Genomic DNA, 44,366 nt, shown 5'->3' with positions numbered 1-44,366 from the left:
GTTGGGGACGGTCGCCCCACGATCACGTCTGGTCCCTCGTCCCCTCCCCCGACCGAACCAGCATGACCGCCTCGATCTGGCTGTGGACGTCGAGCTTGTCGAGAATGCTGCGAGTGTGGGTCCGTACGGTCTGCACCGAGACGAACAGCTCCTCGGCGATCTGTCGGGATCGTTTGCCCTCCACCATCCCCGCCAGCACGTCCCGCTCCCTGGAGCTGAGGGACTCCAGCGGCCCGCTCCGTCCTCCGGAACCGGTGTCCTGCCGTCGCAGGGAACGCAGCACCGTCCCCAACAGCTCGGGGGGATACCACCCCTCTCCCCGGCTCACCCCCCGGATCACCGTCACCAGGTCGGCGACACCGCGCTCCTTGGGCACCCAGGCGAGCGCTCCGGCACGTGCCGCCTCCACGGCCAGCTCCCGTCCCGGTCCCGAGGCCAGCACCACGATCCCCGCAGCGGGGCAGGCCTCGTTCAGTCGGCGGAGCACCTCCGATGCCTCGGTCCCGCAGGAGACGAGGTCCACCGTCACGACGTCCGGACGAGCCGCCGCGATCTTGTCCGCCAGTTCCTGTTCGAACGGGTCGGCGCTGCCCGCCACCCACAGGTCCGGCGCGGTGGACAGACACTGGCCCAGCGCCTCGACGAACATGCGTTGTTCGTCCACCAACAGCAGACGCAGCATCCCGCCCCCCGGCACACCCACGGACCTTCGGTGTTCACATCGGATTCTGCCCCAGGTCACACACGATCGCAGGTCACGAATCCCGTAGAGCCCCTCGTGGGACACGGTCCGCCGACCAACCGCGGCTTCCGGCACGCACGAACACGGTCCGGGAAAAGTCCCCTCAGGGACCTCCGGTGGAGGCACGCTCGTTCGACGTGCCGCCGGCTCCGGGAAGGATCTCTCCACGCAGGGTGTGGGCCACGGCGGGGCCTGCGAGCGTCGCACCGCCCGGGGGCACTCTCCGACCCGGGCTGCTCCACCGGCCCGTCGACCTCGTCAACCAAGCCAACGGCAGGGTGTACAGCGACAACGCACAGTCCAGGACACGCAGCCCCAGGAAGAAGGCCCCGAACACGAGGAAGCGGGGACGGCGCAACAGCAGTGTCGCCAGCAGGCTCAGCAGGAGGTCGACGAGCACCACCCCGAACAGCAGAGTGACCAGTGATACGTGCCCGGACACCGCCTCGTGGAGAGGACCGAGGACGGAGTCGGCGGCGAACTCCGGAAACAGCACCGGCACGAGCAGCAACAGCAGGACCGCCGGAAGCAGCACCATCATCAGGCTGCTGGTCAGCAGCTCCATGATCAGCAGGAACACCATGCAGCTGAACAGGTTGCGCCGCGGGCGGTGCCGTCTCACCGTCTGCCACAGCCCCAGGGCCCAGCGTTTGGTCTGTCGCACGTAGTCCCGCAGATTGTCGGGATCCTGGGTGTAGGCCACCGCCCGCGGGGTGAAACCCACCTTGCCCAGGCCCTTCTGATAGACCTCGAAGGTCATGTTGAAGTCCTCGATCACCAGCCCGGGCGGATTCATCTCGATGAAGGGAAGCACCGCCGTGCGGTACATGCTGGCGAATCCGGGAACGATGTGGGTGGCGTTGCAGCGCAGCCAGGTCTGGCCGAACTTGAGCAGGTACTGGCTCAGCGCGTAGATCCGCTGCCGGTGGCACACGAGCAACCGTCCCAACAACGACATGCCGGACCGGTCCCAGTCGCTGCGGACGAAACCGGCCACCGCCGCCACCTCCGGGTTCTCGAACAGGGGCAGTGCCGCACGGAAGTAGTTGTCGTCGAGTCTGGTGTCGGCGTCGAGCAGTAGCACGAACGCGTAGCGTTCGACCAGCTCGAAACGCTCCACTGCCTCCCGCAACGCCCCGGCCTTCCCCACGTTGGCCCGGGTGCTGATCACGTTCACCCCCGTGCTCTCGGCGATCTCGACCGTGCGGTCGGTGGAGCCGTCGGAGACGACGTGGACGTTCTCGGCGGGCACCAGCGCCAGCACCGACTCCAGGCTGCGGCGTATCACCAGTTCCTCGTTGTGCGCGGCCATGAGCACGGCCACTCGTTCGACTCCGATCCGTCCCGCCCGTCGAGGAACCGTCTCCGAGATCGCCCGCGGTGGCGAACACAGCCTCCCGAGGTCGGACAGCGCGCGCAGCAACCACGACCGGGCCAGCACACGGGTGCGCACCCAGCCGAGGAGGGCGCTCGTGGCACGCAGCAGCCCCACCCCACCCCAGAGCACGAAGTTGGTCCCGAAAACCAGGACGGCCAACAGCCACCACGGAATCACCACGGCCACCTCCCCCGCCGTTCGCTCGGGACACGGGACGGGGCACGGGTCCCGGAGGTCATCGCCCCTCCTCTCCCCGGGAGAACACGCGACGCAACTGCGTCCAGGTACCCGGGTCCGCGGCTCCGTACATCCACAGGTAGACGCCACCGATGTCGGTCCGGTCCGCCACCTCGAACTTCGCCTGGGAACTGGTCGCGTTCTCGAACCAGACCTCGTGACCGTTCCCCTCGGCATCGGTGTAGCGGAACCAGGGTGTCGCGCTCTGCTCGTCGAACCGCACCTCGACGTCGTGCTCCCGCGCCAGCCGCATGGCATCCGCCCAGGTCACGGGCTCACCGTGCCCCTCGGACCAGTCGTATCCGTAGAGCGGCACACCCAGCACGATCTTGTGCGCGGGAATGGTGTCCCGGGCGTAGGCCACCACCTCGCGGATCCAGTCCACCGGCGCCACCGGACCGGGGGCGGAGGTGGACCAGTGCCGGTCGTAGCCCATGAGACGGACCTGGTCGGCGAACCGACCTATCGCGGCGTAGTCCTGGGCCACGTTGCGCTCGTCGTAGCCGTTCCGGGATGCCTTCGCGAACACCGCCACGGACAACGACCTGTCGTGGGCGTGCAGGGCCGCGGCGAGCCGACGGACCAGTGCGCTGAAGGCCGCGCGGTCGGAGGCCCGGAGTTCCTCGTAGTCGATGTCCACCCCGGCGTAGTCGTTGCGCAGCACCAGGTCGACGACCTCGCGGACGTGCTCCCTCCTGCGTCGGGGATCGTGCAGTACCGGTGCCACGGCCTCGTAGGACCAGCGCCCGTCGGTCATGTTCGCCACGGTGGGGGTGAGCCGCAGCCGCGTGTCCCGCATCCCGTTCACGAGGGAGTCCGCCGCCGCGGCGCGTTCGGCGGGCAGCTGGCTGACGACCCCGCCCCGGGAGTCCAGACCGTACATCCACGGTGACACCTCGCTGAACACGCGGCTGTGCCGCAGCACCGCGCTTCTCCCCCGTTCGAGGTTCCAGAAGGGAAGCGCCGCCACCACCTCGGTCCCGGAGTGGGAGGAGGGGCCGGACCGGGGTCCGGACTCGACCGACCACACCAGCATCAACAACACCAACCCCAATGCGGGCACACACGTGAGCAGACCGGTCCGCCAGCCACCGAGACGCATCCGGCGGCGAAACCCCGAGGAGTCGGAACCGGCACACATCACCCTCACCAATCGCGGGTCACTCGCGACCGGACAGCGAGGAAGCCACCGCGGTCCGGTCTGCGGTGCGGGTGTGTTCGTCGATCACGGAACGGATGATCGAGTCGGTGTCGTGCGCCGGGTGGAAACCGACCAGCTCCCGCGCGAGCGTGCAGTCCGGAACCCGACGTTGCATGTCCTCGTAGCCGCTGCCGTAGACCTCCTCGTAGGAGTGGTACTCGATCCCGCTGCGGGATCCCGTCAGGGCGATCACCCGGTGTGCCAGCCCGACGATGGACACCTGTTCCGCGCTGCCCAGGTTCACCGCGTGACCACGGGCGCGTTCGGTACGGACCAGGTCGAGCAGTGCGGGAACGACGTCGGCGACGTGGCAGAAGCACCGGATCTGTTCCCCCGTTCCGAAGACCGTCAACGGCATTCCGTGCAGCGCCTTGGACACGAAACGCGGAAGGACCATCCCGTAGCGGCCGCTCTGCCGGGGTCCCACGGTGTTGAACAGGCGCACCGTGACGGACCACACGCCCCGCTCCTCGTCCCAGGCCCGCACCAGACTCTCGTCGACCGCTTTCGCCTCCGAGTAGGACCAACGGGACTTCAGGGGGGAACCCACGATCCGGTCGTCCTGCTCGGTCAGTCCCACCTTGTCGTTCTTGCCGTAGATCTCGCTGGTGGAGGCCAGCAGCACCCGTGCGCCGTGCCGCGAGGCGGCCTCCATGACGTGCTGGGTTCCGTGAATGTTGGTGAGCAGACTGTCCAACGTGCGGTCCCGGATGACGAAGGCCCCCACGGCGGCGGCCAGGTGGAAGATCACGTCGCAGCCCGCGGCCGCCTCGTCCACGGTGCGCGCGTCGAGCACGCTCCCGGAGACCCGGTGCAGCCGCCGGGTCGGAGCGGAGTCCAGATTTCGCCAGTCCCCCGTGCTCCCGTCGTCCAGGGCGACCACGGTGTGCCCGTTCTCCAGCAGGTGCTCGACCAGGTGGGAGCCGAGGAAACCGGCGGCTCCGGTGACCAGCGCCCTCATCGGTGCACCCCCGTGGTGGTCGGACCGGTCGTGAGGTCTCCCGCCCTGCCCGTCTGGGAGGAGCTGCCGCCCCTGCGGGCCAACAGGTGCTCGTACAACGAGTCGAGGCGCTCGGTCACCGCCTCCATGCCGTAGAGCGTGCGCAGCTGCTCCACCTGCGCACGGGGGCGTTGTGCCTCCAGCTCGTCCCGCAGGGCGGCACGGAGCCGTTCCGGAGTCCCCTCCACCTCGACGGCCCGGTCGGTGTCCACTCCCTCCAGGGCCGGACAGGTGGTGTAGAGCGCGACGAGCCCGTTGGCCAACGCCTCCAGCACCGAGAGCCCGAAGGTTTCCTGCTTCGAGCAGGCGACGAAGAGGTCGAAGGACGACAGCACCGCGGCGACGTCGCTGCGCTGCCCGGCGAACAGCACCCGGTCGGAGACCCCGTGTTCGTGCGCGATCCGTTCCAGTCGCTGCCGGTCGGGGCCGTCGCCGACCAGCACCACCCGTGTGTGCTCGTCGAGCAGGGGAGCGGCCGCCTCGATGAGCAGGTCGAAACGTTTGTTCGGGTCGAGTCTGCCCAGCACCCCGATGACTCGTTCCCGCTCGGACAGACCGAGCTCGGCGCGGGTACGGCGGCGGGCTACCGGGTCGAAGGTCACCCGGTCGAAGTCGACCCCGTTGGGAACCACCCGTATCCTGCGTGCGGGCACCCCCCAGCGCCGCAGCCGCTCGGCCACGGTGTCCGAGACGGCGACCGTGGTGTCACCGAACCGCTCACTGGCCAGGTAGAGCAGCCGCACCCCGGTGGTCATACGTCTGCGTTCGAGATGGGTCTGTCCGATGGAGTGTTCGGTGGCGACGACCACCGGCACCCCCGCCAGGCGCGCGGCCGGCCGGCCGTAGACGCAGGAGCGGTAGAGATGAGTGTGCACCGCGTCGAACCCTCCGGAGCGCATCAACGAACGCAGTCGGTACAGCACGCTCGGCTCCGTGTTGCTGCGCATTCCCAGGTCGTGCACCGGGACCCCGGCCTCGGAGATCATCCCGGCCACCTCGCCCGCGTTGTACAGCGCGGCCACCTCACAGTCGTGTCTGCTGCGCCGCACCAGTTCGTACAACTGCAGTTCGGCACCACCGACACCCAAACCCGTGATCACGTGTAGTACTCGCACTCCCGGCCTCCTCGTGTTCGTTGTGTCCCTGCCCGAATCCCGCCAGCACCCCCGCCGTGCGCACGAGCACCACCAGGTCCGTCCACGGCGTCCAGTACTCGATGTAGTGGTTGTCGAAACGGGCCCGTTCGGCGATCGAGGTGTCGCCGTGCAGACCGTTCACCTGTGCCCAACCGGTGACTCCCCCTGTGACGCGATGCCGGTCGGCATAGTGGGGGATCTCGGCGGAGAAGCGCACCGCGTAGTACGGCCGTTCCGGTCGTGGGCCCACCAGTGACAGACGACCGCGCACCACATCCCACAGCTGGGGGAGCTCGTCGAGGTGAGTACGGCGCAACCACGTGCCCAGGCGCCCGCACTGCTCCGGCAACGGCCTCCAGCCGGTGTGCTCGTCCACCGCCAGCACCGTGCGCAGTTTCGTCACCAACACCAGCCCCCCGTCCCTGCCGACTCTCTCCTGGCGGAACAGGGGGCTGCCTCCACCGCTGTGCCGCACCAGTGCGGCGAGTACCGCCAACAGCGGTGTCACCGCGACCAGCAGGGGAACCGCGAGAACGAGATCGCACACCCGCTTGGTCGAGCGCGCCCCCACCGTCCGGGCCCCCACACGCAGTGGAAGCAACGGGATCCCCCACACCTCGTCCAGCGTCGCCTTCGGCACGGCGAGACCGAGGTCCGGAAGCCTCGGCAGCACGCAGAAGTCCACCGAAAGGCGGCGGCAGCGTCGTACCGCGTCGACGAGCTCGTCCGCTTCCGAGCTCTCCGGGCAGAGAATCACCCTGGTCGCTCCGTACCGTCGGACGAGTCCCTCCAGCTCGGCCGGTTCCGCGATCCCCGGCCCGTTCTCGGGGGTACTGCCGCGGTGACGCACCCCGACCGGGCGCAGTCCGAACTCCGGGTGCCGCCCGAGAGCCCCCAGGATCTCCCCCGCCGCGTCGGAGCCGCCTACCACCAGGACCGTCTCGACGAGCCTGCCGCGAGCACGCAGAGTACTCAACACTCCGCTCACCAGCAGCCGCGCACCGCACAGCGCCCCCGTCACACCCCCGCCGAGCACGGCCGTACGCACCGGCCCGAGGCCGGGTGCCAACGGAACCAGTGACAGGGCGCTGGCGAGCACCACGTGTCCGAACTCGTCCGAGACCCGTGCACACAGACGCAGCCGGTGCGCCCCCCGCACCGAGAGCACCACCAGCACCCCGCAGGAGTGGACCAGCGCCGCCACCGCCCCCACTCCCAGCCACGGCAGTACCGCACACAACGCCAGAACGTCCGTGCCCAGCAGCAGTCTCCGGGGAAGCAGACGCACCCACCGACCCGGCAGCGGGACCTCGGGCCGGTGCGACCACGTGGTCTCCGTCCCGGGCCTGGCGGTGTCGTCGCCCCCCACGTCCCGACGGGGCAGCTGGCGGGTCATCAGCGGGTCCCCGGAACGGCGAAGGCCCTGCGTTCCCGGGCCGGTGATATCCGCGCCGTCACCGCCCGGGAGGCGTGGTGGGCCCCGTAGACGAACCGCATCACCGGGCCGAAGCTCGGGGCAACGGCGGGGCCGACGAAGAACAGTCCGGGTACGGAGGACTGGTAGTCGGACCCCACGCGGGGCGTGCGGTCCAGCGTGCTCACCCCGGCGCGGAGCTCGGGACTGAGGAAGGACAACCGTCCCAGGTCGGGGCGGTACCCCGTCGCGCTGATCACGTGGTCCACCGACAGTGTGCTGGTCTCGCTGCCCCGACGCAGCCCGAGTCGCACCCGGTCCCCCGTCGGATCCGCCCATTCCACTTCACGCTGGAGCAGCATGGGAATCTTTCCGTCCACCCTGTCCCGCAGCCACCACGCACCGGCGGGGCCGAGCGCGGTACGGGCCAGTCTCACCCTGGTGGCGGGCGGCAGGAACCGGAACAACTCGGGGTGTTCGGAGTAGAACCAGGTGGCCCATCCGGTTCCCAGGCCGGCCTCGGGTTCGCGGAGCCTGCTGCGCAGGCTGCGTTCCTCGGCCGGAGGAAGTCCGTTCCAGGCGATCCGCCCGCGCCGGGCGACGATCCGCACCGAGGCTCCCGACTCGCGCAGCAGGGCCGCGGTCTCCAACGCGGACTGTCCCGCTCCCAGAACCGCCACCTCGCGGTCCCGGAACACCCCCAGATCCACGTGGGCACTGGCGTGCGAGGACAGGTGGGCGGGCAGTTCGGCCAGCACGTCCGGCATCCGCACGAAGTGCTCCACCCCGGTGGCGACCACCACGTTCCGCGCGCTCGCCGTACGACCGTCCGTCAGTTCGAGTTCGTAGCGGTCCCCGGTCCGACGGAGCCGGTCGACGAGCACCTGCTCCACGTCGGGGGCGTGGTTGCGCTCGAACCACGTGCCGTACTCCAGGAAGGTGTCCAGCGAGACCGGAACACCGATGTGGGCGTAGACCCGACCGGTCTCCCGGCAGAAGGTCTCCAGCGTGTGACTGGCATGGGGGTCCGAGAGGCTGCAGGCGAAGCCCTGGGACTTCAGGTACATGCCCCGTGGCATGGCGGTGCGCCACAGGTTCAGCGGCACCCCGAACTGGCGATGGCTGACGCCGGCGGCACGCAGGTGTGCGGCCAGCGACAGGCCGTACGGCCCGGCGCCGACGACGGCGACGTCCACTGTCTCGTTCATCCTCGGACCCCCTCGACTCGGTGTTCTTCCTGTCCGACCCGTTGCCCCGAGGACACCGGTCCCCGGGGTGTCGCCCGTGCCCGACGGAATCGCGGTGGACGTCCCCGCCTCTGCCGACTCGGGAACGGAACACGCCGGGTCAACGCGCGCCATCCCATACGCAGGCACATCAACCCGAACGGCAGGAGGTCGTCGCGCGCGAACCAGGCCCTCTCCTCGGCCCGCCACAGTGGGGAGAGCCGTTCACGGAGCGGGGGGCCGTCGGCACCGCGGTCGGCGAGCGCGACCAGCGGGTCGTAGTTCTCCACGACGAAGCGCCGGTCGGTTCCCTCCAGCCTCGGGAGAGGCTGCCCGGTCAGATCCAGATAGGTGACGGTGGCCAGGTCCAGGCCGGACTCGTCACTGAACAACCTGAACTGGGCCCCCAGCCGGGGGTTGCAGTCCAGCAGCTTGTAACACCCGTCACGCGGGTCCCGGCGCCAGTCCATGTCCACCGGACCGCGGTAGCCCGTGTCGTGGAGCAACGCCGCGGCCGAACGTGCGAGCTCCGGGTTGTTCGCCCAACGTCCACAACTCGTCAGCCCGGCTCCGGCAGGGTACGAGCGCTCCTTCACACCGGTGCAACCCACGATCTCGTCGGTGTGGACCCCCCGATAGCCGTGGAAGAACCAGTCCCGCGCGGAACGCTCGTGCCCGCTGTCGGGGAGGAACTCCTGCAGCAGGAGTGGCTGTCCGGCTCGTTCGAACAGCTCCCGCAGGCGGTCGAGGTCGTTCACCACGCTCGTACTCGGAGGACGGGGACGTCCGCGGGCCCGCCACGGCGTGGTCAGCTTGACCACCAGGGGCCAACCGACCTCGGCCGCGAAGGAGCGGGCCGCCGACCAGGTGGACACCGTCTCCGTCACGGGGGTCGGGATCCCGTACTGGGCGCACAACTCGGACAACGAGTCCTTGCCCGCCATCCTGCGGGGCAGACCGCCGGGCGAACCGGGGAACAGCAGTTCCGGCGGGACCCGCTCGGAGTGCTCGGCCAGCAGAATGGCTCCGGCGTCGTCGGTGGGGATGACCACGGTGGGACGTCCGAGGTGGCGCGCGATCCGACTCAGGCCGTCGAGCACCTCCTCGGCGGAGGCAGTGGCGGCCCGCCAGCGCCAGTAGCCACGCAGGTAACGCGAACCGGCGGCGGGAACGAACCGGCTCTCGCACACCGCGTGGACGGGCACACCGAGGCGCCCCAGACTCCGGATCACCCCCAGACCACCGTGGTGGAGCGGATTGTCGTCCAGTTTGAACACCAGAGCCGGCGAGCTCGTGTCCATACCGGCGGGCGTGGTCGGGCGGTCTTCCTCACGGACGAACACGGCGCCTCCTCACAACAGCCGACGGTGCGGGACCCGGTCGAACAGGTAGGTGGCGTCCAGCACCAGCGGGTAATCGATTACCCAGTCGTAGTCGACTCCGGGGTGCAGCGTGTGCACCACCACCAGATCCCACCGCTGCTCTTCCGGACGCTCGGTGTCGACCAGCTCGGTGCCGTCCTCCAGCTCGACCCGGGGAACCAGGGGGTCGTGGTAGGCGACCTCGGCTCCCGAGGCCCGCAGCCCGCCCAGGATCGGCAGGGCGGGGGACTCCCGCAGGTCCCCCACTCCGGCCTTGTAGCTGACCCCGATCACCAGCACCCGCGAGTTCGGCGTCGCCACACCGTGCTCCCGCAGCAGCTCCGTGGCACGCCGCACCACCTGGTGTGGTCGCTGCCGGATCGCCCGCATCACCTGTTCCAGCAGCGGCGCCTCCGCCCGCCGCTCCCGCAGCTGCCACAGCAGGTAGTACGGATCGCAGGGGATACAGTGTCCCCCCACCCCCGGGCCGGGGAACCCCCCGAGGAACCCGTAGGGCTTGGTCCCCGCGGCCAGGGTCACCTCGATGGGGTCCAGTTCCAACCCCCGACAGACCTCGGCGAACTCGTTGGCCACCGCCAGCGTCACGGCACGGAACACGTTCTCGTACAGCTTGGTCAGCTCCGCCGCCTCCGGCGAGCTCACCAGGAACACGGAGCGGGTGACACAGCTGATCACGCTCGCGGCCCGCTTGGCACAGCTCTCGGTGATCCCGCCCAGCACCCGAGGGGTGTCCTGCTGCCGGTGGTCCGGGTTGCCCGGGTCGATGCGTTCGGCGCTGAAGGCCACGTACACGTCGTCGCCGGGCGTGAAACCACGCCGTCGCAGCGGTTCGGCGACCAGCTCCCGGGTGGTTCCCACATAGCTCGTCGAGGTGAGGACGACGGTCTGCCCGGCACGCATGTGCTCGACGACCCCCAGGCACGCCTCGCGCAGGGCTCCCAGGTCCGGCGTGTTGTCCGCTCCGACCGGTGTGGGAACGCAGATGACCACGGCCTCGACCGAGCCGATGAGCGAACTGTCCGAACTCACCCGGATGTCACCGCTCTCCAGGCCCGCGCGCAGCCGCCGCCGGTCGGACTCGGCCAGGTCGACCTCTCCCCGCCGGATGTTCTCCAGACGGTCGGGGCTGACGTCGACACCGACCACCCGGACGTGCTGTGTGTGGAACTCCACGGCGGTCGGCAGCCCCACGTAGCCGAGTCCGACCACCGCCACCGACTCCGGTGTCACCGCGGACGCCGAGGGACCGGACTCCACGGCGGAATAGCTCACCAACCTGTCGGCGAACTCGTACTCTCGACCGTTGACCGCCAACGACAGCGGAAAACCCTCCACGATCCCTCCCCGGAGCAGACGGTGTTTCCGGACATCCGGGTCGACGGTGACACTCTTGTCGGCGGGAACGCCTCATACACCGTGGGGAGAATGTCTACCCACTCGGAGGGACCCGGACTCCCGCAGTGCGGCCCGCCACCGCTTCATCTCCAGCCGGGGCCCGTTGTCACGGTCGCCCACGTAGATCCGGGGCAGGGTGAACAGCCCTCCCCGGTGCGGGGGGCGGACCGCGCAGGCGTAGGAGTAACCGGCGGCCCGCACCTCCTGCTCGGTCGCCGTGTCGAGGTCACCGTAGGGGTAGCAGAAACCGCTCACTTCGTCCTGCACCAGTTCCTCGAGCTCGGCACGGCTGCGGTGGATCTCCTCGACCGCCTCGTGGCGGGGCAGGGTGGACAGCCGCCGGTGCAGCAACCCGTGCGAGCCCACCTCCATGCCCCGGGCCGCCACGCACCGGACCTGCTCCGCCGTCATCAGCGGTTTGGTCGGCCCGTCCCCGTCCCACCCGTTGTGCCCACCGAGCCGTCCGGCCAGTACGAACACGGTGGCGGTGAAACCGTGCCTGCGCAACAGCTCGACCACGGTGGTTTCGAAGTCGACATAGCCGTCGTCGAAGGTCAGGCCGACCAGGCCACGCGCGTCACCCGCGCGGTGGGCCCGCAGCAGATGCCCGACTCCGACCCCGGTCCACCCCCGCAGCCGGAGCCAGCGCAGCTGACGTGCGAAACGTGCGGGACGCACGGTCACGTTGTAGGGATCGCTGTCGTACTCGGCCACCGAGTGGTACATCAGCACCGGAGGCAGGGACCGGCTGATGTGCTGTTCCTCGACGGTTTCCGGATCGGTCATGCTCACCCCCCGGGACGTCTGCCCGGGGAGCATAGAGCGGACACACCCGCGACGGATCCGACACCGTCGGTAGTTCCGCTACCTCAGATTGTCCAGGTGTTGTTGCCGGTGAGCAGTTTCTGCAGGTCGGCTGGTTTGCGCTCCGCCGCCTCGGTCAACTGGGCCCGTACCTGGTCGTCGTAGGTCGGCCGGGAGACGGCCCGGAATATTCCGGTGACCGTGGGGTCGAGGTGCTGCCCCCCGAGCCGGGAGAGCGCGAAGGCGTGGCTGGTGTCCTCGCGATGGGCGTCGTGGACCACGACCTCGCTCTCGTCGACCTCGGCCAGCTTCGCGACCCGGAGTTCACCATTGTCGTCGCGGACGACACCGTAGCGCTCGTCCTCCGGGCCGAAGGTGACGGGCTGGCCGTGGTGCACCTGGATGAGCCTGCGCTGCTTCTCCTCCGCGTCCTTGAGGACGTCGAAGGCCCCGTCATTGAAGATCGGGCAGTTCTGGTAGATCTCGACCAGCGAGGAACCCCGGTGCGCCGCGGCGGCCCGCAGGGTATCGGTCAGGTGCGCACGGTCGGAGTCCAGGGTGCGGGCCACGAAACTGGCCTCGGCTCCGAGGGCGAGCGAGACCGGGTTGAACGGGGTGTCCAGCGAACCGACCGGCGTGGACTTGGTGACCATGCCCTGGTCGGAGGTCGGCGAGTACTGTCCCTTGGTCAACCCGTAGATGCGGTTGTTGAACAACAGCACGGTGATGTTGACGTTGCGGCGCAACGCGTGGATGAGGTGGTTGCCACCGATGGACAGCCCGTCGCCGTCCCCGGTGACCACCCACACGTTGAGGTCCGGACGCGTGGTGGCCAGCCCGGTGGCGATGGTGGGGGCACGGCCGTGGATGGAGTGCATCCCGTAGGTGTTCATGTAGTAGGGGAACCTGGCCGAGCAGCCGATTCCGGAGACGAACACCGTGTTCTCGCGGGGAATGCCCAGTTCGGGCAGGAAACCGCGCACCGCGGCCAACACCGCGTAGTCCCCGCAGCCGGGGCACCAGCGAACCTCCTGGTCGCTGGTGAAGTCCTTGGTCGACAGTTCCTGCCCGCCCGCCGGAACACCGGCCAGACCATCCACCGCGGGAAACCCTAGATCCGTCGTCACAGCTCGCTCCCCTGCACCACGTCGGACAGCACCTTCTCCAACTCCTCGGCCTGGAACGGCAGCCCGGCCACCTTCGTGTAGGACCGGGCGTCCACCAGGTAACGCGACCGCAGCAGCATGGCCAGCTGTCCGGTGTTCATCTCCGGCACGATCACCCGGTCGTAACCGCGCAGTACCTCACCCAGGTTGGACGGCATCGGGTTCAGATACCTCAGGTGTGCCTGGGCGATCTCCATGCCCTGCTGGCGCACCCTGCGGCAGGCCGCACCGATGGGCCCGTAGGAGGACCCCCAACCCAGCACCAGCACGCGCGCCTGCCCGCTCGGGTCGTCCACCTCCACGTCGGGCACCTCGACGCCGTCGATCTTGCGCTGGCGCAGCCGCACCATGGCGTCGTGGTTGTCCGGGTCGTAGGAGATGCTGCCCTTGCCGTCGACCTTCTCCAGCCCGCCGACCCGGTGCTCCAGACCGGGAGTGCCGGGGATCGCCCACTGTCGGGCCAGTGTCTCCGGATCCCGCACGTACGGCCAGAACTCCCCCGAACCGTCGGAGGCGTTCGGCTCGGTGGCGAACGTGACCCGCAGGTCGGGCAGCTGCTCCACGTCCGGGATCAACCACGGTTCGGAGCCGTTGGCGGTGGCCCCGTCGGACAGCAGCAGCACCGGTGTGCGGTAGGTCAGCGCGATCCGCGCCGCCTCCAGGGCGATGTCGAAGCAGTCCGCCGGGGAACGCGGTGCCACCACGGCCACCGGGGACTCGCCGTTACGGCCGTACAGGGCCTGCAACAGGTCGGCCTGTTCGGTCTTGGTCGGAAGTCCGGTGGACGGGCCACCGCGTTGGATGTCGCACACCAGCAGTGGAAGCTCCAGTGCCACGGCCAGCCCGATCGTCTCCGACTTCAGCGCCAGCCCCGGGCCGGAGGTCGTGGTCACTCCCAGGGAACCACCGAAGGAGGCCCCCAGGGCCGCTCCCACTCCCGCGATCTCGTCCTCGGCCTGGAAGGTGGTCACCCCGAAGTTCTTGTGTCTGGCCATCTCGTGCAGCACGTCCGAGGCCGGGGTGATCGGGTAGCTGCCCAGGAACACCGGGAGTTCGCTGCGCCAGCCCGCACTCACCAGGCCGTAGGCCAGCGCCTGGTTGCCCGTGACCTGGCGGTAGGTCCCCCGGGGCAGACTGGCCGGAGCCACCTCGTAGGAGACCGCGAACGACTCGGTGGTCTCCCCGTAGTTCCACCCGGCCCGGAAGGCCAGCACGTTGGCCTCGGCCACCTGGGGCTTGCTCGCGAACTTCTCCCGCAGGAACCGCTCGGTGTCCTCGGTGGGCCGGGAGTACATCCACGACAGCAGCCCGAGCGCGAACATGTTCTTGCAGCGCTCGGCCTCCTTGCGGGTCAGCCCCGTCTCGGCCACCGCCCCCTTGGTCAGCTCACTCATCGCCACCGGGTGCACCGTGAAGCGCTCCAGCTCCCCGGATTCCAGTGGCGAGGTCTCGTAGCCCACCTTCTTCAGGTTGCGCTTGGTGAACTCGTCGGTGTTGACCACCACCGTGGCCCCGTCGGGGAGGTCCCCGAGGTTGGCCTTCAACGCCGCCGGGTTCATCGCCACCAGCACGTCGGGACGGTCCCCGGGGGTGAGGATGTCGTAGTCGGCGAAGTGCAGTTGGAAGCTGGACACGCCGGGCAACGTGCCCGCGGGGGCCCGGATCTCGGCGGGGTAGTTCGGCAGCGTCGCCAGGTCGTTGCCGAACGCCGCGGCCTCCGAGGTGAAACGGTCACCGGTCAACTGCATACCGTCACCGGAATCCCCGGCGAACCGGATCACGACGCGATTGGCCTTACGACGCGTCTCCGTCCGTTCCTCGGGTCGATGTCCGTTCGTCGCCACCACTTGACCAGTTCCCCTTCACCGTGCGGGACGGCGCACCCCTGGCGTGGCCCGCTCGTCCGCTGCCGCTGTTCGTACCGTGGACCGCGTCCGGCGATCAAGCCGCAACCGCACGCGACATACTCACGGTACGCCGATTCGGGTGGTCGACGCATTCCTCCCCTCAGTCGTGATTCGGGGAAACCACGCTTCCGCCCTTCTCCCGCGACGGAACACGGAAAGCGACGAACAACACCGCACCACGGAGACGACAACACGGAGGAATCGACACGAAAAACGGATCGGTCACGGATTCTTCCTTTTCGTGAACCGGCCCCGTCCCACACGGTTCCGCACCGCCCGTCGCACGTTCCCCGGCAGGAACCGTCCGGCACGCCCCGGCGGCGGTCCTCGCCCCGCAGGCGCCTGCGCCGGGGGATCTCCGGCTCACCCTCCCCCGGCGCCTCCGGAACGAACCTCCTCCCCTTCGAGAGGAGACGCCCCCGCGGCCGCACCCCTCCTTTCTCGGAAGAACCGGCCGGACTCGTTCCTCCCGGTTTCACCCGAAAACACGACGAACGACACACGCGGTGGAGAATCCTCTTCCGAACGGCGGAAAGAAAAATCTCCCGCACCGGGAAAACACCGGATGTGACATCGGCCATATCTTCCCGGATCCCTTCCCCGCGAGCCCGAAGAGGCGGAATCACCCCCCGCACGAACCCCACACTTCCCAGCATGCGGGAAAAACGGGGTGTCCTTCGGAGTCACTCCCGTTCGCCGAGCACCACCCCGTCGCAGAAGATCCGGGTGTAGTGCTCGGCGATGGCCCGCGCGCTCGTCCGCCCGGTGGGGTTGTACCACCGCACGGCGGAGGAGACCGAGTCCCTGATGAGGCGATGCGCCAGCCCGGGGTTGAGCTCCGGACGGAAGACCCCACGACGCTGGCCGTCACGCAGCACCCGCACCCAGATGCGCTCGAACTCCCTGTCGGCCCTGCCCAGGTACTCGAACGTGGCGAAGCCCGCCAGGTAGTCCCCCTCGTGGTGCAGGATCGCCATGGCCCGGCGGTGCCTGGGCAACGCGGCGAAGGAGACCCTGATCAGTCCGGTCAGCTCCTGGCGCGGGTCACCCCCTTCCTCGGTCACCCGCCGGAAGGCGGCCAACTGGGCACCGAGGTAGGAACGCAGGATCTCGTCGACCATCTCCTCCTTGGAGGCGAAGTGATGGTAGAGGCTGCCGGAGAGGATGCCCGCCTGCTCGGCTATCTCCCGGACCGTCGTGGCCGTGAAACCCTGTTCGGCGAACAACCGGGCGGCGATGGACAGCAACTGTGCTCTGCGCCCGGAACCGCTCCTCGGTTCCTCCGGAAGTGGTTCGACCCGTTCACGCCCGTTCATCCGTCCCATTGTCGGCCACCACACTCGCCCCGGCAGGCTTGCGAACACGCCCCGGGCACCTCCGCACCGGGATCACCACGGGTCCTTTCCCCCATCCGGACTCTGGCACGATCAGATCCGCCACTCGACCGAGGGAGGAACCGTGTCCGTGTCCGTGACGACCAGCTCGGAGGAGGGGGCCTTCCCACGGAGGGACGGCCGGACGACCACGTTCGCCCGCACCCCGGTGCTGGCTCTGGCCGGCGCCACGGGGACACTGTTGCTGCTGCTCAGCGGACGTTACGGCTATCTCTCCGACGAGCTGTACTTCCTCGCGGCGGGCAAGTACCACCTGGACTGGGGCTACATGGACCAGCAACCGCTGGTGCCGCTGCTGGCCCGCTGGTCCGACGAGGTCTTCCCCGACTCCCTGGTGGCGCTTCGCGTGCTGCCCGCCCTGGTCACGATGGCCGGGATCGTGGTCACCGCCCTGATCGCCCGGGAGCTCGGCGGCGACCACCGCGCGCAGACCCTGGCCGCCGCGGCCTACGCGCTGTCCCCCTGGTTGCTGCTCAGCGGGCACTGGCTCGCCGCGGCCACCCTCGCACCGTTGGAATGGGGGGTGGTGCTGTGGCTGCTCACCCGCTGGGTCCGGCTGTGTTCACTCGGATCTCCCCGGGACCGGCTGCTGTGGGCGGCCGCGCTCGTGGTCGCCGTGGGTGTGCAGACGAAGTTCCAGGTGGTCGTGCTCTGCGTGATGTTCCTGCTGGGAGTGGCCGTGGCGGGTCCCCACCGGTTGCTGACCAGGCCCGCACTGTGGTTCGGCGGGCTGGGGGTGCTGGTGACCGCGCTGCCGACGCTGGTGTGGCAGCACCGCAACGGCTGGCCCGCCGTGGACATGGGCACCGTGGTGGCTTCCGAGACCGACAGGTGGCTGTTCCTGCCCAACGCGCTGTTGTTCTCCGGTGTGCTCGTCGGTGCGGTGCTGTGCTGCTACGGGCTCTGGGTCCTGCTGCGCCGCCCGGAGTTCACCGAGTACCGCTGCCTGGGATGGACCGTGGTGGGCACTGTCGGGTTCTTCCTGGTGGTCAGCGGCAGGCCGAACTACCCGGCCGGGCTGTTCGGGCTGGTGTTCGCCGCCGCGGCGGTCGGTCTGCAACAGCGCGGACGAACACGGGGCACCGCCTTCGGATGGCTCGCCGGAGTGGCCTACCCGGTTTCGGCGCTGCTTCCGCTGGCGATGTTGCCGATCTATCCCCTGTCCTTCCTGGCCGAGCATCCGGAGATCGTCAACTACAGCCGCATGTACGAAACCGGCTGGAACGAACTCGCCCACACCACTGCCGAGGCCTACGCCGAGCTGCCCGAGTCGCTGCGCGAGGACACCGTGATCGTCGGTTCGACCTATCCGATAGCCGCGGCGCTGGACGTGCACGGACGGGAACTGGGACTGCCCGGGGTCTACAGCCCGCACCGGGGGTACTGGTTCTTCGGCCAACCCCCGGACTCGGCGCGGGCCATGCTCTACGTGGGCGGGAGGGACGCGATCACGCACCACTTCGGACAGCGACGGCAGCTGGACACCGTGCCCAGCAGACACGGGGTGGTCAACATCGCGCGCGGGGTGCCGGTGACGCTCTACACGCAACCGAGGGTGAGCTGGTCCGAGCTGTGGCCCCGGGTCAGAACCCTCTGAGAACCCGATCCCGCGGAGCTCGTCCCGCCCGCCACACACAGCGACGTTCCCGCCGGGCACCGCCGCTTCGGCTGCCGGTGCCGGGCTGGGCACCTAGCCCCGGAGGACGGGTCTGCGGCAGACGTAGACCCGGGCGGGTGGAACGTTGCGCCACACCGTGCGCGAGGTGATCACCTCGTCGAAGAGTTCCCCGAGACGGTGGCGGAACAACCGGGCCCCCCGCAGCCCGAGCGCATGGGCGTAGGCGATCGTGGTGAATCCTCCGCCGGGGGCCAGCACCCCGCCCACCTCACGCAGCACACGTCGTTGGGACTCCGCGTCGAAAAGCGACCAGGGCAGACCGCTGACCACGGCGTCGACCGAGTGGATGCCCACCCCGGCCAGCAGCTCCCCCAGACGCTCGGCGTCCCCCTCCAGCACTTCCAGGCCGGGGTGGGTGGCACGCAGGTGCTCGCACATACCGGGGTCGATCTCGACGGCGACGTGTCTTCCCCCCTCGGGAACCCGTTGTGCGATCGCCCCGCTGAGCGCTCCGGTTCCCGGGCCGAGTTCGACGACGACCGGCCGCTCGGTGCTCGGCACCACCGCGGCCATCTCCCTGGCCAGGACCGGGGAGCTGGGCAACACCGCGCCGACGGTGGAGGGTTCCCGAACCGCTCTGGTCACGAAGGTGCGGTACTCGGTGAACAGGGAGTTCACCCGCGAAGCCGCGCCGTCGGAGCTGCCGGTTCGGGGGTGTCGCGGGGACTGTGATCGTGTCAACACTGGCCTTCCGGTCGGGTGCTGCCCGGGCGCACGACCGCTCCTCGCCCCGGTCACGGGACTCGGGGCGGGCGGTCCCGGGCTCGGTCCGCTTCCGGGAACCGTGACGGGTTCCGTCACGGTCTTCCCGGTTTCAGCCTATCCGTGCCCGCCCCGGAGGCCACGGACACCCGGTGGGCGGGCTCACCCGTTCAGCAGGAGACACGCAGGGCTTCGAGCAGAACGCGCGCTCCCTGTCTGGCCTCCTGCTCGGTCAGGCTCAGCGGCGGAGCGATCCGCAGCACGTTGCCCTCGAGTCCGCCCTTGCCGATCAACAGTCCCCGGGCACGAGCCTGTTCGGTCGTCTCGGCGGCGAGTTCCGGAGCCGGGGAACCGTCGGAACGCAGCAGCTCCACACCGAGCATCAGGCCCCTTCCCCGTATCTCGCCCACGGCGGGAAGTGCCTCGGCCTCGGACAGCTCGGCGCGCAGCACCGCTCCCACCTCGCGGGCGTTGCCCCGCAGATCGTTGCGCAGGTGGTGTTCCAGGTTGGCGAGGGCACCCGCGGCGGTCAGCGGGCTGCCACCGAAGGTGGAGATCGAGTTTCCCTCCAGGGACTCCATCACCTCGGCCCGGGCGACCACCCCCGCTATGGGCAGTCCGTTGCCGACCCCCTTGGCGAAGGTGATCATGTCGGGCGGGCCGTTGTCGGCGTGGGCCTGCCACCCCCAGAAGTGCTCACCGGTACGTCCCCACCCGGTCTGTACCTCGTCGCTGATCCACAGGATGCCGTGCCGGTCGAGTACTTCCCGGAAACGGGCGAACATCCCGTCCGGAGGGGCGGTGAAACCGCCGACTCCCTGGATCGGCTCGGCGATCAGGCAGGCGACGTTCCCGTGCAGCTGGGCCAGCACGTCCTCGAGGTCGTTCACACAGGCAGCGGTGAACTCCGCGTCGTCGAGCCCGGCGAAGGGGGTTCCCCTCCGGCGGCTGCCGTGCACGTAACTCGTCTGCACCGGAGAAAGGCTGCTCGGCGACCAGGCACGGTTGCCCGTGACGGACAACGAGGAGAACGAGCGACCGTGGTAGCTGTTGCGCAGCGCCAGGATCTGGTTGGAGCAGCGGTGGGCGGTGGCCAGCAGCAGGGCGGTGTCGTTGGCCTCCGTGCCGCTGGTGGTGAAGAAGACGCGGGGATCCTCGATGCCGGAGAGTTCTGCGATCCGTTCGGCCAGTTCGACCATCGGCCGGTTCAGGTAGAGCGTCGAGGAGTGCAGGATACGACCCGCCTGGGCGGCCACCGCCTCGGTCACCTCGGGGACGGCGTGGCCGGTCATGGTGGTCAGGATCCCGCCGAAGAAGTCGAGGTAGTTGTTGCCCTCGGCGTCCCGGACGTGTCTGCCGGAGCCGCTCACGATGTCGATCGGTTCGGAGTACAGCGTGTCGAGCCAGGACGGCAGTACCGCCGCGCGCCGCCGCGCCAGACTCGCGTGCTCGCCCTTCCCGTGGTCGGAATCCTCGCTCATCGTCCGCCTTCCCGCCGTGTTCCCGTCCGCCGTCGGCGTGGCCGCCGCTCACGCGGATCCCGAACCTAGGAGGTGATCGCGGCCGGTGCAATACGCCCTCCCGTCCGGGTTCGGGCGGGCCGCTCACGGGGAGTGGAGGCCGTGTGCCCCGTCCGAGGGGCCCACGACCCCACCCGCACCGGACCCGGCGGGTGAGGGGATCACTCCCACCCCCGCCGTCTGCGCGCCTCGTCACGGGCTGTTCTACGCAGGTCCCGGTAGATGGCCCTGGTCTCCCGACCGATGCCCGGCGGGTAGCCGTGTTTGATCAACCGGTGTTCGTTGGTTTCCACCATCGCGCTCGCCGAGTAGAACAGGCCCACGAGCAGTCCCAGGACGATCGAGCTCAGCCGGATGTGGAGCGGGCCGGGCAACAGCAGCACCACGACACAGAACGGGGCGAGCTGGGTCAGGGCGCGCAGGAAGTGGCGCAGCACCCAGGTCCGGCAGGTGACGTCGTGCAGCACCCACTCGGACAGGTGCGCGGGTAGTTTGCCGCCGAACGTGTACCAGACCCACTGGAGAGCGTTGGGTCTGCGTGTGCCCATCACTGCGACCATAGCTCCCATCACGGCGCAGCGTAGTCCTCGTCGCGCCCATCCGGGGGTGGTACCCACCCCCGCTGCGAGGGGCGTTCCGCCGTGGTGTAGGCTGATCACAGTTCACAAGGAAAGAGCGCGAACGGGACGTGGCGCAGCTTGGTAGCGCACCTGACTGGGGGTCAGGGGGTCGTGGGTTCGAATCCCGCCGTCCCGACCGATGGCGAAGCCCGTCGTGCCGTGTGCGGACGAGAACACGGTTCGGCGGGTTTTTTCCTGTGCTCCCCGTGAGGGACCGGCCGGCTCACACCGACGGCCACGGTCCGTCACGGATGTCGGGTCGTGCGCACGCCCTCCGGCCGGCCTCCGTACGGGCTCCTCGGCGCCTTCCGGCGGGTTCGCACCGGGTCCTCCTGAGACCGAATCCGGGTGAATGCGCTCGCCTTCCCTTTCGAACACACCCAATAAAACGAGCTTTTTTCATATACATCGAACGGACAAAGTACTCACCCAAACAGGTGATTAAGTTCGTGGCACGCCCCCCACTAGAGTGATTACTCATCAGTAGCACGAAAGCGGTGCGGATCGGAAAGAGTTTTCGCGAGCCCCTTCCGAAAGGGAGTGTCATGACGAAGGCGATGAACAGCACCGAGAGCACACGGCTGTGGGCGGCGCTCCCCGACGACCTGGCACCACTGCTGCGCCCGGAAATTCCCAGTCTCGCCAACCAGATCCTGAGCGAGATCCAACGTCGCATTCCGGAATACGCCCGACCACTGGACCGACATTACGTCCACGCGATCAGACGGGGAATCGAGGAGGCCCTCAGCCGGTTCGTCGAACGCATCGCGGACCCGAGCACACCGTTGAACCGCTGCGCCGACGTGCACCGCGCGCTCGGCAAGGCGGAGATGCGCGAAGGGCGCAGCCTGGACAGCCTCCAGGCCGCCTACCGACTCGGTGCCAGACTGGCCTGGCGCCGAGTCGCCCACCTGAGCGAGAGAGTCCGCATCCCACCCCGGACCACGCTGCTGCTGGGCGAAGCCATCTTCGCCCACATCGACGAGCTCACCGCCCTGTCCGTGGAAGGCTACGCCGCCGCCCAGGCCCGCGCGGCGGGCACGATGGCCCGCCGCCGCAGACGTCTGCTCGAACTGCTCGTGTCCGAACCGCGTCCCCCGGCCGGAAGCATCCAGGAGGCGGCCACGAGCGCGCAGTGGAAACTTCCCGACAAGGTGACCGTGGCGGCACTGGAACAGTACGAACGGACCCAGCCGAGCACCAGTAATCCGCTGTCCGGCTGGAACGCGCTGGTGGACCTGGAATGCGGCGAGCCGCACCTGCTCGTTCCCAGCGACCACGACGAACCGGAACGGATCGACTGGTCGAAGGAACTCGCCGGATGGCGGGTGGTGCTGGGCTCTCCCGTCCCCCTCGACCAGGCGAACAGGTCGCTGCGCTGGTGCCGCCGGCTCATGGAACTGATCCGTTCGGGAATGTGGCCGGACAGACACGTCAACCACTGCCACGACGATCTCTCCAGCATCCTGCTGTTGCAGGACGAACAGCTGATCAAGGAACTCGCCAGACGCAGGCTGGCCCCACTGGCGACGCTGCGTCCCAAGCAACGCGCCCGCCTGGCCGCCACCCTGCTGAGCTGGTTGCAGACCCGGGGCGGGGCTCCTGAGGTCGCCCAACGGCTGCGGGTGCACCCACAGACCGTCCGCTACCGGTTACGTCAGCTCGACGAACTGTTCGGGGCGGCGCTGCACGACCCCGAATCACGTTTCGACATGGAAATCGTGCTGCGTGCCTCCCACATGCTCACCGGCGACCACGACGAACCCCTGGAGTGGCTGGCCGAGTGATCCGCCCTCCTGCCGGGCCGCGAAGGACGGGGCGGACACAGCCGGGGAGACACCACGGTCACAGCGGCATCGTACTGTGTTTCCTCGGCGGGCCCTCCTCACGTTTGGTCTCCAGCATCTCCAGGGAGGTGGCCAGTCTCTGCCTGGTCCACGAGGGTCTGATCACCGCGTCCACGTACCCGCGGCGCGCCGCCGCGTAGGGGTTGGCGAACTCCTCGCGGTACTCCGCCAGGAGCTTGGCCCGGACCTTGTCCACCGAACCGTTGGCCGCCGCCTCGGCCAGTTCCTCTCGGTAGAGCAGCTCGACCGCCCCCTCGGCACCCATGACGGCGATCTCCGAGGTGGGCCAGGCGAGGTTCACGTCGGCCCCCAGGTGTTTGGAGCCCATCACCGCGTAGCCACCTCCGTACGCCTTCCTGGTGACCACGGTCAGTTTGGGCACGGTGGCCTCCGAATAGGCGTAGATCAGTTTGGCCCCACGCCTGATGACGCCCCGACGTTCCTGGGAGCTTCCCGGCAGGTACCCGGGAACGTCCACGAAGGTCAGCACCGGGATGTTGAACGCGTCGCAGAAACGCACGAACCGGGCCGCCTTCTCGCTGGCGTCGATGTCCAGGATCCCGGACTGGTGCATCGGCTGGTTGGCCACCACCCCCACGCTGCGCCCCCGCAGACGTCCGAAACCGCACAGCACGTTCGGTGCCAGGGCGGACTGGACCTCCAACAGCTCGCCCTCGTCCAACACCGCCCCGAGTACCCGGAGCATGTCGTAGGAACGGTGTGCCGAGTCCGGAACGAGGGTGTCCAGCTCGCTCGCGGGTAGCGCGGCCTCCGTCTCGGCGAACTCCGGGGGAGCCTGGAGGTTGTTGTCCGGCAGGAACGTCAACAACGTCCGCACCCAGTCGAGGGCGTCCTCCTCGTCCGCGGCGACGTAGTGCACGTTGCCCGCCAACGAGGCGTTGACGCCGGCACCGCCGAGTTCCTCGGCGCTGATCTCCTCGCCGGTGACGGAGCGAACCACCTCGGGACCGGTGACGAACATGCGCGAGGTGCGATCCACCATGACGGTGAAGTCGGTCAACGCCGGAGTGTAGACCGCTCCCCCGGCACACGGGCCCATGACCACGGAGATCTGGGGGACCACCCCCGAGGCCCGGGAATTGCGCCGTGCCACCTCGGCGTAGTAGGCCAGCGAGGTGACCCCCTCCTGGATCCGCGCCCCACCGGAGTCGTTGAGACCGATCAGCGGACAGCCGATCTTCAACGCCAGATCCAGGACCTTGACCACCTTCTCGCCGAAGGCCTCGCCCATGCTCCCACCGAACGTGCTGAAGTCGTGGGCGAACAGGCACACCTTCCGTCCGTCCACGGTGGCGTGACCGGTCACCACCCCGTCGCCGTAACGACGCTGCTCCTCGTCGAGACAGTCGCCGCCGTGCTGGACGAACTCGCCCGTCTCCACGAAGGACCCCCTGTCGACGAGCAGCTCCACCCGTTCCCGAGCGGTGTGCTTGCCACGCGGGTGCTGTTTCTGCCGCGCCCGCTGCTCGGTCCCGACCACGGCGGCTCGGTACCGCTGCTCGAACTCCGCCATGCGTCCCGCCGTGGTGTCCCGGAACTCCTCATCCACCACGGATCACTCCCCTTCCGGACGGTCCCCGTCACGGAGCAGCCCACGCAGGTGCTCGGCGATGTGCTCCACATGCGGCGGGTCGATCATCGAGAGGTGGTCGCCGGGAACCCGCACGACCTCCAGATCACCCGCGAACTCGTCCCACCCCAGCGTCGTGTCCGTACGCAGGTAGCGTGGATCCAGCTTGGTGGTGGTGTGCTCGGCCCGCTCCGCCCGGTAGAGCACCACCGGCCCGTCGTAACGACCCGGGCGGTAGCGTTCGGCGATGCGGGCGTCCACATAGGAGGTGTACTGGTGCCGCAGCACTCCCCTCCCGATCCCGGCCTCGGACTCCGCGAGCGCGTGCATCACGCGTTCCAGCTGTTCGGTCTCGTCCAGCTCGGCCAGCTCCTCCCGCGAGACCGGCAGCGACACCCCGTAGGTGTGTTCCACGTGGTCGACGAAGCGCTCGAAACGCCGGGTGACCAGCTCGTCCCGTGACTGCTCGGAGTCCGACGGCAGGATCGTGTCCACGAGCACCACGAGTTCCACCCGGTCACCGGCCGCCGTCAGCCTGCGCGCGGTCTCGAAGGCCAGACAGCCGCCGAAGGACCACCCACCCAGCCGGTAGGGCCCCTGCGGTTGGATCTCCCGGATCAGGCCGACGTACTCCTCGGCCTTGTCCTCCACGGTGTCGAAACGGTCCAGTCGTTCCAGGCCGTAGCAGGGCTGGTCCGGCCCGAGCCGTTCCGTGAGCGGCAGGTAGACGCTGGTGGGACCACCCGCCGGGTGGAACAGGAACAACGGCGTGGCACCACCCTCGGCGCGCAACCACCGAACGGGTCCCCGGACGCCCTCGAAACGTTGTCGGACCAGGTCGGCCATCCGTTCCACGGTCGGGTGTTCGAACAGTCCGGCGACCTCCTCGCCGAGCCGCTCGGCGACCGCGGCGGAGACCGTCTCCGCGGCGGAGGTGTCCCCGCCGGAGGCGAAGAAGTCCCGGTCCACGCCGATCTCGTCGACGTCGAGCGCCTCACGCCACAACCGGGCGATCCAGCGTTCCGTGGCATCCCGGGGGCCGATCACACGATCGGCACCGCCGGTGTTCTCCTCCACGGTCCGCGCACCGAGCCGCTCCGCGATGTGCCGGGCGAGATCGGCGGTACTGGCTCCCCGCAGCAGCAGGGTGGCGGGGACGGTGACCCCGAACTCGTTCTCCACGGCGTTGCGTGCCCGCATCGCCATCAACGAGTCGAAACCCAGTCCGGTCAGGGCGGTGTCGACGTCGAGACTTCCCGGTTCGGTACCGGAGACCCTCCCCAACAGCTCGCCCAGGCGCGTGGTGATCCCGCGCAGCGCCTGGTCGGGGTCCAGCCCGCGCAGGCGGTCGAGGTCGACCCCCGTGTGCTCCTCCGTCGAGGTGTCGAGCACCTCGCGGAAGAAGGGGCGTCGTGTCGCCTCGGGGAAACGCTCGGCCACCCGTGTCGCGTTCAGCCACGCCACACCGACCACCTCGTCCTCGGCGCCGAGCGCGGCCTCGAAGGCACGGACACCGGTCTCGGGGGCCAGGGGTGGAAGTACGTCGGAGAACGTCGCGCTGGCCCCGCCGACCCGTCCCCACGGACCCCACTGCACGCTGATCGCGGGCAGCCCCTGGGCACGCCGCCACCGCACCAGATCGTCCAACGCCCCGTTGGCCGCCGCGTAGGCGGCCTGCCCCGGGGACCCCAGCAGGGCCGCCGCCGAGGAGAAAACCGCCCACCAGTCCGGCCGGAGTGTCCTCGTGGCCTCGTGCAGCCGCAGCGCACCGTCCACTTTGACGCGCCACACCCGTTCCAGGGTCCGCTCGTCCAGGTCGGTGTAGGCCACGTCCTCGACCACTCCTGCCGCGTGCAACACCCCGCACAGCTCCGTCCGCCCCTCCGTGGCGGCTGCGACCAGCCGCTCGGCCACTGCCGGGGCGGCTATGTCGCCGTTGACCACGACGACCTCGGCGCCACGTTCCCGCAGACGGTCCATGTCCTCCCGCAGCTCCGGTGTGGGGGCGCCACGTCCGTTGAGCACCACGCGCCGCGCCCCCCGACGGACCAGTTCGCGGGCGAAGGTGTAACCGAGTCCTCCCAGCCCCCCAGTGATCACGTACGCCCCGTCCCGCACCGGCAACCCCTCGGGGGTGGGCGTGCGGGTCTCGCGACACAGCCTGCCCACCCGACGCCGCTGTCCTTCCCAGCGGACGTCGTCCTCCGGAGTGTCCGCACACAGTTCCCGGGCCAGGGAAAGCGCCGGGGTCTCCCGCGCTTCGAGGAGCGAGACGTGTTCTCCCGGGTGTTCGAAGGCCAGCACACGCACCAACGAGCGCAGCGCCGAGTGGTACTCCCCCGAGCCGAGGATCCAGAGCCGGACAGTGACACCGAAGCGTTCCCGCAACGCGGCGACCACCCCCGCCAGGCGCGGCAACCACCGTCCGGACGCCCCGATGGGGGAGTCCGACTCGTCGCCGTCCACGGCGACGAGGACCCCGCGCGGGGGATGCCCGGTCGTCGCGGCGAGTTCGTCCAGCGCCTCGGAGGGCACCTCCTCCCGGAGAGGGCCGCGCACCGAGACCCGCTGCCCGAGTTCACGCAGCCGTTCGGCCAGCTCGTCCGGCGCTCCGAACAGCAGCCAGCTTCCCGCACGTTCCTGCGGTTCCGGCTGTGGTTGCTCTCTCCAGCGGTGCAGCAGGAAGGCCTCGGAGCATTCGCGCGACACCGGAGTCGCCGCCACCCCCCGCGCCCGAACCTGTCCGATCTCGGCCACGGGGTGGTCCCGGTCGTCGGTCACCAGCAGTGAACCCCGCACCTCCCCGCTTCCGTCCGGTTCCTCCAGCCTGGAGTGGCACCTGATCCGGCCCGGTAGGGCATCGCGAACCCGGACCTCGGAGAAACGAACCGGAACGCACAGCTCCGTCTCCGCCAGCGGGCTCTCCGGCCCGAGACCGGCGGCCACCAGCGTCTGCAGGCATCCGTCCAACAGCGCCGGATGTGCCCGGAATCCCGCCGCCGACCCCGCCTCCGAGGGCAACGCCAGCTCGGCCACGGCCCGTCCCCCGCCGGCACGAACCGACTCCACCGGGCGGAAGGCCGGACCGTACTCCTGCCCCAGGGACCGCAGTCCGGAGTACAACTGCACGGCCTGCTCAGGCGGTCTTTCACACGTCGTCAGCCGGAGTCGTCCGTCCCCCGCGGAGACCCTGGCGGTGGCGTGGCGGATCCATCCCTCCTCGTGGGAACCGGAGTGGATGTCCACGGTCACCTCCTCCGCGCCGGGGACGGCACGGGTGGTCACGGGAACCTCGGTGTCGAGCACGAGCAGCTCGTCCAGTTCCAGTTCCCGCAGCGTCAGCTCCTGCGGAGCACGACGCGCGGCCGCGGCTGCCGCGACCAGCACCATCTCCACACAGGCCGTGCCGGGCAGCACTCCGGTGTCGTGCACACGGTGGTCCCCCAGCCACGGCAGGAACCGCGTTCCCACGTCACCACGCCAGACGATCCCACCGTCCGGCAGCTCGGCCCGCCGCCCGAGCAGGGGGTGCTCCCCGGACTCCCGCCGTGCTCCCCGCGCCGGGAACCAGAAACTCTCGTGGTGCCACGCGGTGGGGGGAAGTGCCACGTCCCGGACACGTCGCCGTGTGGGACGCGTGTCGACGTGACCACCGACCAGCAGCCGTGCGAGGTTCTCCCGGAAAGCCGTCACCTCGTCGTCGCGGTGGCAGCTGAAGGCGACCACGGGGGAACTCACCCCCGTCTCGGTGAGCGTTTCCTCCACTCCGCCCGAGACGATCGGATGGGGAGCCACCTCCAGGAAGGTGTCGAAACCGTCGGCGGCCGCCGCCCGCACGGCACGGTCCAGCCGCACCGGGTTGCGCAGGTTGCGCGCCCAGTAGGAGGCGTCGAAGGAGACCGGGTGGCGGGGGTCCTCCTCCGCCGTGCTGTACACGGGCACGCGGGCGGGAGACGGGGCCAGGTCTGCCAGCTCGGTGCGCAGCGGTTCCAGCAACGGATCGACCGCGCGGGTGTGCCCTGCCCCGGAGACGTCCAGTACCGTGGCCATCCGGTTCCGTCGCTGGAAGTGTTTCACGATCAGTTCGATCTCGTCCTCGGGTCCGGCGACGGTGCACCGGCGCGGGGAGGTGTGCACGGCCGCGGCCACGCCGGGAAACCATTCGGACAGGCTCTCGACCTCGGAGGGGGAGGCCTCCAGCACCGCCATCGCCCCGCCACCGACCGACTCCGTCTCCGCCAGGAGCCTGGTGCGGGTTTCCATGACCCGCAGTCCCGTCCGGTACCCCAACGCACCCGCCACCACAGCGGCGGAGACCTCGCCCATCGAGTGCCCGATGACGGCGGCCGGTTCCACACCGCGCCGACGCCACAGTTCCGCCAGGGCGACCTGGGTTCCGAACAGGGCCAACTGGACGTGGCGGAGCCCTTCCGGAACGCTTCCCTCGGAGAGCATCTCGTACAGCGAGAACCCCGCCGTTCTCCGGAAGTCCGCGTCGCGGTCGCCGAGAGACTCGGCGAGCTCCGGTTCCCGCCGCAACAGCTGTCGGCACATTCCCGGCCACTGCGAACCGTAACCGGAGAACACCCACACCGGCCCCCGCTCGGCCGCATCGGCCCGTCCGCGGATCACGGTCGCCGTGTCACGTCCCTCGGCCAGCGAACGCAGCCGCCGGACCAGTTCCCGCCGGTCGTCGGTGACCGCGGCGGCACGTTCCGCGTGGTGCTGGCGGTCGTGCAGCAGGGCCCCGGCCAGTTCCCCCGGCGGTGTCGCCTCGCCCGGGCCGTCGAGCCAGGTGGCCGTCCGTTCCGCCGTGGCCCGCAGTCTCCGTTCGTCGCTGCCGGTGAGCACGAAAACGTGGGGGGAGTCGTCCGAGTCCCCGCCCGTGGCGGGGAAGGGCCAGGACTCCAGTACCACGTGGGCGTTGGTGCCGCCGAAACCGAACCCGGAGACCCCGGCTCGTTTCGTCCCCGAGTAGTGCGGCCAGTCCCGGCGGTTCCGCACCACGTCGAGACGGTCCCGCTCGAACGGGATGTGCGGGTTGGGATCCCGGTGGTTCGGTGTGGCAGGCAGCGTCCCGTGCCGCATGGCGAGCACCACTTTGAGGACTCCGGCCACACCGGCCGCGGCCTCCAGATGACCGAGGTTGGCCTTGACGGATCCGAGCAGCACCGGCCGTGTCTCGTCCCGCCCCCGTCCGAGCACCTCGCCCAGTGCCCGGGCCTCGATGGGGTCCCCCAACAGCGTCCCCGTCCCGTGGGCCTCCACGTAGTCCACCACGGCGGGGTCGAGCTCGGCGGCCCTGTAGGCCCCGCGCAGCAGTTCGGCCTGCGCGGCCGGGTTGGGAGCCATCAGGCCGTTCGAACGTCCGTCCGAGTTCACCGCCGAGCCCCGGACGACCGCGTGGATCACGTCGCCGTCCCTGCGGGCGTGGGAAAGCAGTTTGAGCACCAGCACACCGCAGCCCTCGCCGCGTACGATCCCGTCGGCGGCGGCGTCGAACGGTTTGCAACGCCCGTCCGGGGCCAACGCTTCGGCCCGGTGGAAACTGGCCGTCACCGAGGGGGAGAGCAGCAGGTTCACCCCGCCGGCCAGAGCGGTGACGCTCTCGCCCGCGCGCAGGCTGGCACACGCCTGGTGCAGCGCCACCAGCGAGGAGGAGCAGGCGGTGTCCACGGTCATGCTCGGTCCCCGCAGGTCGAGCAGGTAGGACAGCCGGTTCGCGATCACGCTCATGGCGGCCCCGGTTCCGGTCCAGGCGTCGACGGCGTCGACGTTGCCGGCGGTGAGCTGCGCGTACTCCGTGGCCGCCGCTCCGACGAACACCCCGGTGGCCGAGCCGCGCAGCCTCTCGGGGGCACTGCCCGCGTGTTCGAGTGCCTCCCAGGCCACCTCCAGCAGCAGGCGCTGCTGCGGATCGGTCACCTCGGCCTCGCGCGGTGACACGCCGAAGAACCCCGCGTCGAAACCGGACACGTCCGCGAAGTAGCCACCCGCCCGGGGAAGTCCCTCCAGGGGCTCCTCCCGTCCCGCGGTGAAGGACTCCCACCTCCCCTCGGGCACGGTGCCGATCGTGTCGGCACCTCGCGTGAGCAACCGCCAGAACTCCTCGGGGCCGTTCACCCCGGGAAAGCGACAGCCCATTCCGACCACCGCCACCGGTTCCCCCGGTTCCGGTGCGGTGGTCTCCCCGTCCGGCGCGGAGGCTCCGGCCAGGGCCTCGCTCAGCCGTTCCACCGTCGGGTGCTCCCAGAGCAGGGTGGACGGCAGCGCTCTGCTCACCAGGCTCTCCAGTTCCCCGGACAGGGCCACCACGTCCCGGGAGGAGAGCCCGAACTCGTCGAAGGGGCGTCGTGTGTCCACATCGGCGGGGCTCTGACCGGTGTGCTCGGCGATCCGGTGTGTCAGCCACTCCCGGATCTCGGAGTGATCAGCCATGTACGTCCTCGGATCCCAACTCGTCGTCCAGGTAGCGCCTCTTGCACAGCTGCCGGGCGACCTTGCCGCTGGAGGTCCGCGGCACGGTGTCCGGTTCGAGCAGCAGCACCTCGTGCACCGTGATCCCGTGCTCGGCGGCCACCTCCTTGCGCACCGCCGCCGCGGTCTCCTCCGGATTCCGCAGGTGCGGCGGAGAGGAACGCGCGTACTCGGCGGCCACCACCAGCCGTTCGGTTCCGTCCACGGTCACCGGGAACGCGGCGGTGTGGTGTTTGCGCAGCTGCTCGTGCCGCTCGACGGTTTCCTCGACGTCCTGGGGGTAGTGGTTGCGACCGTCCAGCACGATCAGGTCCTTGATCCGACCGGTCACGTAGAGTTCGCCCTCGTGGAGGACTCCGAGGTCACCGGTGCGCAGCCACCCGTTGCCCGGTAGTTCCCCCGGTTCGACCAGGTGGGCGTCGAACACGCTCGCGGACTCGGCCGGGTCGTGTTTCCAGTAGCCGCGCCCGGTGTTGGGGCCGTTGACCCAGATCTCTCCGACGGTCCCTTCCGGCAACGGACGGTGCGTGTCCGGGTCGACGACGGCCACCCGTTGCCCGATGGGGCTGCCGCAGGAGACCAGTTCGCTGTACTCCTCTCCCGTCTCGGCCACCCGCGCGAGACCCTCCCCCAAGGCGACGCGATCGAAACGAACGGTCCTCGGTTGTCGGTGCGCCCGGCTGGTCGAGACGAACACGGTCGCCTCGGCCAGGCCGAAGGAACAGCGGTGGCTCTCGGGGGGCAGTCCGCAGGGGGCGAACACGCGGTTGAACCGTTCCATCGTGGCTGGTCGCACCGGTTCACTGCCGTTGATCACCGAGCGGACCCCGTCCAGACTGAGCCACGCCCTGTCCTTCTCGGACACCTTCGCGGCGCAGTAGTCGAAAGCGAAGTTGGGGGCCGCGGTCACGGACGGGGAGTTCACCGACAGGTGCCACAGCCAACGCACCGGTCGCCGCAGGAAGGCGGCCGGATCCATCAGCACCGTGTGGATCCCCCCCACCAGCGGGGCGGCCACCGACAGCACCAACCCCATGTCGTGGTACAGGGGCAACCAGCTCACCGTGCTCGCGCCCGGGTCCTCGCCCACATAGGCCTCCAGGGCCTGCGCGGCGTTGGAGAGCACGTTGGCGTGGGTGATCTCCACGCCGGTGGGGGTTCGTGTCGATCCGGAGGTGTACTGCAGGTAGGCCACCTCACCGGGATCGGTCTCCGGGCGCCGGTACTGGCCGTCCGCCCGCTCGGCGACCACGTCGACGGCCACGCGTTCGAGGTCGGGGAATCCGCACTCCCGCAGCGTCCGTCCGAGTTGCTCGTCCTCGTCCTCCACGGTGAGCACGCAGGAGGGTTCGCAGTCCGCGAGCACGGAGGCGATCCTGCCGGGCCTTCCCTCCGGGCCCGGAGGGAACAGGGGGACGGCTATCAGGCCCGCGTGGATCGCCCCCAGGAAACCGACCACGTACTCGATCCCCTGAGGGGCCATGACCGCCGCTCGCTGTCCTCGACGGAAACCACCCCGGAGTCGTGCGGCCACGGCGCACACCCGGTCGTGCAGTTCCGAGTACGTCAACGAGCGCGTGATCCCGTCGGGACTCGCCGCGTAGTCCACGAACGTGATCGCGGTGGCGTTTCCGCGTGTCGTCGCGAAACGGGTCAGGCAGTCGGTCAGGGCGACCTCGTTTCGCCGATACACGGGGACCGCGACAGTTGATTCCATACAACCTTCCCGCCTCAGCGGCAAAAACACTCGTCCGAAAGGGAAAAAATTGTCGAACAAGTCCGTCCGAACAGCGGCACGAAGATTTCACGGTGCCCGAAACCCTGTCAACACCGATCGATTCGAAAAAACGAAGAAAGCGCCACGAACGCATTGTGGTGCGCCACGGAAAAACAATTCTTGTCACCACGATGACAATCACCTCCCACGGGGAGGTCGTCGTGTCGCCCCCTCCTTCCGGGAGCGAACCCGACGGTGCGTGGCTCCGGAGGCACCACCCGGGGACCTCCGACGGAACCCGGAACACCCGGCCCGGAGCCTTCCCCTCGGGTACCGTGTCCGACATGGCGCCCCTGTCGCTGCGTACCGAACGACTGCTGATACGCGACTGGACCGCCGAGGACGCCGAGGCGGCCTTCCGGATCTACGGGAACCCCGAGGTCGCCGTGTGGCTCGCCCCGGTCATGCAGCGGGTCGGCGACCCGAACGCGATGCGTTCCGTGCTGGACGCCTGGATCGAGGCCGCCCCCAACCTCGCCCCTCCCACGGGGAGGTGGGCGATGGTCCGTCGCGCGGACGACGAACTCGTCGGTGGCCTGGGACTGCGACTGCTGCCTCCCTACGAGGAGGACATAGAGATCAGGTGGCAGGTGCGCCAGGACCAGTGGGGCAGGGGCTACGCCACCGAGGGAGCCCGCGCCCTGATCGGCTGGGCCTTCTCCCAGGACGTCGACGAGATCTTCGCCGTGGCCCGCTCCTCGAACTCCCGGGCCGTGGCCACCGCCCGCAGGCTCGGCATGGAGTGGGTGGGGGAGACCACCAAGTACTACGGCCTGCTGTTGCAGGTCTTCCGCATCCGCAGGGCCGACTTCGACGGCCCCGTCCCGCCGTCCTCGTGACCCGACCGGCGAGCACACCGCCGGCCCCGCGCCCGGATCGACTAGGATTCCCGCTGTCGCCGTCTCCCACGAAAGGATCCGGGTGAACCGAGTCCCTCCGTCCTCCGAAACGACCCCCACCGGCGAACGGATCCCTCCGGAACTGCTCGCGGTGGCCCGCTCCGCCACCGGCTTCATGCCCGAGGAGGAGGGCGAAGCCCTGTTCGAGGCGGCCGTGCGCCACCTCGGCGACGGCGTGGCGGTGGAGATCGGCACCTACTGCGGCAAGTCCGCCGTCTACCTCGGCGCGGCCGCCCGCGTCACCGGGGGGCTGGTGGTCACCGTGGACCATCACCGCGGTTCCGAGGAACACCAGCGGGGCTGGGAGTACCACGACCCCGATCTGGTGGATCCGCACAGCGGACGCCTGGACACCCTGGGGCGTTTCCGACGCACCCTCACCGAGGCCGGTCTGGAGGACCGTGTGATGGCCGTGGTGGGGGACTCGGTCACGGCCGCCTCGGTCTGGAACACCCCGGTCTCGGTGTTGTTCGTCGACGGCGGGCACACCGAGACCGCGGCACAGAACGACTACACGAACTGGGCCCCCTGGATACGACCGGGGGGAGCTCTCGTGATCCACGACGTCTTCCCCGACCCCGCCGACGGGGGACGCCCGCCGTTCCACGTGTACCGCAGAGCACTCGACAGCGGACGGTTCCGGGAGGTCTCGGCGACCGGCTCGCTGCGGGTGCTACGACGCGTCGGCGGCCAGGTCGGCTCCCTGTAGACACCCGCACGGCCCGTCCTGCCACGACGGTGCCCCCGGAAGCCTCTCGGCACGGAAGATTCCGTTCGCCGGGGTGGTCCCGGAGAGGGCGTCCGCAGCCAGCACCATCGCCGCCGAGGTCCAGGTGGTGTGCTCCACCGGCCAGTTCCTCCCGTCGGTGTAGACCAGACCCGTCCAGTAGGAACCGTCGTTCTCCCGCAGGTGCTGGACGGCGGCGAACAGCTCCAGCGCCGCGCTCCGCCATCCCACGGCGTCCAGGCTCAGCACCAGCTCGCAGGTCTCCGCTCCCGTCACCCACGGGTGGTCCGCGACGCACCGGACACCCAGGCCGTCGACCACGAACTCCTCCCAGCGTCGTCGCAGCCGCTCCCCCGCGGGCCCGCCGCGCACCGCCCCGCCGAGAACCGGGTAGTACCAGTCCATGGAGTAGCGTTCCCTGGACGCGAACGCCTCGGGGTGTTCACGGAGCGCGTGCCCCAGTCGTCCCAGCGCCGCATCCCAGTCGGGGCGGGACTCGCCCAGCCACCCGGCCAGGGCCAAAGCGCAACGCAGGCTGTGGTGGATGCTGGAGCAGCCGGTCAACAGCGCTTCCGGCAGACACCGCCCCCGGGTGTCGAGCGCCCAGGGAATCTCCCCCCGGGGATGCTGGGCGGCCAGGACGAAGTCGATCCCGTCCCGTACGGTCGGCCACATCCGTTCCGCGAACCCACGGTTCCCCGTGATCGACAGGTGGTGCCACACACCCACGGCGAGATAGGCACAGAAGTTGGTGTCCGATCCGGGGTCCTCGACCGCTCCCCTCCGGATCCGGAGCGGCCACGACCCGTCGGAGCGCTGGGTGCGCGCCGACCACTCGTAGGCGTGCTCCGCCTCGGCGTAGCGTCCGCCCACGGACAGGGCCATGGCCGACTCCACGTGGTCCCAGGGATCCACGTGTCCGCCTGGGTACCAGGGAATGGCTCCGGAACTCTCCTGTGCGGCCGCGATGGAGTCGACGGTGGCCGCCGCGGCACCCGCCGACAACACCCCGTCGACGGCCGGCAGCTCAGGCAACCGCCACCCCCGCGGGCTTGTACAGGTACGTGACCAGGCTCTTGCCCAGCACGGGGTTCAGCGCACGTTCCAGGGAGCGGGTCACCCACGGTGCGCGCAGCATGTCCCACACCAGCATCCGGTGGTACAGCCCGGTCAGTGGATGCTCCGTGCGGTTCACCCCGACCGCGCACTTCAGCCACCAGTACGGGGAGTGCAGGGCGTGCGCGTGGTGGTGGTGCACCGGACGCAGTCCCGCGGCCCGCAGTCTGTCGAGCAGCTCCCTCCTGCGGTAGATCCGCACGTGCCCGCCCTCGACGTTGTGATAGGCCTCCGACAACGCCCAGCACACCCGTTCGGGAAAGTAACTGGGAACGGTCACCGAGACCCGGCCGCCGGGTTTGAGCACCCGCACCAGCTCACGCATGGCCCTGTCGTCGGCGGGGATGTGCTCGAGTATCTCCGAAGCGATCACGTGGTCGAAGGACTCCGCGGGGAAGGGCAGTTCGAGCGCGTCACCGCGGACGGTGGTGGCCTCGGCTCCGGCGGGAACCTCCCCCTGCTGTTCCATGGCGGCGAACATCGCGGCCACGTCGTCCAGCTCCGCCGCGTCGTGGTCGAAGGCGACCACACGCAGCCCCCTGCGGTAGAGCTCGAAGGCGTGGCGGCCCGCGCCGCACCCCAGGTCCAGCACCCGCTGGCCCGGCAGCACCCCGAGCTTGTCGAAATCCACCGTCAGCAACGCCTCACTGCCCTTTCCTGCTCGACTCGATCGCCTCGGCGTAGCACTCCGCCGTGGCCGCGGCCACCGAGGCCCAGCTGTAACGCTCCAGCACCCGTTCCCGCCCCGCCGCGCCCAGGGCGCCCCTTCTCGCGGGGTCGTCGAACAACGCTCCGAGCCTTCCGGCCAGCGCCTGGGCGTCCGCGGGCGGAACGAGTTCGGCGGTGGTCCCGTCGGTGCCGACCACCTCGGGAATGGCTCCGGCCCTGCTGGCCACCAGGGGGGTGCCGCAGGCCATGGCTTCCACCGTCGGCAGCGAGAACCCCTCGTAGAGGGAGGGAACGCAGGCGATCTCGGCGGAGCCGAACAACTCGGCGAGCCCTTCGTCGCTGAGACCGTGGACCGTGTGGACGATGTCGCCGATCCCCAGCTCGTCGATCAACCTCTCGGTGGCGCCCCCCTTGACCGGCTTCGCCACCAGCACCAGCTCCACCGAACGTTCGGTGCGCAGCTTGGCCACCGCTTCGAGCAGGGTGTCGATCCCCTTCATCGGTGTGTCGGCGCTGGCCATGGCCACGATCCGTCCCGGGGTGCGCGGACGTTCCGGAGGACGGAACACCTCGGGATCCACTCCGAGCGGGACCACGCGCAGGTTCCCACGGGGAACTCCGAACTCGGAGACGATGTCCTCGGCCGAGGAACGGGAGACGGTCAGCACGCGCGGAACGCGGGGGGCCACCCGTCGCTGCATCCGCAGGAAGCCGTACCAGCGGCGCACTCCCAGTCTGCGCCAGCCGGTGGCCGCGTCCAGCTCGACCCGGCGGTCGTGGGTGATCGGGTGGTGCACGGTGGCGACCAGCGGTATGCCGGCACGCCGCAGCATGAGCAGGCCGTATCCCAGTGACTGGTTGTCGTGCACCACGTCGAACTCGTGGGCCCGGGCACGCAGTATCCGCGCCGCGCGCAGACTGAAGGTCAACGGCTCGGGGAACCCAGCCGTCCACATGATGCCGAGTTCGGCCAGATCCAGCGGTCCGCGTATCTCCCGTGGGCTGGGTGTGCGGAACGGGTCGGATTCGCGGTACAGGTCGAGGCTGGGCACCCTGGTCAGCCCCACCCCGTCGTCCAGTTCCGGGTACGGCTGCCCGGAGAAGACCTCCACCCGGTGTCCCAGTTCGGCCAGTCCCCTGCTGAGGTGGCGCACGTAGATCCCCTGCCCGCCGCTGTGCGGCTTGCTTCTGTAGGACAGCAGAGCGATTCGCACGACTCACCTCACGACCGGAACGTCACGAAGCCGAGGTTCGAACACTGGTTTCGGCTCCGACACCGGACTAAGCCTACCCGGTGGTAACTCGCCCCGATCACCCTCCTGGAGGGAACTCCGCATCCGATCCCCCTGTGCACTCTCCGAATCCGGAGGCCACACCGAGGTCCGCCCGGCTTCTCCGCGCGCGGGCTCCGAACGAGAAAACGGGGGCGTCCCCGAGAGGGGAGGACGCCCCCGTTGCCGGGTCACGCGCACCGCGTCACCGGGCGAGTCGGAGCAGGTCGGCACCGCTGCCCTGGAACCTGTTCATGTCCACGGGACCGCTGATACCGGGCACTCTGCCCTTCTCGGTGTACTGCCAGAACGAGTAGTTGTTCCATCCTCCGGGCACGCTCGGCTGGGAGACCCCGTAGGAGGCCAACCACAGCGGGTGCTGGGCGAAGGCCTGCGACCCGCCCATGCAGGTGCTCCAGAAGGAGGGGCTGGCGTAGATGATGCCCCGCTGGCCGCTGCGCTCCTGCACCCGGTCCAGGAACTTCTGGGTCCAGGTGTGCATCTGGGCGGTGGTCTTTCCGTAGCACCCGCCGGTACTCGGCGAGACCTCCAGGTCGAGAACCGGAGGCAGCGTGCGTCCGTCCCCGGTCGGCCCCATGGTGTCCATCAGCCGGTCGGCCTGGGCCACGGCGGATCCGGTGGGCCTGCCGAAGTGGTAGGCACCGGTGAGCAGTCCCGCCTGCTTGGCGCCGTGGAACTGCTCCGAGAACATCGGGTTGGTGAAGGTCCCACCGTCGGTGGCCAGCACGAAGGCGTACTTCTGCCCTGATCCGGCCACGGCGTTCCAGTCGATGGAGCCGTTGTGGTTGGACACGTCGATCCCGCTGGCGTTCGGTCCGACCGCGGCAGCGGCCTCGGGCGAGATGCGCTTGCCCGCCGGGGCGGACTTCTGCTCGCCGGATCCGGCCCGTTCCTTCGCTCCGCCGTCGTTGTTCGGGGCGGTCAGCACACCGGGGTCACCCGCCTCCGTGTGCTGCTGGGTCGGCAGATCCACCGTGTGCGCGGCCGGGGTGGTTCGTTCGGAGGTGTCCGGACCGACCGTGCCCACGAGTACCGCCAGCACACCGACGGCGGCGACGGCGGCGGTCAGCTGCACCGAGCGTGTGCGCGGCGACACCCGGGAGCGACTCGTGGTCGCGGCCAGTTTGGCGCGGGCGGTGGAGAGGTGGGGGCCCACCTTCGCGCCCACGCGGCGCGCGGCCGGTTCCACTCTCCGTCGCGCCCGCTCGACGAGGGGAGCACACCGTTGCCGCAGGCGCTCGACCAGCGGACTCAAGCGCAGCCACAGCCGACGGGCCCACGGTGCGAGCCGGTCCCGGATCCGCTCGACGCCGGCGACCAGACGTTCGTGGCCCCGACGCAGCCGTGGGGCGCTCCACCGCGCCACACGTTCGGCCAGTGCCGTCAACACCGCCAGCGAGTGCCGCAACCACCGCACGAACATCCGGGCTCCGGTCCGGACCCGGTGCACGAGCTGCTCGACACGGTCCGCGGCAGGCTGTCGGGAACTCGTCTCGTTCGGGGCGTTCGGGGTGCGCCCCGGGGACGTCCGCCGTCCGGCGGCGTCCGCCGACTCCGTGGAGTCGACCGTTTCTCGTGGTTCTTCTTCGGGGTTACTTTGGCCGGGGGTTCTCACAGGTCCCCAGACTCCCAGCACTCACCGTGCACGTAACCGCCGGAAAACACGTAGGCGACTACCTAGATTGCCCCCCTCGGGCCACCCGGAAGAAGCAATTCAACACCGTGCGTGTTTTCGATGTCTTCTTCGGCGTCCTCCTCCGCGGACGCACCGGTCCCGGCGGGAGACCGAATCAGGTGCCGGGCAGCCCGGACGGACCGGCGGACCGTTCCGGAGGAGCTCCCAGACACCGCGTCCTCTCCCATGATCCCGCACGGTACAACTGCCATGCTGGGAGCATGTCCGACGAACGCAACGTACTCGGCGAACCCCTCGAACAGTGTGGCACCGATCCGCTGACCGGCTTCTACCGCGACGGTTGCTGCACCACGGGCCCGGAGGACCTCGGCAACCACTCGGTCTGCGCGGTGGTGACCCGTGAGTTCCTCGAACAGCAACGCGAGGCGGGCAACGACCTGACCACCGCTTTGCCGCAGTTCGGTTTCTCCGGTCTACAGGCGGGAGACCGCTGGTGTGTCTGCGCCACACGGTGGTTGGAGGCGGAACGGGCCGGGGTCGCCCCTCCGGTCGTGCTGGCGGCCACCCACGAACGGGCCGTGGAGGTGATACCGCTGGAGACGCTGCGTCGCCATGCTGTCGACGTTCCCTCCGACCCCAGCGCGCTGACCTGACCTCCCACCGAGTCACGGGCCCGGCATCCGGATCCGGGGAAGGAGCGGAAGACCCCATGTCCACCACGGCGCGGCACCGAGTGATCGTGCTCCGACACGCGAAATCGGAGCGGAACCACCCGGTCGACGACCACGAACGACCGTTGGCCGAACGAGGACGGCGTGAGGCCCCGCTGGCGGGCCGCTGGCTGCGCGAGCATGGGCACAGGGTCGACCTGCTCCGGTGCTCCACGGCTCTGCGGGCACGTCAGACCTGCGAAGCAGTGCTCGCGGAGCTGGAAACGGCCCCCGAGCTCGTGTCCGACCCACGGCTGTACGGGGCTGACGCGGCCACCCTGCTGGAGGTGATCCACGGTCTGCCCGAGGACACCCACACGGCGCTGCTGATCGCCCACAATCCCGGGCTCTCGGAGCTGGTGGGAGCGCTCTCCGGGCAGGAGGTGGAGCTGAAGACCTCGGCGATGGCGGTACTGGAGCAGGAAACCCCCTGGTCCGGAACCGCTCCCGGCCACTCCGTCCTCGTCGAGACGGTCACGCCGCGACCGCCCACGGCACCGTGAGGTCCCGGTCCCGCGAACCGTTCCGCCCGGCCGGAGATCCCGCACCGGTCGGCTCCCGGGCCCGGGAGCCGACCGGATCCGGCATCCACCACGGAACCTCCACGACCGCCCGGTCCGGGAACTCCGCGTTCCGGAAACCCTCGTGACCGGACGACCCCGGACATTCCGAATCGTGCCCGGTTCCCGCTCGGGCCCGCCGAACGAGTACCGCGCGCGGCGAATGCCGTTTCGAGGAGGCCTTCGTCACCGTCCCGGCGACGGGACGCCCCGCCTCAGTTCTCCGTGGCGCTGGCCGGCGTTCCGGAGAGCACGCCGTTGCCGTTCTCCTCCTCCGCTTCCGGAGGCTCACGCAGCGCACGTTGTCTCGGGACCTCCACCTGCCCGGTCGAGGGGTGCGACTCGCCGTCCGAGACGGAGTCCACCCACACGTAGGAGTCGGCCTGACTCGACTCCGTGCCGGTCACCGACGCGCTGAGGAAGGGCTCCGCCTCGTTGAGCAACTGCTGTCCGGCACGCACCTGCTCGGCGATCTCGCGACGCAGCTCGCGCATCGCCTCGACCTGCTCGTTGGCCCGCTGGGTACGCCGCTCGGCCTCCGCGGCGGCCTCACTGATACGTCGTTGCGCCTCCTGTCTGCTGGCCCGGTCGCGTTCGGCGAGCTCGCGCATCGCCTCCTCCCGGCGCGCGGCCATGGAGAGCTCGAAGTCCCGCTCGATCTCGTTACGCCGCTGTTCGGCCTCCCGGTCCAGTCTGCGGCGGTGCTGTTCCGCCTCCTCGGCCATCCGCTCGATCTCGCGGCTGGTCTGCTCCAGGGCCTCCTGACGCTGCTGCTGCGCCTGTCGGCGCCAGTCGTCGGCCTCGGCCACCAGCCGTTCGTATCTCTCACGCAGCTCGGAGGCGGCCTGTTCCGAACGGGACCACTCGTGCTCGGCGGTCGCACGCGCGGAGGAGACGATCTCCGCCGCCTCGTCGTTGGCGAGCTGGACCATCCGCCGTAACCGGTCGGACAGCGCCGACTCGTCGATGGGGGTCCGGCAGACGTCGTCCAGCCGCTTACGCAGCGACTCGATCTCCTCCCGGGCCTGCTCCAGCTGTGCGTTGAGCTCGGACACCTGACTGAGCGCCGAATCCCGGTCCTCGGTCAGCATCCGCACTTCGGCCTCGGTCTGTTGAATGTAGAACTGCACCTGGGAACGCCGGAATCCTCGCCAGACGACGTCGAAATCCGACTTGAGCGGCACCAGTTCCCGGTTCTCGTTGTGGCCCACGGTCTCACCCCATCCCTGATAAACAGCGGTTGTTCGGTTGGAGCGAGCCACGCCCCCGACGCGGCATGTTCCGTTGTACACCCGAAAGGCACTCCACAACGTGCTCCGGTCAGCTGAACCGGTGGGGCCACGTCGTGTCGAGCACAGGCGTCAGCGGATCGCTCCCGCCATTGTCCACACGCGTGAGCGAACGAATCAACGGCAGGGGCCAAAAACCGAGTAACCGTCCGGTGTAGCCGGGGTCAACCTTCGTCGAGGTTGTTCAGTGGACCGCGTGCGAGCCCAGAGCACGACGAAAAATGGTCTCGATCTCGTTTCGGTCCGGAAGCGGTTCACGAACGATTCCCTGCCACAACAGGCCGCAGAAGACCGCCGCCAACATCTTTCCCGACACCTCGTCGGTGTAGGAGGTGAACAGGTCCCGCAGGGCGGCGTCCCACTCCGTACTGGCCGCACGCAGAGCCGGACGGTGCAACGCCGCGACGTACAGTTCGTGTTCGACCACGGTGCGGCGCCGCTCCGGGCCGAGGTAGCGCAGTACCAGATCGGTCAGCACGGAGGCCAGGTCGCCGCCGGCGTCCATCTCACCCGCGTACTCCCGCAGTTCGGCCACGTTGTCCTGGGCAGCCTGCCGCAGCGCCACCGCGAGCAGGTCGTCCAGGGTGGCGAAGTGGTACGTGGTCGATCCGAGCGGAACCCCCGCCGCAGCGGCCACGGCGCGGTGCGTGAGCTTCTCGATCCCGCGCTCGGCGACGACGGTGATGGCGGCACGGGCGATCCGCTCACGGCGCCCGGGATCCTTGCGCGAACCGCTCTGTCCACGACCCGTCCGGCCCGTGGTTCGAGACTGTTCGGACTCCGTCGTCGTCATCGCCTGCCGTACACCTCCCGGCGGTGCGCGCCTTCCGTGTTCCGTTCCCGGAGAGCCGTTCGCCCCCGGACCGGGACACGGTGCCACGAAACCACCCGAGGACGATGCGACCCACATCACCCGAAAAGAGTCATCGCTGGTCAGAAGGCCAAGATTGATCGCTTTCACGGGCGTGCGGACGGTTTCATGTACATATGTACACAAAACCTGCTAGAGTCGCCCCCGCAGCGGTCGTCGACTCCGCCCCGTTCGACCCCACACGCGGCGGTGACGGGACGACGGCCGGGCCGGACACCGGGTCGAGCCCCGAACTCCGAGTTCGAATCACCCGAACGGCCGACGAACGACGCGGACGAGGCGGGCTCGCGCCTCGCCAGGGACGAGTTCCCCACAGCGATAGTGCCCAGTAGCCGAAAGCACCGACAGGAATTCCACTATGTCGCAGACCGACGGTCCAGCGAACGACACGACCTCCCGATCGGAGGTGGTCGGGCAGGCGCAGACCCTCTACATCAACGGTGAGTGGCGGGCAGCGGCGGCGGGAAACACCCGTGACATCCACTGTCCCGCGGACGGATCCCTGGTCGCCCGGGTCTCCGAGGGTGACCGTTCCGACGCCGAACGGGCCATCGCGGCCGCGCGGGCGGCCTTCGACGAGGGAAGCTGGGCGAACACCTCCGCGTGGGAGCGCGGGGACCTGCTGCTGCGCGTGAGCGACATCCTCGTCCGGGACCGGGAGGAGTTCGCCAGGGCGGAGTCGCTGGACACCGGCAAACGCGTGGTGGAGAGCGGCTACGACATGGACGACATCGCGGCCTGCTTCCGCTACTACGGCAAGATCGCGGGCACCGATCCCGGGCACGTGGTGGACACCGGTTCGACCGAGGCCATCAGCAGGGTGCGTTACGAACCCGTGGGGGTCTGCGGACTGATCACGCCCTGGAACTTCCCGCTGCTACAGGTGGCCTGGAAGGTCGCTCCCGCCCTGGCCGCGGGCAACACCTTCGTGCTCAAACCGAGCGAACTCACCCCGAGCACGGCGGTGCTGCTCATGCGCGCACTGCACGAGGCGGGGCTGCCCGCCGGGGTCGGCAACCTGGTGCTGGGTCGGGGTGACGAGGTCGGGGCCCCGCTGTCCGAACACCCCGACATCGACCTGGTCTCGTTCACCGGCGGGCTGCACACTGGGCGCGCCATCGCCGCCTCGGCGGCCACCACCGTCAAACGGGTCGCCCTCGAACTCGGGGGGAAGAACCCGAACGTGGTCTTCGCCGACGCGGACTTCGAAACCGCCGTCGACTACGCGCTGACGGCCATCTTCCTGCACTCCGGTCAGGTCTGCTCCGCCGGAGCTCGACTGATCGTGCAGGACGAGATCCACGACGCACTCGTGGACGAGATCGTCCGCCGGGCGGAGACCATCAGGCTCGGCGGCCCCTTCGACGAGGACGCCGAGACCGGCCCGCTGATCTCCGCCGAGCACCGCGCCAAGGTCGAGGACTACGTGAAACGCTCGATCGAGGAAGGCGCCGTGCTGCGCACCGGGGGACGCCGTCCGGAGGGCGAGAGGTACGCCTCCGGCTACTTCTACCTTCCCACCGTGCTCGACGAAGTGCGCCAGGGCTCGCAGGCCGTGACCGAGGAGTCCTTCGGACCGGTGCTGACCGTCGAACGCTTCACCGACGAGGACGACGCCGTTCGCATCGCCAACGACACGCACTACGGCCTGGCCGGGGCCGTGTTCACCTCGGACGTGAGCAAGGCGCAGCGGGTCGCCAACCGGATGCGCCACGGCACCGTGTGGATCAACGACTTCCACCCGTACCTGCCCCAGGCCGAGTGGGGCGGTTTCAAGCAGTCCGGCATCGGCCGCGAACTCGGCGGCGGCGGTCTCCGCGAGTACCAGGAGGCCAAGCACGTCTACCAGAACCTGCGTCCGGAGCCACAGCGCTGGTTCTCCGGCGAGTGAGTCCGGTTCCCCTCCCCGGTTCTCCCCACCCGGAACGCCCGGGTGGACGGGGCCGGGTCGAACGAGGGCCGCACCGGCACGGAACCGGACGGCCTGCTCCCGACCCCCGACG

32 protein-coding genes and 1 tRNA gene are annotated in these 44,366 nt (G+C 69.6%); 8 read left to right on the top strand and 25 right to left on the bottom strand.

Translation table 11 applies throughout. The features are described from left to right. Positions 1-22: 22 nt before the first annotated feature. The 13 genes from CEP50_RS16130 to CEP50_RS16070 form a co-directional block, all read right to left on the bottom strand. Entirely contained in the window at positions 23-703 is a 681-nt protein-coding gene (locus tag CEP50_RS16130) for a LuxR C-terminal-related transcriptional regulator (RefSeq protein WP_219905515.1), read from the bottom strand. A 142-nt stretch (positions 704-845) separates the two neighbouring features. Continuing rightward, the gene (locus CEP50_RS16125) at positions 846-2,300 is read right to left on the bottom strand and encodes a glycosyltransferase (RefSeq protein WP_106114775.1); all 1,455 of its coding nucleotides are present in this window, start codon (positions 2,298-2,300) and stop codon (positions 846-848) included. A 55-nt stretch (positions 2,301-2,355) separates the two neighbouring features. Beyond that, entirely contained in the window at positions 2,356-3,420 is a 1,065-nt protein-coding gene (locus tag CEP50_RS16120) for a glycosyl hydrolase family 18 protein (RefSeq protein WP_258175329.1), read from the bottom strand. Positions 3,421-3,517: 97 nt separating this feature from the next. After that, positions 3,518-4,519, bottom strand: coding sequence for an NAD-dependent epimerase/dehydratase family protein (locus tag CEP50_RS16115; RefSeq protein ID WP_106114773.1), 1,002 nt, complete (start codon positions 4,517-4,519; stop codon positions 3,518-3,520). Beyond that, positions 4,516-5,673: a glycosyltransferase gene (locus tag CEP50_RS16110; protein WP_258175328.1), complete on the bottom strand. Its 1,158-nt coding sequence runs from the start codon at positions 5,671-5,673 to the stop codon at positions 4,516-4,518. The genes CEP50_RS16115 and CEP50_RS16110 overlap by 4 nt, the downstream gene beginning before the upstream one ends. Further along, the gene (locus CEP50_RS16105) at positions 5,582-7,090 is read right to left on the bottom strand and encodes a sugar transferase (RefSeq protein WP_106114771.1); all 1,509 of its coding nucleotides are present in this window, start codon (positions 7,088-7,090) and stop codon (positions 5,582-5,584) included. The genes CEP50_RS16110 and CEP50_RS16105 overlap by 92 nt, the downstream gene beginning before the upstream one ends. Then, entirely contained in the window at positions 7,090-8,316 is a 1,227-nt protein-coding gene (locus tag CEP50_RS16100; RefSeq protein WP_106114770.1) for an FAD-dependent oxidoreductase, read from the bottom strand. Before CEP50_RS16100 ends, CEP50_RS16105 begins: the two co-directional genes overlap by 1 nt. After that, the gene (locus CEP50_RS16095) at positions 8,313-9,677 is read right to left on the bottom strand and encodes a carboxylate--amine ligase (protein ID WP_219905514.1); all 1,365 of its coding nucleotides are present in this window, start codon (positions 9,675-9,677) and stop codon (positions 8,313-8,315) included. The genes CEP50_RS16100 and CEP50_RS16095 overlap by 4 nt, the downstream gene beginning before the upstream one ends. 9 nt (positions 9,678-9,686) lie before the next feature. Next, the gene (locus CEP50_RS16090) at positions 9,687-11,051 is read right to left on the bottom strand and encodes a nucleotide sugar dehydrogenase (protein WP_106114768.1); all 1,365 of its coding nucleotides are present in this window, start codon (positions 11,049-11,051) and stop codon (positions 9,687-9,689) included. A gap of 72 nt (positions 11,052-11,123) precedes the next feature. After that, positions 11,124-11,897, bottom strand: coding sequence for a polysaccharide deacetylase family protein (locus tag CEP50_RS16085; protein WP_106114767.1), 774 nt, complete (start codon positions 11,895-11,897; stop codon positions 11,124-11,126). Positions 11,898-11,980: 83 nt separating this feature from the next. Next, entirely contained in the window at positions 11,981-13,042 is a 1,062-nt protein-coding gene (locus CEP50_RS16080; RefSeq protein ID WP_106114766.1) for a 2-oxoacid:ferredoxin oxidoreductase subunit beta, read from the bottom strand. Beyond that, complete coding sequence (locus CEP50_RS16075; RefSeq protein ID WP_106114765.1) at positions 13,039-14,928, bottom strand: 2-oxoacid:acceptor oxidoreductase subunit alpha; 1,890 nt, start codon at positions 14,926-14,928, stop codon at positions 13,039-13,041. Before CEP50_RS16075 ends, CEP50_RS16080 begins: the two co-directional genes overlap by 4 nt. A 743-nt stretch (positions 14,929-15,671) precedes the next feature. Beyond that, positions 15,672-16,304, bottom strand: coding sequence for a TetR/AcrR family transcriptional regulator (locus CEP50_RS16070; protein WP_258175325.1), 633 nt, complete (start codon positions 16,302-16,304; stop codon positions 15,672-15,674). Between the two features lie 142 nt (positions 16,305-16,446). Here CEP50_RS16070 and CEP50_RS16065 point away from each other — a divergent pair, with 142 nt between their 5' ends. Further along, a complete protein-coding gene (locus CEP50_RS16065) occupies positions 16,447-17,979 on the top strand; it encodes a glycosyltransferase family 39 protein (RefSeq protein WP_258175323.1) in 1,533 nt (510 codons plus the stop codon). A 93-nt stretch (positions 17,980-18,072) separates the two neighbouring features. Here CEP50_RS16065 and CEP50_RS16060 read toward each other — a convergent pair whose 3' ends face one another. From CEP50_RS16060 to CEP50_RS16050, 3 genes are all read right to left on the bottom strand, one after another. Beyond that, the gene (locus tag CEP50_RS16060; protein ID WP_106114763.1) at positions 18,073-18,678 is read right to left on the bottom strand and encodes a class I SAM-dependent methyltransferase; all 606 of its coding nucleotides are present in this window, start codon (positions 18,676-18,678) and stop codon (positions 18,073-18,075) included. Between the two features lie 254 nt (positions 18,679-18,932). Further along, entirely contained in the window at positions 18,933-20,243 is a 1,311-nt protein-coding gene (locus CEP50_RS16055) for an aspartate aminotransferase family protein (protein WP_106114762.1), read from the bottom strand. A gap of 200 nt (positions 20,244-20,443) precedes the next feature. Beyond that, positions 20,444-20,830, bottom strand: a complete 387-nt coding sequence (locus CEP50_RS16050) for a DUF5313 family protein (protein WP_106114780.1) — start codon at positions 20,828-20,830, stop codon at positions 20,444-20,446. A gap of 134 nt (positions 20,831-20,964) precedes the next feature. Between CEP50_RS16050 and CEP50_RS16045 the strand changes: the two genes are divergently transcribed. Beyond that, a tRNA-Pro gene (locus CEP50_RS16045) sits at positions 20,965-21,038 on the top strand. 409 nt (positions 21,039-21,447) lie between these two features. After that, positions 21,448-22,689 carry a helix-turn-helix domain-containing protein gene (locus CEP50_RS16040; RefSeq protein ID WP_106114761.1) on the top strand — a complete coding sequence of 414 codons (1,242 nt, stop codon included), beginning with the start codon at positions 21,448-21,450 and terminating at the stop codon, positions 22,687-22,689. 58 nt (positions 22,690-22,747) lie between these two features. On the opposite strand, the gene CEP50_RS16035 is transcribed toward CEP50_RS16040, so the two are convergent. From CEP50_RS16035 to CEP50_RS16025, 3 genes are read right to left on the bottom strand one after another with little or no spacing between them, the layout of a single operon-like run. Next, positions 22,748-24,283 (bottom strand): acyl-CoA carboxylase subunit beta, encoded by a 1,536-nt coding sequence (locus tag CEP50_RS16035; RefSeq protein ID WP_181188416.1) that lies wholly within the window; start codon positions 24,281-24,283, stop codon positions 22,748-22,750. A gap of 42 nt (positions 24,284-24,325) precedes the next feature. Further along, the gene (locus CEP50_RS16030; protein WP_106114759.1) at positions 24,326-30,778 is read right to left on the bottom strand and encodes a type I polyketide synthase; all 6,453 of its coding nucleotides are present in this window, start codon (positions 30,776-30,778) and stop codon (positions 24,326-24,328) included. Next, positions 30,771-32,534, bottom strand: a complete 1,764-nt coding sequence (locus CEP50_RS16025) for a fatty acyl-AMP ligase (RefSeq protein WP_106114758.1) — start codon at positions 32,532-32,534, stop codon at positions 30,771-30,773. The genes CEP50_RS16030 and CEP50_RS16025 overlap by 8 nt, the downstream gene beginning before the upstream one ends. 344 nt (positions 32,535-32,878) lie before the next feature. On the opposite strand from CEP50_RS16025, the gene CEP50_RS16020 reads away from it, so the two are divergent. Then, positions 32,879-33,433 (top strand): GNAT family N-acetyltransferase, encoded by a 555-nt coding sequence (locus CEP50_RS16020; protein ID WP_106114779.1) that lies wholly within the window; start codon positions 32,879-32,881, stop codon positions 33,431-33,433. Between the two features lie 82 nt (positions 33,434-33,515). Beyond that, positions 33,516-34,202 carry a class I SAM-dependent methyltransferase gene (locus CEP50_RS16015; RefSeq protein ID WP_106114757.1) on the top strand — a complete coding sequence of 229 codons (687 nt, stop codon included), beginning with the start codon at positions 33,516-33,518 and terminating at the stop codon, positions 34,200-34,202. On the opposite strand, the gene CEP50_RS16010 is transcribed toward CEP50_RS16015, so the two are convergent. The 4 genes from CEP50_RS16010 to CEP50_RS15995 form a co-directional block, all read right to left on the bottom strand. Continuing rightward, on the bottom strand, positions 34,167-35,255 hold the full coding sequence (locus CEP50_RS16010) for a prenyltransferase (RefSeq protein WP_106114756.1): 1,089 nt from the start codon (positions 35,253-35,255) through the stop codon (positions 34,167-34,169). The two genes, CEP50_RS16015 and CEP50_RS16010, sit on opposite strands and share 36 nt — an antisense overlap. After that, positions 35,248-35,976 carry a class I SAM-dependent methyltransferase gene (locus CEP50_RS16005; protein ID WP_106114755.1) on the bottom strand — a complete coding sequence of 243 codons (729 nt, stop codon included), beginning with the start codon at positions 35,974-35,976 and terminating at the stop codon, positions 35,248-35,250. Before CEP50_RS16005 ends, CEP50_RS16010 begins: the two co-directional genes overlap by 8 nt. A 4-nt stretch (positions 35,977-35,980) precedes the next feature. Then, positions 35,981-37,219, bottom strand: coding sequence for a glycosyltransferase family 4 protein (locus CEP50_RS16000; protein WP_106114754.1), 1,239 nt, complete (start codon positions 37,217-37,219; stop codon positions 35,981-35,983). 262 nt (positions 37,220-37,481) lie between these two features. Next, entirely contained in the window at positions 37,482-38,720 is a 1,239-nt protein-coding gene (locus tag CEP50_RS15995; protein WP_258175320.1) for a GH25 family lysozyme, read from the bottom strand. Between the two features lie 473 nt (positions 38,721-39,193). Between CEP50_RS15995 and CEP50_RS15990 the strand changes: the two genes are divergently transcribed. Both CEP50_RS15990 and CEP50_RS15985 read left to right on the top strand, forming a co-directional pair. Then, positions 39,194-39,586 carry a DUF2237 family protein gene (locus tag CEP50_RS15990; RefSeq protein WP_019854534.1) on the top strand — a complete coding sequence of 131 codons (393 nt, stop codon included), beginning with the start codon at positions 39,194-39,196 and terminating at the stop codon, positions 39,584-39,586. Between the two features lie 56 nt (positions 39,587-39,642). Further along, positions 39,643-40,146 (top strand): SixA phosphatase family protein, encoded by a 504-nt coding sequence (locus CEP50_RS15985; protein WP_181188415.1) that lies wholly within the window; start codon positions 39,643-39,645, stop codon positions 40,144-40,146. A gap of 272 nt (positions 40,147-40,418) precedes the next feature. Here CEP50_RS15985 and CEP50_RS15975 read toward each other — a convergent pair whose 3' ends face one another. Together CEP50_RS15975 and CEP50_RS15970 are read right to left on the bottom strand one after the other, a co-directional pair. After that, on the bottom strand, positions 40,419-41,414 hold the full coding sequence (locus tag CEP50_RS15975) for a cellulose-binding protein (RefSeq protein WP_106114751.1): 996 nt from the start codon (positions 41,412-41,414) through the stop codon (positions 40,419-40,421). 262 nt (positions 41,415-41,676) lie between these two features. After that, the gene (locus CEP50_RS15970; protein ID WP_106114750.1) at positions 41,677-42,285 is read right to left on the bottom strand and encodes a TetR/AcrR family transcriptional regulator; all 609 of its coding nucleotides are present in this window, start codon (positions 42,283-42,285) and stop codon (positions 41,677-41,679) included. Positions 42,286-42,721: 436 nt separating this feature from the next. On the opposite strand from CEP50_RS15970, the gene CEP50_RS15965 reads away from it, so the two are divergent. Next, positions 42,722-44,254 (top strand): aldehyde dehydrogenase family protein, encoded by a 1,533-nt coding sequence (locus CEP50_RS15965; RefSeq protein ID WP_219905513.1) that lies wholly within the window; start codon positions 42,722-42,724, stop codon positions 44,252-44,254. Positions 44,255-44,366: the final 112 nt, after the last annotated feature.

The organism is Actinopolyspora mortivallis (genome assembly GCF_003001495.1).
GTDB lineage: Bacteria > Actinomycetota > Actinomycetes > Mycobacteriales > Pseudonocardiaceae > Actinopolyspora > Actinopolyspora mortivallis_A.
Note: the sequence above shows the minus strand (reverse complement) of the source record. Positions and strands in the feature narration are given on the sequence as shown.

Excerpts from the sequence above, each read along its gene's own strand:
- CEP50_RS16115 (WP_106114773.1), bottom strand. The coding sequence starts at position 4,519 with ATGAGGGCGCTGGTCACCGGAGCCGCCGGTTTCCTCGGCTCCCACCTG.
- CEP50_RS16105 (WP_106114771.1), bottom strand. The coding sequence starts at position 7,090 with ATGACCCGCCAGCTGCCCCGTCGGGACGTGGGGGGCGACGACACCGCC.
- CEP50_RS16100 (WP_106114770.1), bottom strand. The coding sequence starts at position 8,316 with ATGAACGAGACAGTGGACGTCGCCGTCGTCGGCGCCGGGCCGTACGGC.
- CEP50_RS16085 (WP_106114767.1), bottom strand. The coding sequence starts at position 11,897 with ATGACCGATCCGGAAACCGTCGAGGAACAGCACATCAGCCGGTCCCTG.
- CEP50_RS16070 (WP_258175325.1), bottom strand. The coding sequence starts at position 16,304 with ATGAACGGGCGTGAACGGGTCGAACCACTTCCGGAGGAACCGAGGAGC.
- CEP50_RS16055 (WP_106114762.1), bottom strand. The coding sequence starts at position 20,243 with ATGAGCGAGGATTCCGACCACGGGAAGGGCGAGCACGCGAGTCTGGCG.
- CEP50_RS16050 (WP_106114780.1), bottom strand. The coding sequence starts at position 20,830 with ATGGGCACACGCAGACCCAACGCTCTCCAGTGGGTCTGGTACACGTTC.
- CEP50_RS16040 (WP_106114761.1), top strand. The coding sequence starts at position 21,448 with ATGACGAAGGCGATGAACAGCACCGAGAGCACACGGCTGTGGGCGGCG.
- CEP50_RS16035 (WP_181188416.1), bottom strand. The coding sequence starts at position 24,283 with ATGGCGGAGTTCGAGCAGCGGTACCGAGCCGCCGTGGTCGGGACCGAG.
- CEP50_RS16030 (WP_106114759.1), bottom strand. The coding sequence starts at position 30,778 with ATGGCTGATCACTCCGAGATCCGGGAGTGGCTGACACACCGGATCGCC.
- CEP50_RS16025 (WP_106114758.1), bottom strand. The coding sequence starts at position 32,534 with ATGGAATCAACTGTCGCGGTCCCCGTGTATCGGCGAAACGAGGTCGCC.
- CEP50_RS16020 (WP_106114779.1), top strand. The coding sequence starts at position 32,879 with ATGGCGCCCCTGTCGCTGCGTACCGAACGACTGCTGATACGCGACTGG.
- CEP50_RS15995 (WP_258175320.1), bottom strand. The coding sequence starts at position 38,720 with ATGTTCGTGCGGTGGTTGCGGCACTCGCTGGCGGTGTTGACGGCACTG.
- CEP50_RS15990 (WP_019854534.1), top strand. The coding sequence starts at position 39,194 with ATGTCCGACGAACGCAACGTACTCGGCGAACCCCTCGAACAGTGTGGC.
- CEP50_RS15985 (WP_181188415.1), top strand. The coding sequence starts at position 39,643 with ATGTCCACCACGGCGCGGCACCGAGTGATCGTGCTCCGACACGCGAAA.
- CEP50_RS15970 (WP_106114750.1), bottom strand. The coding sequence starts at position 42,285 with ATGACGACGACGGAGTCCGAACAGTCTCGAACCACGGGCCGGACGGGT.
- CEP50_RS15965 (WP_219905513.1), top strand. The coding sequence starts at position 42,722 with ATGTCGCAGACCGACGGTCCAGCGAACGACACGACCTCCCGATCGGAG.